We start from the raw sequence: 48,366 nt of genomic DNA on the forward strand, positions 1-48,366 counted from the left end.
CGAATACGGTGTATCAATCGATACTTCATTGACTGATACACCGTATTCGCGAGCAAGCCCGCTCCCACAGGGGATTAGTGGCGGCTGGAAGCGAGGTTTACAACCCCACCACATCCTCAGCCTGCAAGCCCTTCTGCCCTTCCACCACCGCGTATTCGACCTGCTGGCCTTCGGTCAGCGAGCGGTGGCCTTCGCCGCGGATTGCACGGTAATGCACGAAGACATCCGCCCCGCCCTCGCGCTGGATAAAGCCGTAGCCTTTGGCGTCGTTGAACCACTTCACATTGCCGGTTTCGCGTGCTGCCATGATGCTCACTCCCATTCTTATTTTTAGGTCGGCTGTTGCGCCGGAGAACTTTCGCCACCGTCCGGCCCTCCATGAGGAAGGCGGAGGCAGCCAGCCGACCGAGTATATGACAGCCGCAAAAACTCTCAACTGACTTTACTTCGCCGCTTTTTTGCCGATTTTCGATGAATCCTGCACACTAGCGAGCCCGAGCAGTCGCTCGGTTTCATCCACTCATGCAGAAGCCGTATGACCCGTTCTCCGTTCCGTCGTCTTGTGTTTGGCACCCTGCGCCGGCTGTTGTACCTCTGGGTTCGCTCAGAGACGATCAACCAGTCGTCCTTCACCCTCAACCTCGACCGCAGCCGTCCGGTGTTCTACGTCCTGCAAGATCCCTCGCTCACTGACCTGGCGGTGCTCGACACCGAGTGCACCAAGGCCGGCCTGCCCCGTCCGGTATTGCCGGTGTCGGTGGGTAACCTGCTGGAACCGGCGGCGTTTTTCTACCTGACGCCAGCACCGGACTGGCTCGGGCGCCAGGACAAACGCGGCGCGCCGCCAACCCTGACGCGGCTGGTCAACGTGCTGAGCCACGAGGCCGCCGAGGATGCGCAAATCATCCCGGTCAGCGTGTTCTGGGGACAATCGCCCGATAGTGAGTCCAGCCCGTGGAAGTTGCTGTTCGCCGACAGCTGGGCCGTCACCGGTCGCCTGCGCCGCCTGCTGAGCATCATGATCCTGGGGCGCAAGACCCGCGTGCAATTCTCCGCGCCAATCCACCTGCGCGAGCTGATCGAACACGACAAGGGCCACGAACGCACCGTACGCATGGCCCAGCGAATCCTGCGGGTGCACTTCCGCAATCTGAAATCGGCGGTCATCGGCCCCGATATTTCTCACCGACGCAATCTGGTAAAGGGTCTGCTGAACCAGCCGCTGGTCAAGCAGGCGATTGCCGACGAGGCCGAGCGGGAAAAGATCGCCCCGGAAAAAGCCAAGGCCCAGGCCCTGCGCTACGGCAACGAAATCGCCTCGGACTACACCTACACCGCGATCCGCTTCCTGGAAGTGGTGCTCAGCTGGTTCTGGAACAAAATCTACGATGGCATCAAGGTCAACCACATCGAAGGCGTGCAGAAAATCGCCCCGGGCCACGAAGTCATCTACGTACCGTGCCACCGCAGCCACATCGACTACCTACTGCTGTCGTACCTGTTGTTTCGCAACGGCCTGACACCACCGCACATCGCCGCCGGCATCAACCTGAACATGCCGGTGATCGGCGGCCTGCTGCGCCGTGGCGGGGCGTTTTTCATGCGCCGCACCTTCAAGGGCAACCCGCTCTATACCGCGGTGTTCAACGAATACCTGCACACCTTGTTCACCAAAGGCTTCCCGGTGGAATACTTCGTCGAGGGCGGTCGCTCGCGCACCGGGCGTATGTTGCAACCCAAGACCGGCATGCTCGCCATCACCCTGCGCAGTTTCTTGCGTTCGTCGCGTACGCCCATCGTCTTCGTACCGGTCTATATCGGCTACGAGCGGGTGCTGGAAGGTCGCACTTACCTGGGCGAACTGCGCGGGGCCAGTAAGAAGAAAGAATCGATCTTCGACATTTTCAAGGTCATCGGTGCCCTCAAGCAGCGTTTCGGCCAGGTGGCGGTGAACTTCGGCGAGCCGATCAAACTGGCGGAGTTCCTCGACGCCGAACAGCCCGATTGGCGCCAACAGGAGCTGGGGCCACAGTTCAAACCGGCGTGGCTCAACGCAACCACCCATCGCCTGGGCGAGCGCGTGGCCCGGCACTTGAACGAAGCCGCGGCGATCAACCCGGTCAACCTCGTGGCGTTGGCGCTGCTGTCCACCAGCCGCCTGGCCCTGGACCACCACGCCATGGCCCGGGTGCTGGACCTGTACTTGGCGTTGCTGCGCAAAGTGCCATATTCCCCCCACACCACCCTGCCCGAGGGCGACGGGCAAGCCTTGATCGAGCACGTCAAAGGCATGGACCTGCTGTCCGAACAGAACGATGCCCTGGGCAAGATCCTGTATCTGGGTGAGCAGAACGCGGTGTTGATGACCTACTACCGCAACAACGTGCTGCACATCTTCGCCCTGCCGGCATTGCTTGCCAGTTTCTTCCAGAGCACTTCGCGCATGAGCCGCGGGCAGATCCTGCGCTACACCCGTGCGTTGTACCCGTACCTGCAATCGGAACTGTTCATTCGCTGGTCGCTGGAAGAGCTGGACGGTGTGGTCGACCAATGGCTCGAAGCGTTCGTCGAACAAGGCCTGCTGCGTTTCGAAAAAGACCTGTACCTGCGTCCGGCCCCGAGCTCACGGCATTTCGTACTGCTGACGCTGCTGTCCAAGAGCATCGCCCAGACCTTGCAGCGTTTCTACATGACCGTCTCGCTGCTGCTCAACAGCGGCCAGAACAGCGTCAGCGCCGAAGAGCTTGAGGACCTTTGCACGGTGATGGCCCAGCGCCTATCGATCCTGCACGGGCTGAACGCTCCGGAGTTCTTCGACAAGAGCCTGTTCCGGCATTTCATCCAGACCATGCTGGACCTCGACGTGCTGCGCCGCGACGAAGCCGGCAAGCTGAGTTATCACGAGCTGCTGGGCGAGTTGGCCGAGGGTGCGGCGAAGCGGGTGCTGCCGGCAGAGATTCGCCTGTCGATCCGCCAGGTGGCATTGCATCGTAGCGAGGACGCGGCGGAGGCCGTCATGACCGCGGAAAACGATGATTCGACACCGCTAAACGGATAAAACCACAGCACTCCAAGAAAAGACCTACAGAAAGCTGCGCAGGTGAGCCCTAGGATGGGCTCACGTCAATGTCGGCGTAATGAAAAGGAAATCATCATGAAGATCATCACGTTAACCATGCGCCTGCCGGAAGGCTTTCAACTCCCGGAAGACGGCCGCCCCGTAGTCAGCGTTCGGGACGCCTGCGGCATACAGATCAGCGCAAGCGGCGGCCAGGGTTCCAACGTAGCGCCAACGGAACCGGTGGCTGCGACGCCTTGGCTGCATCGTTTCCAGATCGATCCGCAAGCATTTAACGCAGGGGAGGAGCTGTCGGTCAGCGCCCAGATGTACCAAGGGGCCACCGCTGTTTTTCTTGATACCGAACAGACCTTCGCCTGGGATGGCACCGATCAACACGTTGACATCCCCTTGAGCCTGGCGCCAGCATCGCAGGCTGAAACTGCCCAGGCACCCGCGTTCGGTTCCTGAACCGCGACGTAAACGGCCGGATGCCTGGACGTAAATTTCGCTAGAAGCTCAGTGGCGCCCGGTACAGATCGGGCACCACTGAGCCGGGTATTTCCAATGAAAAAATTCGCTCTGTTTGCATCCATCGCCCTGGTGACCGCCTGCCAATCGGCGCCATCCCCCACCGCCACCGTCGCGTCCCTGGACGGTGAAGTCTTCTACCTGCAACGCATCGCCCTGCCGCCCAACGCCACCTTGAGCGTGAGTTTGCAGGATGTGTCACTGGCCGACGCACCGGCCGTGGTGCTCGACGAACAGAACGGTCCGGTCAACGGCCAGGTCCCGCTGCCGTTCCACCTCAGTTATGATCCAACCCAGGTCAAGCCCGGCCATCGCTACGCCGTCAGCGCCCGCATCGAGGCGGACGGCCAGTTGATGTTCATCACCACCGAGCAACACCCTGTGCAGCTCGACGGCAAGGATCCGCAACCGCTGAAGATCCGCGTCAACGCTGCACGCTGATTTTTCCCCAAACTTTTTCAAGGACGCCACCATGCTCCGCTCTACTCTCCGTTTCACCGGCCTGTGCGCGGGCCTGCTGATCTGTGCCAACGCCATGGCGCTGTCCTTGGGCGACCTGTCGCAAAAGGACGCCACCGGCGGTCTCAAGGACGCCCTGACCCAAGGCGCGCAAGTGGCGGTCAAGCAACTGGGCACACCGGGCGGTTTCAGCAATAACCCGGACGTGAAGATCGAGCTGCCGGGCAAGCTCGGCAAAGTCGCCAGCAAGATGAAGGCCTTCGGCATGGGCGAGCAGGTTGATCAACTGGAAACCAGCATGAACCAGGCCGCCGAAGCAGCGGTGGTCCAGGCCCAGCCGATCCTGGTCAATGCGGTGAAGAACATGAGCGTGGACGATGCCAAGGGCATCCTGAGCGGTGGCAACGACTCGGCGACGCAATACCTGAACAAGAGCAGCCGCGAGCAGATCCGCGCCAAGTTCCTGCCCATCGTCAAGCAAGCCACCGACAAGGTCGGCCTGGCCCAGAAATACAACGCCTTCGCCGGCCAGGCCGCGACCCTGGGCGTGGTGGACGCCAAAAGCGCGAACATCGAGAACTACGTGACCGAACAGGCGCTGGACGGGCTGTTCGAGATGATCGGCAAACAGGAAGCCACCATTCGCCAGAACCCGGCGGCCGCGGCGACCAGCCTGGCGAAGAAGGTGTTCGGTACCCTTTAAAACTCAGCGCAAACACCCTGTGGCGAGGGGATTTATCCCCGCTGGGCTGCGCAGCAGCCCCCAAACCAGACAACTCGGTGAGTCAGGAAGATTGAGTTCGCTGCTTTAGGGCCGCTTCGCAGCCCAGCGGGGATAAATCCCCTCGCCACAGGGCCAGTGTGCATCTGTTGGTCAGGCCTTCCTGACCCTGAACCACGCCGCATACAGCGCCGGCAGGAACAACAGCGTCAACGCCGTCGCGACGATCAGCCCGCCCATGATCGCCACGGCCATCGGGCCGAAGAACAGGCTGCGCGACAGTGGGATCATCGCCAGCACCGCCGCCAGCGCGGTGAGCACGATGGGTCGGAAACGGCGCACGGTCGCTTCGATGATCGCCTGCCAGGGCGCGAGCCCGGCTGTGATGTCCTGCTCGATCTGGTCCACCAGAATCACCGAGTTGCGCATGATCATCCCCGAGAGCGCGATGGTGCCGAGCATGGCGACAAACCCGAACGGCTGGCGGAACACCAGCAGGAACAGCGTAACGCCGATCAAGCCCAGGGGCGCGGTGAGAAACACCATGGCCGTGCGTGAGAAACTGCGCAGTTGCAGCATCAGCAGTGTCAACACCACCACGATGAACAGCGGCACCCCGGCATTCACCGACTTCTGGCCACGGGCCGAGTCTTCCACCGTGCCGCCCACTTCCAGCAAGTACCCGTCCGGCAACTCGGCCCGGATCGGGTCCAGGGTCGGGAAGATCTGCTGCACCAGGGACGCCGGCTGTTCCTTGCCGTAGATATCCGCTCGTACGGTCACGCTCGGCAGGCGATTGCGGTGCCAGATCACGCCCTCTTCGAAGCCGTACTCCAGCGTCGCGATCTGCGACAGCGCAACGCTCCGGCCATTTTCGGTAGGGACCGCCAGGCTTGGCAACAGCGAGAGCTCGGTGCGCTCGTGCACCGTGCCCCGGAGCAGGATCTCGATCAATTCGTTGTCTTCGCGGTACTGGCTGACGCTGGACCCGGTCAGGGAACTTCGCAGGAAGCTCGCCAGGTTGGCGGTGCTGACCCCCAGGGCGCGGGCGCGGTCCTGGTCGACATTCAGGTACACCACCTTGCTCGGTTCTTCCCAGTCAAGGTGCACATTGGTCACGTAGGGATTTTCGCGAACCTTCATCGCCACTTTCCGCGCCAGGGCCCGGACTTCCTCGATGTGTTCCCCGGTCACGCGAAACTGCACCGGGTAGCCCACCGGCGGACCATTCTCCAGGCGCGTGACCCGCGAGCGCAGGGTCGGGAATTGTTCGTTCAGGGTACTGATCAACCAACTGCGCAGCGGTTCGCGGTCCTCGATGGTCTTGGCCAGTACCACAAACTGGGCGAAGCTGGACGCTGGCAGCTGTTGATCCAGCGGCAGGTAGAAACGCGGTGAACCGGTGCCGACGTAAGCGACATAGTTGTCGATACCCGGGTGATCCTTGAGCAGCGCCTCCAGGCGCTTGACCTGCTCGGCGGTGCTGCTCAGGGACGCGCCTTCTTCCAGCTTCAGGTCCACCATCAGTTCGAGCCGCCCCGACGCCGGGAAGAACTGCTGCGGGACAAAACGGAACAGCACCACCGAGCCAATGAACAACAGCACGGTCAGGGTGATGACGGTCTTGCGCCGCCGCACGCACCATTCCACCAACCGCCGCACGCGCTGGTAGAACGGCGTGCCGTAAGGATCATGCTGAGCGCTGTCGCTACCGTGTTTGGCTGCATGAATTTTCGCCAGGTCCGGCAGCAGACGCTCACCCAGGTAGGGCACGAACACCACTGCGGCCACCCAGGACGCCAGCAAGGCCAGGGTCACCACCTGGAAGATCGAACGGGTGTACTCGCCAGTGCCCGATTGCGCGGTGGCAATCGGCAGGAAGCCGGCCGCGGTGATCAGCGTACCGGTGAGCATCGGGAACGCGGTGCTGGTCCAGGCAAAACTGGCGGCCTTGAGCCGGTCGAAGCCCTGCTCCATCTTGATCGCCATCATCTCCACCGCAATGATCGCATCATCCACCAGCAACCCGAGGGCCAGCACCAGGGCACCGAGGGAAATCTTGTGCAGGCCGATCCCCAGGTAGTACATCGCGGCAAAGGTCATCGCCAGCACCAGCGGAATCGCCAGGGCCACCACCATCCCGGTGCGCAGCCCCAGGGAAAAAAAGCTCACCAGCAGCACGATCGCCAGCGCTTCCACCAGCACCCGGACGAACTCGCCGACGCCGGTCTTCACCGCCGCCGGCTGGTCGGAGACCTTGCGCAACTGCATGCCTGCGGGAAGGTTGTTCTGGATCCGCGCGAACTCGGCTTCCAGGGCCTTGCCCAGCACCAGGATGTCGCCGCCCTCCTTCATCGCCACGGCCAGGCCGATGGCGTCTTCGCCCATGAAGCGCATGCGCGGTGCCGGTGGATCGTTGAAACCGCGACGCACATCGGCCACGTCGCTGATACGGAACGTGCGATCAGCAATACGGATCGGGAAATTCCGGATCTCTTCCACGGTCTGGAAATTGCCCGAGACCCGCAGCTGCAAGCGCTCGCTGCTGGTTTCGAAGAAGCCTGCGGTAGACACCGCGTTCTGCTCCTCAAGAGCTTGCTGGACCGCCGCCATCGGCAGGCCGAGAGTCGCCAGCTTGACGTTCGACAGCTCGATCCAGATTTTTTCGTCCTGCAACCCGATCAGCTCGACCTTGCCGGTGTCCTTGACCCGTTGCAGCTGGATCTGGATGCGGTCGGCGTAATCCTTGAGCACCGCGTAGTCGAAACCGTCGCCGGTCAGCGCATAGATATTGCCGAATGTGGTGCCGAACTCATCGTTGAAAAACGGCCCCTGGATACCCGACGGCAGAGTCTGGCGAATGTCGCTGATTTTCTTGCGAATCTGATACCACAGCTCGGGAATCTGCGCCGAATGCAGCGAATCACGGGCCACGAACGTCACTTGGGACTCACCGGGTCGGGAGAACGAGACGATCCGTTCGTAATCGCCAGTTTCCATCAGTTTCTTTTCGATGCGCTCGGTGACTTGGCGCGAAACCTCCTCGGCGGTCGCTCCCGGCCAGTTGGTGCGAATGACCATGGCCTTGAAGGTGAACGGCGGATCTTCGCTCTGGCCCAGCTTGGTGTAGGAAAGCGCGCCGACGATGGCGAGCAACAGCATCAGGAACAGTACGATCTGGCGATTACGCAGCGCCCATTCGGAAAGATTGAAGCCCATCGGGGATTACTCCTTGGCCGCCAGGTTGACCACGCGATTGGAGCGATCCACCGGCCGCACTTGCTGGCCGTCGAGGAGCACATGCACGCCTGCCGCTACCACCCAGTCGTCGGCGCTGAGGCCTTCGAGCACCGGAACAGTCTTCTCACCAAAGGCGCCGACCCGGACCGGGACTTTCTTCAGCGTGTTGTCGGGTTTGACCACCCAGACGTAGGTCGCGCCGTTTTCCGCCGTCAGAGCTGACAATGGCACGGCCAGCGGTACCTTGTCGGCGGTCTGGATAAACACCCGGGCGCTCTGGCCGAGCTCGGCTGGAACACTGCCGGCGTTGAAGGCAACACGGGCGGCAAAGGTGCGGGACTTGGGGTCGGCGGCCGGCGAGAGTTCGCGAATGCGGCCGCTGAAGCGCTGGTCGGGCTGACTCCACAGTTCAACCGAAACCGGCTGGCCAACCTTGAACCGGCCGAAGCTCTGTTCCGGCAGGCTGATCAGCACTTCTCGCTCGCCATCGGTGGCCAGGGTGAATACCGTTTGCCCGGCCGACACCACTTGCCCGACCTCCACCGAACGGCGGGCGACCACGCCATCCTGGGGAGCGCGCAATACCGAGTAACTGGCCTGGTTGCTGGCGACATCGAACTCGGCCTTGATCTGCTTGAGTCGCGCCGCGCCAGAGCGATAAAGGTTTTCGGCATTGTCGTATTGCGAGCGGCTGACCATCTGCCGCTCCATCAGGGTCTTGTAGCGATCACGCTCGGCGCGCACCAGATTCAGGTTGGCCTCGGCGGCAGCGACCTGCGCCCGAGTCGCTTCCAGTTGCAACCGGACATCTTCCGGGTCGAGCTCGGCCAGTGGCTGATTGGCCTTGACCCGTTGACCTTCCTCCACCAGTCGTCGGCTCACCTTGCCGGCAATGCGAAACGCCAGGTCGGGCTCGAACCGCGCGCGTACTTCGCCAGGATAACTGTCTGTCGCCTGGGCCGAAGGCTCGGGCTTGACCACCAAGGCCGGGCGCACGGCGACGGCCACCGGCTCGTCATGACCACACGCAGACAATAAAAAAGCCAGGCTGACTGGCACGGCGAGGGACAAGGCATAGCGGAACATGGCGGGCGACCTTTCGCTAATGATGCTTGGAATAATTATACTGGCGAGTATGTTATTAATAGCAAACTCACCAGTCCAGTATTAAAGCGAAGAAATGTCGAACAATCTTTCAGCTCCCAGTGGCCCCGGCCGTCCGAAGGATCTGGCCAAGCGCCAGGCCATTCTTGACGCGGCCAAACGCCTGTTCGTGAGCTTGGGCTACGCCAATACCAGCATGGATGCTGTCGCCACCGAGGCGGGGGTTTCCAAGCTGACGGTGTACAGTCATTTCAACGACAAGGAGACATTGTTTTCCGCCGCCGTAATCGCCAAATGCGAAGAGCAGGTACCGCCGCTGTTCTTCGAATGGCCGGAGGGCGTAGCGATCGAGCAGGTACTGTTGAACATCGCCGGCGGCTTTCAGCAGTTGGTCAACAGCGAAGAGTCAGTGAACCTGCATCGGGTGATCATGGCCCTGGGTAGCCAGGACCCGAAACTCTCGGCGATCTTCTTCGAGGCCGGCCCGCAGCGGATGCTGTCCGGCATGGAGCGCCTGCTCAGCAAGGTTCACCAGAGCGGCGCCTTGAACATCGACAAACCGCGCAATGCCGCCGAGCACTTCTTCTGCCTGATCAAGGGCGCGGCGAACTTCCGGTTGCTGTATGGCTGCGGCGCCCCGCTGGAGCCCGAAGCCGCCGAGGCTCATGTGCGGGAGGTGGTGGGGTTGTTTGTGCGGGCGTATAGGCCTTAGATCATCCTGCGGACTTTCGCTGGCTGGAAAGGCCTCTTCGCGGGCAAGCCCGCTCCCACAGTTTTGATCGAGGTGTTGACAGAATCAGCATCCACCGCAGAACCCTGTGGGAGCGGGCTTGCTCGCGAAGGCGACGGCACTGCCAACATCTGCTCCAACTGACCCACAGCCATCCCGAGCCTGCTCGCGAATGAAGGCAACTCGGTCTCAGGGCTTGAGCGCTTTCTTGGGATAGATATCGTAGCGACTGGATTTGCCGTCAAGTCCGTGGCTCGGCTTCGGCCCGTCGATGCACGGGGCCTTGCGCGGGCGCTTGACCACTACCCGATGGGTCGCCAGGGCCAGGGCCGCTGCGAGCAGCGCCGGGGCGTCCGGGTCATCGCCCACCAAGGGACGGAACAGGCGCATTTCCTTCTTCACCAGGGCCGTTTTCTCACGATGAGGAAACATCGGGTCCAGGTAAATGACCTGGGGCGGCTCCCCTTCCCAGTTGCGCATCACCTCGATGGAATTGCCCTTTAGCAAACGCATGCGGGCCACAATCGGCGCGACGTCGAAATCCTCCGCCGCACGCGCCAGGCCATCCTCCAGCAAGGCGCCGATCAGCGGCTGGCGCTCGATCAGGCTCATTTCACAACCCAGGCTCGCCAGCACGAATGCATCCTTGCCCAACCCGGCCGTGGCATCCAGCACCCGCGGGCGCACGCCCTGGGCAATGCCGACCGCCTTGGCGATCATCTGGCCGCTGCCACCGCCGTACAGCCGACGATGGGCCGCGCCGCCCTCGACAAAGTCGACCCGCACCGGCCCCGGCGCGTCCGGGCCCAGTTGCTGGAGTTGCAGCCCTTGCTCGCCGACCTGCAAGGCAAACTCGCCGTCGTCCACCTGCAACGGCAGCTCGAGCCGCTGCGCCCAGTGTTCGGCCTGCGCCTGGAAAGTCGGGGCCAGGGCCTCGACGTGGATGCGGCAGGCCGCAGGTTGTTCGCTCATGGAAAAACACGCTCAAAAAATTAAGGATCGGCAAAACCGGCCGATAACATCAGTGAACGGCATTTTGCCAGAGCTGAGCGTCGACCGAGAAAAATGTCAGACATTCATTCCATAGCGCCAGGCGTCATCTCCCCCTACGGTGATTACAGCCTGCGCAACACCCAAGCCCTGAGCGGCGTCAGTCACCTATGGCAGGATTTTTTTGCCCGGGCCCTGGCCGATCAGTTGGGTGATGCCGCGCCGGCGCCGGGTAGTTACCAGCCCGTTGCCCTGGATGAAAATGTCGAGCCGACCCTCGGCGCCGAGCTGCTGGACCACATCGTCAGCCAGCGCACCTGCGACGTGAAGGAAACCCTGGTCGCCCCGCCAGAGCCGCTGTTCCTGCCAATTGCCGAATTCGAACTCGATCTGCTGGACAAGCCTTTCCCACCCTTCCCGCCGGAAGAAATCGCCGCCCAGCAAAAACAGCAGAACTTCGAAAGCCATTGGGTTCGCCCCATCGTCCTCGCCGCCGGCCAACCACTGCCGGAGCCCGGCCCGGCGCCACAGCCGCGCCCGCTGCACCTGCCGATCGCCGAGTTCGAACTCGGCTTGCTGGACAAACCATTCCCGCCGTTCCCGGAAGAAGAACTCGTCGCCCAGCAGAAACAACTGGACTTCGACACCCGCTGGGCACGCCCGATCGTCTTGCAGAACCTGCGCATCGCCGCCTGATTCAACGGCAGATCCACCACGGCCCCACATCCAGATGAAAATGGTTACGGTGCGCCGCGTTGTAATCCGGACTCAAGACCACACTGAACATGTCACAGGCACCGTCGCGCACCTGGCGCAGGAAACGCGCGTCGTTGCTGTCTTTCGGCCAATCCCTGAGCACGCTGACCGTGCGCCCATCGGCCAGGCGAAAACCGGCGATATCCAAGGCGCTGGCCGTGGCATGCTGGCTGCGCGCCCCACTCTCGCGCCCGTACATGTTGCGACAGGCGAAACTGCCGAGGTGGTCGACTCGCGTCACCTTCTGCCCATAGGTCGCCACTGCCGCCGGTTGCAGTGCGTGACGCTCGAACAGCGCGAACGCCACCGCCAGCGGGCAACTGGCCAGGAAGCTGCTGCTCAACGCCACTTCGCCGCCCTGGACCCGCAGCACATTGGTCAGCGGGCAACCGGTCTGGGCACCGCTGTCGGCCTGGCGAGCGGTCCGCAGGCCGGAGGTTGCAATGGCCTGGTCGCACAATTGCGGGTCGTTGCGCAGGGCCATGAGCTTGTAGCGGGTCAGCAGGTTCGGCGCCGCGTTGACGTCCAGGGGCGCCCAGGGATTCCACTGCGGTGGCAGCGACAGCCAACCGTGCCATACCGCGAACACCGCAGCGCCAATCAACAGCCCCAGCACCAGCAAACTTTTCAGAACCCGCACGGCCATGCCTCGATCATCAACCCTTGAACAGCTCGTTGGCCTGCTTGAACGGCATTGAACGCCGAGTGAAGGTGAACGTGCCCTGCTGCTGGATTTCCTCGGCAGCCCGGAAGAATTCGCCGTACGCGGCCAAGGCCAGCGCCGACCCGACGCTGATGCGCTTGACGCCCAGCTCGCTCAATTGCGCGACTGTCAGGTCCAACGCGCCGGACATCAGCACATTCACCGGCTTCGGCGCCACGGCCTGCACCACCGTCAGCACCTGCTCGGCGCTGTTCAGCCCAGGAGCATACAACACGTCGGCACCGGCTACGGCGAAGGCTTTCAGACGGCGAATCGTGTCGTCCAGGTCCGGATTGCCGTGCAGGAAATTTTCCGCCCGGGCGGTCAGCAGAAACGGGTACGGCAAGTTGCGCACCGCGTCGGCTGCGGCCTTGACCCGCGCCACGGCGTGGTCGAAGCAATAGATCGGGCTGTCCTCGCGCCCCGTGGCGTCTTCGATTGAGCCGCCTACCGCGCCGGCCTCTGCCGCACGCAGCAGGTTGCGGGCGCAATCCTCGGGCGCATCGGCAAAGCCGTTTTCCAGATCCACTGCCACCGGCAGCTCGGTGGCCGCCACAACTGCCCGGACATTGGCCAGGGTGTCTTCCAGACCCAACGCACCATCGGGTCGCGCCAGGGAAAACGCGTGGCCGGCACTGGTCGTCGCCAACGCCTGGAAACCAAGAGTGGCAAGCATTTTGGCGGAGCCGGCATCCCACGGGTTGGGAATGACAAACGCCCCGTCACGTTCATGCAGGGCCTTGAAGGCCTGGGCTCGTCGAATTTGCGCGTCCATGTTGCTCGCTCCTGAGGCAGGGAAGGATACGCCTCAGAGCAAACCGAGTTGCTCGGCGGCGGGCTCTCTGTATAGCTCAGGCAAGGCCGGCAAGCCAGGCAATCGACGCATCAACCGACTGTGGAAATGTTGCGCGAGTTTTGCCGCCAGCCGGTTATCGGCAGTGTGCAGGAAGATGTAAGGCGTACGCCCTTCTTCGATCCACCCGGCGATTTTCTCCACCCACGGGGTCAGGAACGGTTCGTTGGCTTCGAGCACCGGATGGCCAATGAAGCGCACCTGCGGGCACTGGGTGAACGCCGTGGGCCTGGGCGGCACGCGGGGCTTTTTCGATTGGGCGTGGAGCACCGAGGGGTCAGTCGAGGTGCAACTGAACAGCGCTCGAGGGTCGAGGCAGATGCGCTCGACACCGCGGTCCAGCAACAGGCGATTGAGACGTCGCTCGGCCTCACCCTTGGCAAAGAACTCGGCGTGGCGGACTTCCACCGCCAACGGTCCCTCGAAGGCATCGATAAAACCTGCCAGCTCTGGCAGCCGATGGGGCGTGAAGGCCTTGGACAGCTGCAGCCAGAACGGCGAAACCCGCTGGCCCAACGGGCTGAGCAATTGCACGAAGGTCTCGATGGCCGTCTGGTGCTCGCGCAAGTCGCCATTGTGGCTGATGTCACCGGGCAGCTTGGCGGTGAAGCGAAAGTGCTCGGGCATGCTCTCGGCCCAGCGCTGGACGCTGGTCGCAGACGGGCTCGCGTAGAAAGTCGTATTGCCTTCCACGGCGTTGAATACTTGGGAATAGAGATTGAGGAAATCGGAGCTTTTGGCGTCCTGGGGATACAGATAGTCACGCCAGGCGTTTTCGCTCCAGGACGGGCAGCCCAGGTAGTAAGGCAACACCATCAGATGTAGAGGTCGAGACCCAGCACTTCCATATCCCAGTCGACGAAGCCGGCAGTGCTCAGGTAGCTGGCCAGGGCCGTCGCCACGCTGCGGCTCATGGAGCGGTGATACAGCATGTCCTGCTGGCGGGCCGGAAGATTGCTCAGGCGCTGTGCGGCAGCTTTGGCGGCGCGGGCAGCCAGTTGCTCTTCGGACGGGGTTTCCAGTTCGCCATCGACGTCATCGAAAAACTCGGGCTCAGCAGCCTTGCTCGCACGAGGCTTGCGCTTGATGGGGTAGGACTGAGAGGAAACGCCGTCTATACGCATGACAAAATGCTCGGTATCAGTGATGGCAATTTAGCGGCACTCTCCCGGCCGCGCAAATGCGCAAGTGATAACTAGAACACATAAAGTCAAAAAGGTTTAAAAACCCGGGGAAAAAATGACGACTGGTGATATGGGGTGTGACTTTAGGGCTGGGAAATGACTTTGAGGGAGCAAACGCATTCGTCTGTGGCGAGGGAGCTTGCTCCCGCTTGAGTGCGAAGCGCTCATCGCTTTTTTGGGGCCGCTTCGCGACCCAGCGGGAGCAAGCTCCCTCGCCACAAACGCTGCCCGCTGAAATTCGGGGTTATCGCTCAGACTTGGGAACAGCGACTTTATCGCGCAGATACACCGGTTGCGCATCGTCCGCCGGGATGGCTTCGCCGCGTTCCCAGGCGAAGCGTGCCAGGACCAGCAGATCTTCGGCGTGAGGCAGCGCAGTTGCGTCCCGGCCGCTGAGGTTGACGGCGATCCGCTCGCCGTAGCCCCAGCCCGTACCGGCGCCGAACCACTCGCCGTCAGCACCCGCCGGCAATGCCGCCGCTTCCGGTGGCAGTACCGCTTCAGTACCCACCAGGCGCATTTCGCCGTCGGTTTCGCGATAGCAGCCCCAGTACACCTCATCCATACGCGCATCGATGGCCGCCGCTACCTGGCGGGCGCCATGCTCACGCAGCGCACGCTGGGCCAGCACCGCCAGGTTGGAAACCGGCAACACCGGGCGCTCCAGGGCAAAGGCCAGTCCTTGCACCACGCCGATGGCAATCCGCACGCCGGTAAAAGCCCCGGGCCCACGACCGAAGGCAATCGCGTCCACTTGCTGCAAGGTGACTCCGGCATCGCCGAGCAGTTGCTGGATCATCGGCAAGAGTTTCTGGGCATGCAGGCGCGGGATCACCTCGTAATGGCTCGTGACCTTGCCGTCGTGCAGCAAGGCAACAGAGCAAGCTTCAGTCGCGGTGTCCAGGGCCAGCAAGGTGCTCATCGGTGTGTCCGTAAATCAGGTGGGAAAAAAGTGCGCCAGTATAAACAACTACGGCCCGCAAGCGGGCCGTGGATGATTGCTGCAATCAGACTTTTCAGCTCAGCGCTTCAAGTACCTTGCCAGTGATGGCTTCGACCGAACCGACGCCGGCAATGTGGCTGTACTTCGGTTTGCCCTGGGTCTTGGCCGACAGCTGCTGATAGAAGGCTACCAGTGGCTTGGTCTGGGAATGGTAGACCGACAGGCGATGACGCACGGTTTCTTCGGTGTCGTCCTTGCGCTGCACCAGTTCTTCACCGGTGATGTCGTCCTTGCCGGCGAGTTTCGGCGGGTTGTACACGGTGTGGTAGACACGACCGGACGCTTCATGAACGCGACGACCGGCGATACGCTGGACGATCTCTTCGTCATCGACAGCGATTTCGACCACGTGATCGAGCTCCACGCCGGCTTCTACCAGGGCTTCGGCCTGGGGAATGGTGCGTGGGAAACCGTCGAACAAAAAGCCATTGGCGCAATCGGCTTGAGCGATGCGGTCCTTGACCAGGGCAATGATCAGGTCATCCGACACCAGGCCGCCGGCATCCATGATGCTCTTGGCCTTGACGCCCAGCTCGGTGCCGGCCTTGACCGCGGCACGCAGCATGTCGCCGGTGGAGATTTGCGGGATACCGAATTTTTCGGTGATGAACTTTGCCTGAGTGCCTTTACCGGCCCCGGGAGCTCCCAGCAGAATGACGCGCATCGATGTGCTCCTCAATTTTTTTATGTAAACGCTCGGATTCGCCTCGTGGGGCCAATCTCGCAAAACTGGTTGGTGACCGCCCAAACGGCCAAAGGCTGATCAAGATACACAGCAGGCCCCACCCACACAAGCCGCCGAAAGTCGGAGGAACCGGCGCCCGCCGCGACCTTTGGAGGAGGTTGCAAGCGTCGCAACCCGGCAACAAACTGTCGCCTGGCCGACCTGTTCCCTCCCCCGTCGGGCAACCCCGCAGACATGCGAGCGGGCTGTTTCGGTGCGCTATCTGACTTTAGCCGGTGTTGCGCAAACCGGCGGCAATCCCGGCCACAGACACCAGCAACGCCTGTTCCACGGGGCTGCCTTGGGCAACTTCCTGCTGCCGTGAGCGTGCCAGCAGTTCGGCTTGCAGCAGGTGCAGCGGATCGAGGTAGGTGTTGCGCAGGCGAATGAATTCCAGGGTGTCAGGGCTATGTGCCAGTAGTTGCGACTGGCCGGTCAACCCGAGCACCACGGAGCAGGCCTGCGACAATAGGTCGCGTAAGTGCGCACCCAATGGCAGCAATTCAGGCTTCACCAGTCGCTCGTCGTAGGAACGGGCGATATCGGCGTCCGCCTTGGCCAGCACCATCTCCAGCATATCGATGCGGGTGCGGAAGAACGGCCACTGCTCACGCATCTGGCCCAGCAATGCGCCTTCGCCGCGCTCCAGGGCCTTGCCCAGAGCGGTTTCCCAGCCCAGCCAGGCCGGCAACATCAGGCGGGTCTGGGTCCAGCCGAAGATCCACGGGATGGCCCGCAGGCTCTCGATCCCGCCCGCCCGACGCTTGGCCGGCCGGCTGCCCAGGGGCAAGCGCCCCAGCTCCTGCTCTGGCGTGGACTGACGGAAGTACTCGACGAATTGCGGGTTCTCCCGCACCACGGCGCGGTAGGCATTGACGCCATCGGTGGCCAGCTCGTCCATCAGGTCTCGCCATTGCGGCGTGGGCGGCGGCGGTGGCAGCAGCGTCGCCTCCAGCACGGCGGCCAGATAGAGATTGAGGTTCTGTTCGGCGATGTCCGGCAGGCCGAATTTGAAACGAATCATTTCGCCCTGTTCCGTGGTGCGGAAACGTCCGGCCACTGAGCCCGGGGGCTGGGACAGGATCGCGGCGTGGGCCGGGCCGCCGCCACGCCCCACGGTGCCACCGCGACCGTGGAACAGCAGCAGTTCGACCTGCTGCTCGCGGCAGATGTCCACCAAGCGTTCCTGGGCCCGATATTGCGCCCAGGCCGCCGCGGTGGTCCCGGCATCCTTGGCCGAATCGGAATAGCCGATCATCACTTCCTGGGGCCCTTGCAGCCGCGAGCGATAGCCCGGCAGCAACAATAGCCGTTCGATCACCGGCCCGGCGTTGTCCAGGTCGGCCAGGGTCTCGAACAGCGGCACCACGCGCATCGGCCGCAGCACGCCGGACTCTTTCAACAACAGCTGGACCGCCAGCACATCGGAAGCCGCGCCGGCCATGGAGATGACATACGACCCCAGGGACGCCGCGGGCGCCGCAGCGACTTCCCGGCAGGTGGCGAGGACTTCCGCGGTGTCGGCAGACGGCTTGAAATGCGCCGGCAGCAACGGACGGCGGTTATTCAGTTCCTCCAGCAGAAAGCTGATGCGTTGTTCTTCGTCCCAGTCCTCGTAGCGGCCAAGGCCCAGGTAATCGGTGATTTCGGTCATGGCCGCGGTATGGCGCGTCGAATCCTGCCGCACGTCGAGGCGCACCAGGAACAAGCCGAAGGTCACCGCCCGGCGCAGGCAGTCGAGCAGCGGCCCATCGGCAATCACGCCCATGCCGCATTCATGCAGCGACTGATAGCACAGCTCCAGCGGATCCAGCAGTTCGCGGTTGTTCTGCAACACCTCGGCGGTGACCGGGGTGGCGGACTTCAGAGAAGCCTGGGCCCAGTTGCGCGTGGCCCGCAGGCGCTCACGCAGTTGCTTGAGCACGGCGCGATAAGGCTCGGCGCTGTCGCCCGCCTGGGCACGCAAGGCCTCGCTGGCCTTCTGCATGGACAGCTCGGCGGCCAGGTGGTCGACGTCCCGCAGGTACAGGTCCGCTGCCATCCACCGCGCCAACAGCAGGACCTCACGGGTCACCGCCGCCGTGACATTCGGGTTGCCGTCACGGTCACCGCCCATCCACGAAGCGAAGCGGATCGGTGCTGCTTCCAGGGGCAGGCGCAGACCGGTGGCGGCATGCAGCGCCTGATCGGCCTTGCGCAAGTAATTGGGGATGGCTTGCCACAGCGAATGCTCGATCACCGCGAAGCCCCACTTCGCCTCATCGACCGGGGTTGGCCGGGTGCGGCGGATTTCTTCGGTGTGCCAGGCTTCGGCGATCAGGCGTTGCAGGCGTTGGTGAATCTGCGTGCGTTCGGCGCTGGTCAGGTCGCGGTGATCTTGGGCCGCCAGTTGCGCGGCGATGGCATCGTATTTCTGAATCAGGGTGCGACGCGCCACTTCCGTGGGGTGGGCCGTGAGCACCAGTTCGATCTCAAGGCGTCCCAACTGCCGGGCCAGGGACTCGGCGCCGTGGCCCTCGGCCCGCAGCCGGGCGAGCAGTTCAGGCAGGACCCGTGCCTCGAAGGGCGCCGGCTGCGATTCCTCGCGGCGGTGGATCAATTGGTACTGCTCGGCGATGTTGGCGAGGTTGAGGAACTGGTTGAATGCCCGTGCCACGGGCAGCAATTCGTCTTCGCTCAGTTGGTTGAGACTGGCGCTGAGCTCGGCGTCTACCGAGCCGCGGCGGTCGGCCTTGGCCCCTTTGCGGATCTGTTCGATCTTGTCGAGAAACGTGTCCCCGTACTGCTCGCGGATGGTATTGCCCAGCAGTTCGCCAAGCAGGTGAACATCCTCGCGCAAGCGCGCATCGATATCGGTCATCAGCAGTTCTCCAGCAAAAAGGTCCGGACAGCTATCGGGGGTAGACGCATGGGTAAAGAGTGCCGATGCCGAACGTTTATGACAAGCGACGAAGGGTCTGTAAACCTTGTAGGACAAAGCTAGTCTCAAGAATAAGCCGCACGACGGCTTGTCACTCACCGCGCCCGCCACGAGCTGGCTGATTGAGGTCATCATGAAAATCCGCGAGCTTGCCCAGCACTGGGAACAAAACGCCAAGGGTCGCCTGACCCAGACCGGCTACACGATTCATCTGGACATGGAAGCCGCCGCACGCCTGGCGGCGATCTGCGACATGTACCCCAAGCGCCAACCCGAAGAACTGTTGGGTGAGTTGATCGGCGCGGCGCTGGAAGAGCTGGAGGCGAGCTTTCCGTACGTCAAGGGCTCGCAAGTCGTCTCCACCGATGAGGAAGGCGACCCGCTGTACGAAGACGTCGGCCCGACCCCGCGCTTCCTCGCCTTGTCCCGTCGGCACTTGCATCAACTTACCTCCCAGACCGACAAGTCAAAGCACTGAATCCCCTTCCCTATGCGTCTCCCGGCACCGTCCTGCCCCCCCCCGCGACAGGTGCCGGGCATACCGCTGCGCGCCGGAAAAGTTCAGCTTTTCAGCACTGACCGATCAGTCAGCAATTGCTTTTTGGCGATTGGCCATCTTCGCTGAACTTTTGAAAAAAGCTTCGGGTCACACCGAATAACCATGCTGGAACGGTCGTTTGATAAACACGCTTGGGCGCCAGCGCCCACCTAGACGCAATGGCTGAGGCCCCGGCATGGATCTGTAGTTTTTTTCAGGAGTTTTCCAATGGAGTTGAAGCCTATGAATACCTGCACTGCCAAACCCTCATCCGCAGGCCTGCGTGGCCTGAAGTTGGCTGCCCTGGCTATCGGTAGCAGCTTCATCCTGGCCGGTTGCGCCGGCAATCCGCCTTCCGAGCAGTACGCGGTGACCCAGTCGGCGGTCAACAGCGCCGTGAGCGCCGGTGGTACCGAGTTCGCCGCTGTGGAAATGAAGTCGGCCCAGGACAAGCTCAAGCAAGCCGAACTGGCCATGCATGACAAGAAATACGACGAAGCCAAGCGTCTGGCCGAACAGGCCGAGTGGGACGCCCGCGTCGCCGAACGCAAGGCCCAGGCCGCCAAGGCTGAACAAGCGCTCAAGGATTCCCAGAAAGGGGTTCAGGAACTGCGTCAGGAAGGCATGAACAAGGTTCAGTAACCCGTTCCCGCCACGACGTATTGCCCATTGATAAAAGGACGACAGACTATGATGCACAAACATTTGATGATGCCCGCCCTGCTCGCCGCTTGCGTAGCGCTGGCCGCTTGCTCCCACGACCCGAACGCTAACCTGGAACAGGCTCGCACCAACTACAACGGCCTGCAGGCCGACCCGGCCGCCACCAAGGTCGCGGCCCTGGAAACCAAGGACGCCGCCGACTTCCTGGCCAAGGCCGACAAGGCCTATCTGGACAAGGAAGACGAAGCCAAGGTCGACCAACTGGCCTACCTGACCAACCAGCGCGTGGAAGTGGCCAAGCAGACCATCGCCCTGCGCAACGCCGAAGCGGCGCTGAAAAACGCCGGCGACGAACGCGCCCGCGCCTTGCTCGACGCGCGTAACGCGCAGATCAAGCAACTGCAGGACAGCCTGAACGCCAAGCAGACCGAACGCGGTACGCTGGTGACCTTCGGCGACGTGCTGTTTGCCACCAACAAGTCCGACCTGCGTGCCAGCGGCGTATCTAACGTGAATAAACTGGCGCAGTTCCTCCAGGAAAATCCGGACCGCAAGGTGATCATCGAGGGTTACACCGACAGCACCGGTTCGGATTCCTACAACCAGTCGCTGTCCGAGCGTCGCGCCAATTCTGTGAGCCTGGCACTGGTGAAAATGGGCGTCGATCCGGCCCGTATCGTGACCCAGGGTTACGGCAAGGAATTCCCGGTCGCCGACAACACCAGCGTCTCGGGCCGCGCCATGAACCGTCGCGTGGAAGTGACCATTTCCAACGACAACCAGCCCGTCGCCCCGCGTTCGAGCCTGAGCGCCAACTGATCGGCTGAAGGCAACGAAAAAGCCCCGCCTGAGCAATCAGGCGGGGCTTTTCATTGGCCGTACACTTCTCCCCTGTGGGAGCGGGCTTGCTCGCGAAGGCGATGTGTCAGTGACCTGTGCATCGATTGACACACTGCATTCGCGAGCAAGCCCGCTCCCACAGAGGATCACTGACACTCACCTGATACGTGTCACGGCTGGAGCTTCTGCGGCGTCTCCTGCCCCATGCAGCGCACGGCACGTTTCTTCTCGTTGACCAGCACGCCGGTCAGGCCTTTCTGCTCGGTGTCGAACAGCACCAGTACGCCGTCGATGCATTGCGCGACCTGGGGCGCCGGCTCCAGGGAGACTTTGTAGTCTTCGCCCGGCACGGTCTTGAGCATGGTGAATTCGTTGAGCCGCAACGCATCCTCGGGTTTGGCGAAGTGCAGGTAGCCGTAGTACCACAGCACGGCAACGGTGCCGAGGATGCTGCAGATGCCGGTGATGATCAGGGGGATGGCGTTACGTTCTTCGCTCATTGCGGGCTCTCTGGGGATTCAACGGGTGATTTCGGATAATTCGGCACTTCTCCCAGGCGGCGCAAGCCGTCGAAATGCTGGGGATCGTCGAGGTAGCGCAGCATCACGGTGCGCCAGGTCGGGTCGGCGAAAGTCTGCACGTGCCCGCCGCGGGTCAATTGCAGCACCCTGGGTGGTGGCGCAGCTTGATACAGGCGGATGCCATTGGAAAGCGGCACGATCGGGTCGTCCAGGCTGTGGTAGATCAGCTTTGGCACATCGGTCAGTTGCGCCACAGAACTGATCGCGCTGTCACCGTCCGGCACCAGCCAGGACAGCGGCACCTGGAACGGCCAGGTCAGCCATGACGTACTCAGGGCGAAACGCCCGACATCGCGATAACTGGCGGGCACGCCGTCGAGCACCAAGGCTTTGAGTTGCCGCTGGCGCTGCGGATGCTCCACCAGGTAATGCACCGCCAGTGCACCGCCCAGGCTCTGGCCGAGCAGTACCAGCGGCTTGCCCTGGACTTGCGGCGACTGGTCCAGCCAGTTGAACGCGGCGTCGAGATCCTGATAGATCGCCGGCAGGCTCGGCTCGCCTTCGGACACGCCATAACCGCGGTAGTCGACCATCAACACCTGATAACCCTGCTCCGGCAACCACCAACTGCCGCCCAGGTGCCAGGCCAGGTTACCGCCATTACCGTGCAGGTGCAGCACCGTGCCCTTGACCTCGACGCCTTTTTTGACCGGCAGCCACCAACCATGGAGCTTGAGACCGTCGGCGGTGGTCAGGGTCACGTCACGGTAGTCGAGTCTGGCCCGCTCCGGGGTAAACGGCAGGCCGCGCTCGGGGTAGAACAGCAGCGAACTGCAACCGCTCAGGGCCAGCAGCAGGCAAAGAATGCCGAGGGTTCGCATCCGGTGAACCTCGTAAAACTTGAAGTTGAAACACAGTCCTTTTGTGGGAGCGGGCTTGCTCGCGAAGGCGTCAGGTCGGCTACCTAATGGGTGACTGACACACCGTATTCGCGAGCAAGCCCGCTCCCACAATTGGACAGCGAGATGTTTAAAGGATATTGGAATAATCCGCTTCGATCCGATCCAGGCTCAGATGGTTCAGGAAGTTGGAGAAGCACATCCAGGCCGACAGCGCGTTCATGTCGCGGAACTGCTCGGGCAGGTACTTGGGCGGTACCACCAGGCCTTCATCCACCAGTTGCCGCAAGGTACGCATGTCTTCAAGGGTGGTCTTGCCGCAGAACAGCAGCGGCACCTGCTCCAGCTTGCCTTTGCGCACGGCGAGCTGAATGTAGTTGTAAACCATGATGAAGCCCTTGAGGTAGGACAAGTCTTTGGTAAATGGCAGACCGGTCGGCACCGAGCCACGGAAAACCCGACTGGCGTTGCCGTAGCTTTCCGCCATCTCGAAGCCTTGCTCACGGAAAAATTCGAAGACCTGCAGGAAGTCGGCGCCCTCCTCGACCATGTGGATCGCACGGGTGCGGTTGGTGAGTTTGCGCAGCCGACTCGGGTAGGAGGCGAAGGTGATGATCTCCATCAGGATCGCCAGGCCTTCCTGGGTCACGGTGGACGAGGGTGGGCCCTTGGACAGGAAGGTGCAGATCGGCTGGTTCAGGCCGTTGAGGGTGGTGCCGACGTGCACCAGCCCTTCATGGACCTCCAGGGCGCGCACGTCGCGCTCGTTGAACATCGCATCGGTGCGGATCTTGATGTAGTCGGCACCCGCCGCCGCGTCGGCCACGATGCCATCGGACTCGAACACGCGGATGGTTTCCTCGGCTTCGCCGAAGACCCGGTTCAAGCGATGTTGCAGCAGGTTGACGGCCTCCTGGGCGTTGAGCACCTTCGGCTCGTCCTTCAGGTCGCCACGGCCATCGATGTTGTTCAGGTAATCGGACAGCATCAGGCCCAGGTCGGCCAGGGTCGGGTCGCCGGCATGGAACGCGTCGGACGCAGCCCCATACAGTTCCTGGGAAATCAGCCCGAAATCCTCGGTGCCGCGGGCTTCGAGCATGCGCACCACCATGCGGTACTCCTTGCACATGCGGCGCATGATCTGGCCCACCGGGTTGAACTGCCCGAGTTGGCGGGTGATGTCGCGCTCGATGTTCTGGAACTCCAGCTTCACTTTGCTGGAATCGAAGGACAGCGGTCGATTGAGGTAATAGTCGCGGTCCACCGCAGGCATTTCCTTGCCCTTGGCCTTGAGAAACCCCTTGCGGATGTTCTCGTCCCACTTCACCGCATCGAGGATGCGAATCGGCGTTTGCGCCAGCACAATGCGATCGGACAAGGTGCGTATCGTCTGCTGGTAATCGTCCACCCGTAACTCCTGTGAAAAAACGTCTGCCTGCTGCGTTATTGGGTTTTGTCCAGCCGTCGGTAGCGCACGGCCTCGGAGAACACATCGGAATTGGCCGGATCATCGAGGTAACTGAAGACCGCGCCCATGTCGCTGTCCACCAGCACGCCATCACCTTCATCGCTCGGGTTCGCCTGGCCGCTGAGCCGCTTCTGGCCGATGGCCTGGCTGATCTGTTCCAGGTCCAGGTTGTAGACCACCAACTCCTGCTGATCGGTCAATTCAAAGCCGGCGATGATGTAATGGCCTCCGAATCGGGCCGGCACCTTGGCCGACAGGTACCAACGACTGCCATGCCGGGACACGGTCAGGGGGATGGCTTCGCGCTCCTGAGGTCGGGCCCGGAAGTAGCTGATGGCCTGGTAATGGTGCTTGCTGACCTGGGTGAGCTCAAGGTTCAGCGGCTCGCCCCAGGCATTGGTGCTGGTCCAGTGACCGAGCAGGCCCTTAGGCGCGGCTTCGCTGTCGGGCAACGGTGCCTTGAATGACACCAGACAGCCGCTGATCAGCAGCAAGGAAACGGCCAGTACAACGGCACGCCAGGCTTTCATTGGAACTCCCTATGGCAACTGTGGCGAGGGGATTTATCCCCGTTGGGCTGCGCAGCAGCCCCAAAACTTGCGACTCAATCAAAATGACGCATTGAGGAGCCAGGTTTCAGGGCCGCTGCGCGCCCCAGCGGGGATAAATCCCCTCGCCACAAGGGGGCCTGTGTTTCAGACAGACGCCAATACCAGGTGCATGTAGCGGGTCAGGATGCCGAGCATGTCTTCATCGGCCACCGGCTCGGCGCCATTGAGCAAGCCCTGATATTCCATCCGTCCGATAATCGCCGTCAACACTTTGGCATCCTGTTGCGGATCACGCGAGCCTAATACCTGGAAAATCTGACAGGTACCTTGCAACAGGATCTGCTGGTGGGAACGCACCAGTTCAGCCAGCCGCGGGTTGAGCAGCGCTTCCTGGCGAAAGGCCTGCTCGGCCATCAGGTATTCGCGACGGGTGTGCAACTGATGCTGCACGTAGTCGGCGGCCAGCCGCGCCATATCGTCTGCCAGTTGCGAACGGGATCCGGCGCTGCCGTCCCCGTAGGCGACCATTTCCCGCAGCAGGCCTTCCTTGTTGGTCCACAGCTTGGCCATGAACGCCGCGCTGCGCTCCACGTACTGGGCGAAGGTATCGGTGAGCAGGTCATCGATATCCTTGAAGTAGTAAGTGGTGGCCGACAACGGCACACCCGCTTCGGCGGCCACGGCGCGATGGCGCACCGCCCGTACGCCGTCGCGCACCACGATGCGCATGGCCGCGTCGAGAATTTCCTGGCGACGCTGCTCACTGCCCTGCCGGCTGGCCTTGCGACCCTGGTATTGAACACTTTCAGCGACAGCCGTGGCGACGCCCGCTGCACCTTCTGAAGCCATTGCACGATTCACGACAGGTCTTTCCTCGCTGTTTCACAAGTAACCATTTGATACGTTTGTACCAGACAGGCAATAAAAAGCCGCCCTTCCAGGCGGCTTTTTAATTGAAGCACTTACGCTTGAGGCCGCATGTGCGGGAAGAGGATGACATCCCGGATCGACGGTGAGTTGGTCAGCAACATCACCAGGCGATCGATGCCGATGCCTTCACCGGCGGTCGGCGGCATGCCGTACTCCAGGGCGCGCACGAAGTCGGCATCGTAGTGCATGGCCTCGTCGTCGCCCGCGTCCTTGTCGGCCACCTGGGCCATGAAGCGCTCGGCCTGGTCTTCCGCGTCATTGAGCTCGGAGTAGGCGTTGGCGATTTCACGGCCGCCGATGAACAGCTCGAAACGGTCGGTCACGCTCGGATTTTCATCGTTGCGACGGGCCAGCGGCGAGACTTCGAACGGGTACTGGGTGATGAAATGCGGCTGCTCCAGCTTGTGCTCGACCAGCTCTTCGAAAATCATCACTTGCAGCTTGCCCAGGCCTTCGAAGCCGAGCACCTTGGCGCCGGCTTTCTTGGCGATGGCGCGGGCCTTGTCGATGTCGTTGAGGTCATCGGCAGTCAGTTCAGGGTTGTACTTGAGGATCGAGTCGAACACCGACAGACGCACGAACGGCTCGCCGAAGTGGAACACCTTGTCGCCGTACGGCACGTCGGTGGTCCCGAGAACAAGCTGCGCCAGCTCGCGGAACAGCTCTTCGGTCAGGTCCATGTTGTCTTCGTAGTCGGCGTAGGCCTGGTAGAACTCGAGCATGGTGAACTCGGGGTTGTGCCGGGTCGAAACGCCTTCGTTACGGAAGTTGCGGTTGATCTCGAAGACCTTTTCAAAGCCACCGACCACCAGGCGCTTGAGGTACAGCTCCGGGGCGATGCGCAGGAACATTTCCATGTCCAGGGCATTGTGGTGGGTCTCGAACGGCTTGGCCGCCGCACCACCAGGAATGGTCTGCAACATCGGCGTCTCGACTTCGAGGAAGTCACGCTTCATCAGGAAGCTGCGGATGTGGGCGATAACCTGCGAGCGCACGCGGAAGGTCTGGCGCACGTCTTCGTTGACGATCAGGTCGACGTAGCGCTGGCGATAGCGCTGCTCGGTGTCGGTCAGGCCGTGGTGCTTGTCCGGCAGCGGCCGCAGGGACTTGGTCAGCAGGCGCACGCTGGTCATTTCGACGTACAGGTCGCCCTTGCCGGAACGGGCCAGGGTGCCTTCGGCGGCGATGATATCGCCCAGGTCCCAGGTCTTGACGGCGGCCAGGGTTTCTTCCGGCAGGGTCTTGCGGTTGACGTAGACCTGGATGCGCCCGGTCATGTCCTGGATCACCATGAACGAACCACGGTTGAGCATGATGCGACCAGCCACCTTGACTGGAATCGCCGCCTCGGCCAGCTCTTCCTTGGTCTTGTCCACATACTTCTTCTGCAAGGCGTCGCAGTACGAGTCGCGGCGGAAGTCGTTGGGGAAGGCCTGGCCCTTGGCGCGCTCGGCAGCCAGCTTTTCCTTGCGCAGGGCGATCAGGGAGTTTTCTTCCTGTTGCAGGGCTTGCGGGTCGAGTTCTAGGTCGCTCATGTCTTTAAGGATTCCATCACAGGTTCGTTGCCCCCAGCCTGCGGCTGGGGATCGCGGGCAAGCCCGCTCCCACAGGGATCGCAGTGTGTCAGTCGATCCCGTGTTGCATCTTTTACAGGCCTTGCTTGAGGCTCGCTTCCAGGTATTCGTCGATGTCGCCGTCGAGCACCTTGTCGCAGTCGCTGCGTTCGATGTTGGTGCGCAGGTCCTTGATCCGCGAGGCGTCGAGCACGTACGACCGGATCTGGTGGCCCCAGCCGATGTCGGACTTGGTGTCTTCCAGGGCCTGGGACGCCGCGTTGCGCTTCTGCACTTCCTGCTCGTACAGGCGCGCCCGGAGCATCTTCATCGCGGTGTCTTTGTTGGCGTGCTGGGAGCGCTCGTTCTGGCAACTGACCACGGTATTGGTCGGTACGTGGGTGATCCGTACGGCCGAGTCGGTGGTGTTGACGTGCTGGCCGCCGGCGCCGGAAGAGCGGTAGGTGTCGATACGCAGGTCCGCCGGGTTGATCTCGATTTCGATGTTGTCATCGATTTCCGGCGAAACGAACACCGCCGAGAACGAGGTGTGGCGACGGTTGCCGGAGTCGAACGGGCTCTTGCGCACCAGGCGGTGCACGCCGATCTCGGTGCGCAGCCAGCCAAAGGCGTATTCGCCCTTGATGTGCACGGTAGCACCTTTGATCCCGGCGACTTCACCGGCCGACAGTTCCATGATGGTCGCGTCGAAACCGCGTTTGTCGGCCCAGCGCAGGTACATGCGCAGCAGGATGTTGGCCCAGTCCTGGGCTTCGGTGCCGCCGGAACCGGCCTGGATGTCCAGGTACGCGTTGTTCATGTCCATCTCGCCGCTGAACATGCGACGGAATTCCAGCTTGGCCAGGGACTCGTCCAGGCGTGTCAGCTCGGCGACGACATCGCCGACCGCACCCTCGTCTTCTTCTTCGACAGCCATGTCCAGCAGGTCGCGGCAATCGGCCAGGCCGCTGGACAGCTCGTCCAGGGTCTCGACGATCTGCGCCAGGGCAGAACGCTCGCGGCCCAGTTCCTGGGCATACGAAGGGTTGTTCCAGACACTCGGATCTTCAAGCTCGCGATTGACTTCGGTCAGACGCTCATGCTTTTGATCGTAGTCAAAGATACCCCCGAATAGTTTCGGAGCGCTCGGACAGGTCCTTGATGGTGTTCAGGATCGGGTTGATTTCCATGGCGGGCAGCACTCGTTGGCGAACTTTTGAAAGCCGGCGAGTATAACGTAATCAAGCGCCAGCGGCAGCCCGCCTGGCGGCTTTAGGGGCACCAATGTGCAGTTCTTGTGCTGTTCCCGTGGCGGGGGAGCTTGCTCCCGCTCGGCTGCGCAGCAGACGCAATGACGGCCAGGCGATGGATTCCGACTGCCGGAAAAGCGAGGGCCGCTTCGCGCCCCAGCGGGAGCAAGCTCCCTCGCCACAGAAGTGTCTTCGTCCGCATGGCGCTACTCAACCCCCACCCGATTGCGCCCATTGTGCTTGGCCATGTACAGCCCTTTGTCCGCCGCCGAAATCAGTTGCCGGCAATCGCCACCCTGCTGCGGGGTCACGGTCGAGACGCCGATGCTGACGGTCAGGTGGTGGCCGCCGTCCGGCGTGGCGTGGGGGATTTGCAGGGCGGCGATGGTCTGCCGGAGTTTTTCGGCCATCAGCCGCGCGCCGCCGGGTGAAGTACTCGGCAGGACCAGGGCGAACTCTTCGCCGCCGTAACGGGCCGGCAGGTCGGAGGGCCGGCTACAGGCCTCGCGGATCGCCGTGGCGACCTTGCGCAGGGCTTCGTCGCCATCCAGATGACCGAAGTTGTCGTTGTAGGATTTGAAATAGTCCACGTCGATCATCAGCAGCGACAGCTGGCTCTGGTCGCGCATCGCCCGCCTCCACTCCAGCTCCAGGTACTCGTCGAAGTGTCGGCGGTTGGACAGGCCAGTCAGGCCATCGGAGTTCATCAACCGTTGCAGCACCAGGTTGGTGTCGAGCAGTTGCTGCTGGCTGACCCGCAGGGCGCGATAGGCCGCGTCACGCTGCAACAGCATCATGTAGGAGCGTGAGTGATAGCGGATGCGCGCCACCAGCTCGATGTTGTCCGGCAACTTCACCAGGTAATCATTGGCCCCGGCCGCGAACGCCGCGCTCTTGATCAGCGGGTCCTCCTTGGTGGACAGGACAATGATCGGAATATCCTGGGTGGCCGGATGATTACGGTAGTCACGCACCAGGCTCAGGCCATCGAGGCCGGGCATCACCAGGTCCTGGAGAATCACCGTCGGCTTGATGCGTATCGCATGGGCAACGGCCTGGTACGGGTCGGAACAGAAATGGAAGTCGATGTTCTCTTCATCCGCCAGCCCGCGCCGCACTGCCTCGCCGATCATGGCCTGGTCGTCGACGAGCAGGACCATGGCGGCATTTTCATCGCTCTTGAAGTCGTCGAGCTGTAATTCATTCATGGGGCTTACCTGAGTACGGCTAGGGGGCAAGGCTGCCGGGGGCTTGGTCATTGGGTAAAAATCTTCAACAGCCGTGGCGCGATATCGTCCAGGGCAAGGATATGGACGGCAGCGTCGATGGCGGCTGCCGCTTTCGGCATGCCGTACACCGCACTGCTCTGCTGGTCCTGGGCGATGGTCACGCAGCCTTGCTGGCGCATGAGTTTAAGCCCTTGGGCACCGTCGCGGCCCATGCCGGTGAGCAAGACGCCAACCGCATCACCGCTCCAGAACTGGGCGACACTTTCAAAGAACACGTCGATGGAGGGCCGATAGATCTCGTTCACCGGCTCGGCGGTGTAGGCCAGGGTGCCATCCTTCAACAAACGCAGATGATGATTGGTCCCGGCCAGCAGCACCGTGCCGCGTTGCGGTCTCTCGCCGTGCACCGCCAGGCGAACCCGGTGGCCCGACGCACTGCTCAGCCATTCGGCCATGCCACCGGCAAACACCTCGTCCACATGCTGGACCAGCACGATGGCCGGTTCGAAATCCCGGGGCAGCGCCTTGAGCAGCACCTCCAGGGCCGCCGGCCCACCCGCCGATGAGCCGATCGCCAACAGGCTGTTGCGCGACACGGCAGCACGCTGGGGCGCCTGCGCCGGTCGTTCATGCTTGTTGCGCTCGCCGATCAGCCAGCCGATGTTGGTGATCTTGCGCAGCAGCGGCGCCGCGGCGTCCTGGGGGTTGCCGACCCCGAGGGCCGGCGTATCCACCACATCCAGCGCGCCGTGGCCCATGGCCTCGAACACGCGGTGGACGTTCTGCTGGCTGTCGCCGGTGACAATCACAATGGCGCACGGATTCTCGGCCATGATCCGCCGGGTGGCCTCCACGCCATCCATGATCGGCATGAACAGGTCCATCAGGATCAGGTCCGGGGTGTATTCGGCGCTGCGTTGTACCGCTTCGGCGCCGTTGGCGGCCACCCAGACCAACTGGTGCGCCGGCTCGAATGCCAGGGCACGGCGCAGGGCTTCGACCGCCAGGGGCATGTCATTGACGATGGCGATCTTCAAGCGCGGGCCCCTCCAATCAATTCAACCACGGCGTCGAGCAAGGCGTCGTCGTGGAAACTCGCCTTGGCTAGATAATAGTCGGCTCCGGCGTCCAGGCCACGGCGGCGATCTTCTTCGCGGTCCTTGTAGGACACCACCATCACCGGCAGCGATTGCAGGCGGTTGTCGCGTCGCAAAAGTGAGACCAGCTCGATGCCGTCCATGCGCGGCATGTCGATATCGGTAATCAGCAGGTCAAAGTCCTCCGAACGCAAGGCGTTCCAGCCGTCCATGCCGTCCACCGCCACCGCCACGTCGTAACCGCGATTGAGCAGCAGCTTGCGTTGCAACTCGCGCACGGTCAGCGAGTCGTCCACCACCAGGATCCGTTTGCGCGGGGTCTGGGCCTGGTTCTGCCGGGCGATGCGTTCCAGGCGCCCGGTGTCGAGCAATTTATCCACGGAACGCAGCAGGTCTTCGACGTCGATGATCAATACCACCGAACCGTCGTCCAGCAAGGCCCCGGCGGAAATGTCCTGGACCTTGCCCAGGCGTTCGTCCAGCGGCAGCACCACCAGGGTCCGCTCGCCAATGAACCGCTCCACCGCCACGCCGTAGATCGTCTCGCGCTCGCGGATCACCACGACCTTGAGGGTCTGGCCGCTGTTCTGGGTCGCCGGGCGATTGAGCAACTGGCTCGCCGCGACCAGCCCGACATGCCGGCCTTCGTGCCAGAAATGCTGGCGCCCCTCGACCTGGACGATGTCCTCCGAGGCCAGGTCGCACATGCGCTCGATGTGGGCCAGGGGGAAGGCGTAGGCTTCACCGCCGACTTCCACCACCAGACTGCGCACCACCGACAGCGTCAGCGGCACTTCGAGATGGAAACGACTGCCCTCGCCCGCCGTCTGCTCCAGCACCACCGCACCGCGCAATTGCCGGACCATGTGCTGGACGGCATCGAGGCCCACGCCACGCCCCGAGACTTCGGTGACCTTGTCCCGCAGGCTGAAACCGGGCAGGAACAGGAAGGTCAGCAGCTCCTCTTCGCTCAGGCTGGCGGCGGCGTGCTCCGGAGAAAGGCCGCGCTCGACGACGCTGCGGCGGACCTTTTCCAGGTCCACGCCGGCGCCGTCGTCCGCCAGTTCCAGTACCAGCAGGCCGGCCTGATGGGAGGCACGCAGGCGAATCAGGCCCTCGGCGGGCTTACCAGTCAGCACCCGTTGCTCCGGGTTCTCGATGCCATGGTCGACCGCGTTACGCAGCAGGTGGGTCAGCGGCGCTTCGAGTTTTTCCAGCACGTCGCGGTCGACCTGGGTTTTCTCGCCTTCGACTTCCAGGCGCACCTGTTTGCCCAGGCTGCGACCGAGGTCACGGACCATGCGCACCTGGCCCGAGAGCACATCGGCAAACGGACGCATGCGGCAAGCCAGCGCCGTGTCATACAGCACCTGCGCGCGCTGGCCGGCCTGCCAGGCGAACTCGTCCAGCTCGGCGGTCTTGTCCGCCAGCAATTGCTGGGTTTGCGCCAGCAGCCGCCGGGCATCGCCGAGGGCTTCCTGGGCTTGCAGGCTCAGGGCATGGTCCTTGAGGTGCACGTTGAGTTCTTCAAGGGCTCGCAGGCCGTTGCTTTGCTGGCGCTTGAGCCGCTGCATCGCCGCCAGCCAGGGTTGCAGGCGCTGGGTTTCCACCAGGGATTTGCTCGACAGGTCGAGCAGGCTGTTGAGGCGTTCAGCCGTGACGCGCAGAACTCGCTCGCCACTGTCGGTGATCCGCCTGTTGCGGGGAGCCGGTTCCACTGGCACATCGGGCACCGCTCCAGGCACCTCGATACGCACCGGCTCGACGGGCGTCTCGATGGTGGCCGGCGCCGCCTCCGGAGTCTGCGCCAGTAGCGGAATCTGCGCCGCCTCCGGATCAACCAGGCGCGTCATCATTGCCACATAGGCGTCAATGTCCGGCACGCCGACGTCGTTGCCCGGCGTGGCGATACGCGTCAGCAGGTCAGTGCCTCGCAGCAAGGCATCGATGTGTTCGGCACTCAGCACCAGGCGCCGCTCCTGGGCCCCCACCAGGCAATCTTCCATGACGTGCGCCACGCTGACCCCGGCGTCCACCCCGACGATGCGCGCCGCGCCCTTGAGTGAGTGCGCCGCGCGCATGCACGACTCCAGGTATTGGGCCTGGGTCGGATCACGTTCCAGGGCCAGCAATCCAGTACTGAGCACCTGGACCTGGGCCTCGGCTTCCAGGCTGAACAGTTCGAGCAACGAGGCGTCGCGCATCTGGTCAGGGGTCATGACAGGCTCCGGGTCACGGCGGACAGCAGCTGTTCCTCGTCCAGCCAACGCAGGCTGCGTCCCTTGTAATGCAACACGCCGCGGGTGTATTTGCCTGCCGATTGCGAAGCGCTCGCCAGGATCCGCTCGTCGATGGCGTGGATGCCGTCCACTTCGTCCACCGGGACCACCACCGGTCCGCCCTTGGCGGCGACAATCAACATGCGCGGCATGATCCTGCCACCGGCCTGCGCCGCCGCGCCCGGTTCCAGGTCCAGCAGTTCCACCAGCGACAGGCAGGCCACCAGGGCGCCGCGCACGTTCGCCACGCCAAGCAAGGCACGCGAGCGCTGGTGGGGCAAGGAATGGATCGGCTGCAACGGCGCCACTTCCACCAGGCTGCGAGTGGTCAGGCCCAGCCACTCCTCGCCGAGGCGAAACATCAACAGCGAACGCGTGACAATCTCGCTGTCCAGCGGAGCGCGGGCCAGGTCCCGGTCCTCCTGCTGCAAGGCATAGCGGTCCAGCAGCCGGGTCGCGGCGGCCGAGTACACCGAGCAGTTGCGGCAATGAATATGCTCGGCCAGCAGTGGGCAGGATCTGTCGCCGTGCACCCCGATGCGGTTCCAGCAATCGTCGATGGCCTGGGCATCGTCATGGGTGGCATTGTAAGAAGCCGAACCGCTCATCGTTTACGCTCACTGTCTGCCGCGCGCCCGCTACGGACGGCGCGATCCTGCAATCGACGGGCTCCGGCCGCGTCTCCCTGAGAAGCCAGCAGCGCCGCCAGATGCACCAGGGCCTCGGCATGCTGCGGTTCGAGATAAAGTGCCTTGCGATAAAAACCCTGGGCTTCAAGCGCACTGCCGGCCATGTCGCTGAGCAGCCCCAGCCAATAGAAGACCTGGGCCTTGGGTTCATGGTTGCGCAGGTAGTGTTCACAGGCGGCACGGGCCTCGGCGCTCTTGCCGCTGTTGGCCAGGGCGGCAATCTGCGCCAGCAAGGTGGCGGCGTCGCTGCCCTTGGGTTCGGTAATTGGCACGGGGCTGGCGGCGAACGGTCGAGGCCGGATCACCGGCGGAACGACCCGGGCCGCTGGCGGGCGAATCGGCAACGGGGTGGGCACCAGGACCGGTATCGGCTGCGGTTCGGGCGCGCCTTGGCGACTGAAGGCAAACGACTGGGCAACGCCGATCGAGCGCATGCCCAACCGACCCAGCAAACTGCCCTCGGCAGGGCCGATAAACAACACGCCATCCTGATGCGTCAGGCGCTTGAGCACTTCGAACACCTGCTGCTGGGTCGGTTGGTCGAAATAGATCAGCAGGTTGCGACAGAACACGAAATCGTAGGGCGCTTCGTTCGCCAGCAAGGCCGGATCCAACAGGTTGCCCACCTGCAAACGGACCTGTTCACGCACCCGTTCGCTGAGGCGATAGCCCTCGTTTTCGGCGGTGAAATGCCGTTCGCGGAACACCAGGTCTGCGCCACGGAAGGAGTTCCGGCCATACAGCGCCTGCCTGGCACGCTCCACCGACGCGGGGCTGACGTCCAGCCCGTCCACCTTGAATTGATGGGGCCCCAGGCCGGCGTCAAGCAAAGCCATGGCAATGGAATAGGGTTCTTCACCGGTGGAACACGGCAGGCTGAGGATGCGCAAGGCCCGCAGGTGCTTGATCTCGGCCAGGCGCTTGATTGCCAGCCTGGCGAGGGTCGCAAAGGACTCGGGATAGCGAAAGAACCAGGTCTCCGGAACGATCACCGCCTCGATCAACGCCTGCTGCTCCTGGGTCGAGTGCTGGAGACACTGCCAATACTCGTCGGCGGTTCGCCCGGGCACGGCAGCAGTACGCTGGCGCAACGCCCGCTCGATGATGGCGGTGCCGACGGAGGTCACATCCAGGCCGATGCGCTCCTTGAGGAAATCGAAAAACCGCTGGTCGTTGTTCATGTCCCGGCCTCGAGGTCATCGAGGTTCAACGCTGGCGTGGGGAACAACATGGCGCGGACCGACTCATCCAGCAGATCATTGACCCGCACCCATTGCAGCAATCCCTGGGCGTCTTCGCGCACCGGGCCGAGATACGGTGCCTCGCGGTTTTCCAGTCCATAGGGCTGAAAATCCGCTGGGTCGCAGCGCAGGGTGTCCGTGGCTTGCTCAAGGATCAGTCCCAATACCCGCCCGGTTGGCTCGGCGTCGGGCCGATAGTTGACCAGCACCAGGCGCGTGCTGGTACGGGCCTCGGCGCGCTGGCCGAACGTCAGGGCACACAGGTCGAGCACCGGCACCACGGTCCCGCGCCAGGCAAACACACCCGCCACCCAGGACGGCGCCCGCGCAATGGGCTTGAGGGACAGGCGCGGCAGCACTTCCACGACATCGATGGCTTGCAGGGCGTAGCGTTCGCCGCCGATGCAGAACACCAGGAACAACGCCTGGCGGGCCGCCGGCGCCGCACCGCGCCTGGTCTCGAATTCGCCCATCAGACTTTAAAGCGCGAGACGCCGCTGCGCAGCCCCACGGCCACCTGGCTCAGCTCGTCGATGGCGGAACTGGCCTGGCGCAGGGAGTCCACCGTCTGGCTGCTGGCATCGCCCAGTTGCACCAGCGCATGGTTGATCTGCTCGGCGCCGGTGGCCTGGGCCTGCATGCCTTCGTTGACCATCAACACCCGCGGTGCAAGGGCCTGGACCTGATGGATGATCTGCGACAGTTGCTCGCCCACCTGTTGCACCTCGGCCATGCCCCGGCGCACCTCCTCGGAGAACTTGTCCATGCCCATCACGCCCGCCGAGACAGCGGACTGGATCTCACGGACCATTTGCTCGATGTCATAGGTGGCCACGGCCGTCTGGTCAGCCAGCCGTCGCACTTCCGTGGCGACTACGGCAAAACCGCGCCCGTATTCGCCAGCCTTCTCGGCTTCGATGGCGGCGTTGAGGGACAGCAGGTTGGTCTGGTCAGCCACCTTGACGATGGTGGTCACCACCTGGTTGATGTTGCCGGCCTTCTCGTTGAGGATCGCCAGCTTGGCGTTCACCAGGTCGGCGGCGCCCATCACCGAGTGCATGGTTTCTTCCATACGCGCCAGGCCTTGCTGGCCGGAGCCGGCGGCCACCGAGGCCTGGTCGGCGGCGGTGGACACTTCGGTCATGGTGCGCACCAGATCCCGGGAGGTGGCGGCGATTTCCCTGGAGGTCGCGCCGATCTCGGTGGTGGTGGCGGCAGTTTCGGTGGCCGTGGCCTGTTGCTCGCGGGAGGTGGCGGCGATCTCGGTCACCGAGGTGGTGACCTGCACCGAGGAACGCTGGGCCTGGGACACCAGCGCCGTCAACTCGGTCATCATGTCGTTGAAACCGGTCTCCACTGCGCCGAACTCGTCCTTGCGCGCCAGGTTCAGGCGCCCGCTCAGGTCGCCCGTGCGCATGACTTCGAGGATCTCGACGATGCGGTTCATCGGCGCCATGATCGCCCGCATCAACAGCAGGCCGCAGAGCAAGGCGATGACCAGCGCGACGAGAAACGACAGGCCCATGGCGACCTTGGCCGCCGTCACCGCGTCATCGATGGTCTGAGTGGCGTTTTCCGCCAGCTCACGGTTGCGCTCGATGATGTGATTCAAGTGGGTACGGCCGCCGATCCAGGCCGGCGTCAGCTCCTTATCCAACGCCTGCCGCGCCGCGTCATATTCCTTACGCTGGTACAGATCCAGGACCTTGGCCATGGCCAGGTTGAACGCCTGGTGATTGGTCTCGAACTCGTCGAAAGATGCCTGGTCGGCCGGGTTCTGGATCAGCTGCTGATAGTTCTGTATTTCCTCGCGCAGGTGCTGCTCGAAACCCTGGTAGCGGGCCTTGTCTTCGGCGGTGATCTCGCGGTTCCCCGAGAGGCCGACGATCTGCTGGGTGAGCACGTAGTTATCGACCCAGCCGCCGCGAATCATCGAGCTGTAATACACCCCTGGCACCGCATCGGCCCGCACCTTTTCCTCGCTGTCCTGGATTTTCAACAACCGTGAATACGAGACCACCACCATCAGCAGCATGATGGCGATGATGACTGCAAAACTCGCCAGGATGCGTTGGCGCAACGTCCAGTTCTTCACAGGAAAACCTCAGGCACTTTGAAAATGCTGGGGAGTATAGCTGAGGGTTGCGTGGGGTCTGTATGGCGGTGGTGGGGATTTTGACGACTTTCGACACTTCAAAAAACTCAAGCCTGGCTCGGCTGTGACAGTCGACGAAAAACCATTGTGGGAGCGGGCTTGCTCGCGAAAGCGGAGTGTCAGTCGCCATTATCAGTGGCTGGTACACCGCATTCGCGAGCAAGCCCGCTCCCACAGGGTAAGTGTCAGCAGCAAGGCCATTGAGACCCTGGGCCAAGTTTACACAGCCGCCTCGCGCACCTGCTTCTCCAACTCCGCCTTCAACCCAGGCTCCAGCTTGAGCTGGCGTGCCAGTTCATCGAGGTAGGATTTTTCCATGAAGTTTTCCTCGTCTACCAACATCACGCTGGCAATGTACATTTCCGCCGCCATTTCCGGAGTGCCGGCAGCGCGGGCGACGTCGGTGGGATCCAGCGGTTTGTTGAGTTCGGCGTGCAGCCAGTGTTGCAGTTCCTGGTCGTTGTCGAGCTTGGTGAACTCACCTTCGATCAACTGGCGCTCGCGCTCATCCACGTGACCGTCGGCCTTGGCCGCCGCCACCAGCGCCTTGAGAATCGCCTGGGCGTGCTGTTCGACCTGGGCCGGCGGAACGCGGTCCAGTGTCTTCGGCTCGGTTTGCGCTGCCTTGCCCTGCTGCGCCTGCCAATTACCGTAGGCCTTGTAGGCGATCACGCCCAGGGCCGCCAGGCCACCATAGGCCAGGGCCTTGCCGCCAAAGTTACGGGCCTTCTTGTTGCCCAGCAGCAGGCCCATGGCCCCGGCGGCCAGCGCCTTGCCGCCTGCGCCGGAGAGCATGCCGCCCAGGCCACCAGCGTTACTGGAGCCACCGAGCAACCCGCCCAAGCCCCCGGATGACCTGCCCTGAGCGCCGCCGGCCTTGTTCTGCAACAGTTCCTGACCGGACTTGAGTAGCTGATCGAGCAATCCACGAGTGTTCATTTGAAACCTCCACATTCGGGTCAAGCGAACCATTAAGGCCACCAGCCTAGATCGAAAGTGCCCGGCAGCCGCGACGAGTTTGCTTCCAGATGTTGCCTGGATAAAGAACAGCACTACGCTGATAGCAGGCCCCCGGTGGCCGTTCGTACCGTCGCGCCCCTGCCCCGACCACCATTGAAGCAAGAGGGATTTCCATGTACGCGCACAAGACCGCATGGCCCAGCGCAATCACCCTGGCGCTGCTGACCAGTGTCAGCCTCCAGGCCGCCGAACCGCTCAAGGCCGTTGGCGTCGGCGAAGGCCAATTGGACATCATCGCCTGGCCGGGCTACATCGAGCGAGGCGAAAGCGACAAAGCCTACGATTGGGTGACCGGTTTCGAAAAAGACAGCGGCTGCAAGGTCAACGTGAAGACCGCGGCGACGTCCGACGAAATGGTCAGCCTGATGACCAAGGGCGGTTACGACCTGGTCACCGCCTCGGGCGACGCCTCCCTGCGCCTCATCGCCGGCAAGCGCGTACAGCCGATCAACACCGCGCTGATTCCCAACTGGAAAACCCTCGACCCGCGCCTCAAGGATGCACCGTGGTACGTGGTCAACCAGCAGACCTACGGCACGCCCTACCAGTGGGGCCCAAACGTACTGATGTACAACACCACGGTGTTCAAGCAGCCGCCCACCAGCTGGAGCGTGGTCTTCACCCCTCAGTCCTTGCCCGACGGCAAGCCGAACAAGGGCCGCGTGCAGGCCTACGATGGGCCGATCTACATCGCCGATGCAGCGCTTTACCTCAAGACCGCCAAGCCTGAGCTGGGCATCAAGGATCCGTACCAACTCGACGAAGCACAGTACAAGGCCGTGCTGGAGTTGCTAAGGGCACAGCAACCGCTGATTCACCGTTACTGGCACGACACCACTGTGCAGATGAGCGACTTCAAGAACGAAGGCGTGGTGGCGTCCGGCGCCTGGCCGTATCAGGTCAATGGCCTGATGAACGAGAAGCAGCCGATCGCCTCGACCATTCCCAAGGAGGGCGCCACCGGCTGGGCCGACACCACCATGCTCCACGCCGAAGCCAAGCACCCCAACTGCGCGTACAAATGGATGGACTGGTCGCTGCAACCCAAGGTCCAGGGCGACGTGGCCGCGTGGTTCGGCTCCTTGCCCGCCGTGCCTGCGGCGTGCAAGGGCAGCGAGCTGCTGGGCGCCGAAGGTTGCAAGACCAACGGTTTCGACCAGTTCGACAAGATCGCCTTCTGGAAAACCCCGCAGGCCGAAGGTGGCAAGTTCGTGCCGTATAGCCGCTGGACCCAGGACTACATTGCGATCATGGGGGGGCGGTAGGACCAATAAGTCGGCATGAAAGAACGGGTGAACATCTGCCTTTGTGGCGAGGGGATTTATCCCCGCTGGGCGCGAAGCGCCCCCAAGACTGACGTCTCATGGTTTCAGACAGATTGAGTCGCCTGCTTTGGGGCTGCTTCGCAGCCCAGCGGGGATAAATCCCCTCGCCACAGGTCCGTGCCCGACAACTTGTGAATCAACAGAAGTCGCGCCTTTGGAGCACCGCACCATGACGCTCGCAGTCCAATTCACCCAGGTATCGCGCCTGTTCGGCGAGGTAGCAGCCGTTGACCGGGTGTCCATCGACATCCAGGACGGCGAGTTCTTTTCCATGCTTGGCCCGTCAGGTTCGGGCAAGACCACCTGCCTGCGCCTGATCGCAGGGTTCGAGCAGCCGAGCGCCGGGTCGATCCGTATCCACGGCGAAGAAGCCGTGGGGCTCGCGCCGTATCAGCGGGACGTGAACACGGTTTTCCAGGATTACGCCCTGTTCCCGCACATGAACGTACGGGACAACGTCGCCTACGGCTTGAAGGTCAAGGGCGTCGCCAAGGCTGAACGAATCCGGCGAGCCGATGAAGCGTTGGAGATGGTCGCCCTCGGCGGCTACGGTGAGCGCAAACCGGTGCAGCTCTCCGGCGGCCAGCGCCAACGGGTGGCCCTGGCCCGTGCGTTGGTCAATCGCCCACGCGTCCTGCTGCTGGATGAACCCCTGGGCGCCCTCGATCTCAAATTGCGCGAACAAATGCAAGGCGAACTGAAGAAGCTGCAACGCCAGTTGGGCATCACCTTCATTTTCGTTACCCACGACCAGACCGAAGCGCTGTCGATGTCCGACCGGGTGGCGGTGTTCAACAAGGGCCGAATCGAACAGGTCGATACGCCGCGCAACCTGTACATGAAGCCTGTGACGACATTTGTCGCCGAATTCGTCGGCACGTCCAACGTGATCCGCGGCGAGTTGGCGCAACAATTGAGCGGTCAATCACAGCCGTTCTCGATCCGCCCGGAACATGTGCGCTTTGCCGAAGGCCCGTTGGCCGCCGGTGAAATCGAAGTTCAAGGCGTGCTGCACGACATCCAATACCAGGGCAGCGCCACGCGTTACGAGCTGAAGCTCGCCAACGGCCAGGACCTGAACCTGAGCCAGGCCAATAGCCGATGGACCGACGACGGTGTCGGGCACCAACCCGGCCAACATCTGCGCGTGCGCTGGGCCCGTGAAGCGATGGTCGCGCTGCACGACACGGTCGGCGGCGAGGTATGAGATGAACACAGCGACCCTTGCACGGGCAGCCAAGCCGGGGATTGGCCGACGCGTTTCCAACCTGCTGTACCGGCGCCCGAACCTGTACCTGTCGATGCTGCTGGTTGCGCCACTGATCTGGTTCGGCGCGATCTACCTCGGCTCGCTGCTGACCCTGCTGTGGCAGGGTTTCTACACGTTTGACGACTTCACCATGGCGGTCACGCCGGACCTGACCCTGGCGAATTTCACCGCGCTGTTTCAGCCTTCGAACTTCGACATCATCCTGCGTACCTTGAGCATGGCCGTGGCGGTCTCCATCGCCAGTGCCATCATCGCCTTCCCGATTGCCTATTACATGGCGCGCTACACCAGCGGCAAGACCAAGGCGTTTTTCTACATCGCGGTGATGCTGCCGATGTGGGCCAGCTATATCGTCAAGGCCTACGCCTGGACGCTGCTGCTGGCCAAGGGCGGCGTGGCGCAGTGGTTTATCCAGCACCTGGGCCTGGGGTCGCTGTTGCAGGTGGTGCTGGGAATTCCCGGCGTGGGCGGCAGCACGTTGTCCACGTCCCACCTGGGACGCTTCTTGGTGTTCGTCTACATCTGGCTGCCGTTCATGATCCTGCCGATCCAGGCCTCCCTGGAGCGCCTGCCGCCGTCACTGCTGCAAGCCTCGGCCGACCTGGGCGCCAGGCCACGCCAGACGTTCATGCAAGTGATCCTGCCGCTGTCGGTGCCCGGCATCGCGGCCGGTTCGATCTTCACGTTCTCGTTGACCCTGGGGGACTTCATAGTGCCCCAGTTGGTGGGCCCGCCAGGTTATTTCGTCGGGAGCATGGTCTACGCCCAGCAAGGGGCCATTGGCAACATGCCTATGGCGGCGGCGTTCACCTTGGTGCCCATCGTACTGATCGCCATTTACCTGTCCATCGTCAAGCGCCTGGGGGCTTTCGATGCACTCTGACTCTTCTTTGCCGGGGCCAGCGTCCTGGGGCTTACGCGTTGCGGCGTGGGGCGGGCTGGTGTTCCTGCACTTCCCGATCCTGATCATCTTCCTCTACGCGTTCAACACCGAAGACGCGGCGTTCAGCTTCCCGCCCAAAGGCCTGACCCTGAAATGGTTCAGCGTCGCCTTCTCTCGCCCGGATGTGCTGGAAGCGATCAAGTTGTCGTTGCAGGTGGCAGCGCTCGCCACGCTGATCGCCCTGGTGCTCGGCACGCTCGCCTCGGCGGCGCTGTACCGGCGGGATTTCTTCGGCAAGCAGGGGATTTCGCTGATGCTGATCCTGCCGATTGCCCTGCCGGGGATCATCACCGGCATCGCGCTGCTGGCCACCTTCAAGAGCCTGGGGATCGAGCCCGGGATGTTCACCATCATTGTCGGTCATGGGACCTTCTGCGTGGTGATCGTCCATAACAATGTCATCGCCCGCCTGCGCCGCACCTCCCACAGCCTGATCGAAGCTTCCATGGACCTGGGCGCGGACGGCTGGCAGACGTTTCGCTACATCATCCTGCCCAACCTTGGCTCGGCACTGCTGGCCGGTGGGATGCTGGCGTTTGCGCTGTCGTTCGATGAAATCATCGTCACCACCTTCACCGCCGGCCACGAACGCACGCTGCCGCTATGGTTGCTCAACCAACTGAGCCGGCCCCGCGACGTACCAGTGACCAACGTGGTGGCGATGCTGGTGATGCTGGTCACGATGTTGCCGATACTCGGCGCTTATTACCTGACTCGCGGGGGTGAGAGCGTGGCGGGCAGTGGTGGGAAATAAACCGCCACTTTGAAACCGGTTCCCATGTGGGAGCGGGCTTGCTCGCGAATGCGGTGGATCAGCCAACATCATTGCTGCTAATACACCGCATTCGTCGGATCGCCGCCCGGAGCAAGCCCGCTCCCACCCAAAGCACAAGCGAAACTCTGGAGGACACGAACATGCAAACCAAACTGCTGATCAACGGCCATCTGGTCGCCGGCGAGGGTCCAGGCCAAGCAGTGTTCAATCCGGCGCTGGGCCGGGTGCTGGTGGAGATCAATGAAGCCAGCGAAGCCCAGGTCGATGCCGCCGTGCGTGCCGCCGACAGCGCCTTCGATGGCTGGTCGCAGGTCTCGCCGAAGGATCGCTCGCTGCTGTTGCTCAAGCTGGCCGATGCCATCGAAGCCCATGGCGAAGAACTGGCGAAGCTGGAATCGGACAACTGCGGCAAGCCGTTAAGCGCCGCGCTGAACGACGAGATCCCGGCCATTGCCGACGTGTTCCGCTTCTTTGCCGGTGCCAGCCGCTGCATGAACGGTTCGGCGGGCGGTGAGTATTTGCCGGGGCACACGTCGATGATCCGCCGCGACCCGGTGGGCGTCATTGCCTCCATCGCGCCGTGGAACTATCCGCTGATGATGGTCGCCTGGAAAATCGCCCCGGCCCTGGCCGCCGGTAATACCGTGGTGCTCAAGCCCTCGGAACAAACGCCGCTGACGGCGCTGCGCCTGGCCGAACTGGCGTCGCAGATTTTCCCGGCCGGAGTGCTCAATGTGGTATTCGGCCGCGGCCAAACCGTCGGCCAACCGCTGGTGACCCACCCCAAAGTGCGCATGGTGTCGCTGACCGGCTCCATTGCCACCGGCTCGCACATCATTTCCAGCACCGCCGACAGCGTCAAGCGCACGCACATGGAGCTGGGCGGCAAAGCCCCGGTGATCATTTTCGACGACGCCGACATTGATGCGGCGGTGGAAGGCATCCGCACCTTCGGCTTCTACAATGCTGGCCAGGATTGCACTGCCGCCTGCCGGATCTATGCCCAGCAAGGTATCTACGAAAAATTTGTCGAGAAACTCGGTGCCGCGGTCGGCAGTATCAAGTACGGCCTGCAAACCGCAGCGGACACCGAGATGGGCCCGCTGATCACCGCCCAGCATCGCGATCGCGTGGCCGGCTTCGTCGAGCGGGCCATCGCCCAGCCGCACATCCGCTTGGTCACCGGCGGCAAATCGGTGGAGGGCAACGGCTTCTTCTTCGAACCCACGGTGCTGGCCGACGCCCAGCAGGACGATGAGATCGTCCGACGGGAGGTCTTCGGCCCGGTGGTGTCCGTCACCCCATTCCTGGACGAAGCCCAGGTACTGGCCTGGGCCAACGATTCAGAGTACGGCCTGGCCTCATCGGTGTGGACCGCCGACATCGGCCGCGCCCATCGCCTGTCGGCACGCCTGCAATATGGCTGCACCTGGGTCAACACCCACTTCATGCTCGTCAGCGAAATGCCCCACGGCGGTCAGAAACGTTCCGGCTATGGCAAGGACATGTCCATGTATGGGCTCGAGGATTACACGGTGGTGCGGCATGTGATGTTCAAGCATTGAGATAAAACATCAGGGCCACGGCCGGACGGCAGCGTCCCGGTCGTGGTGGTCAGGTGTCAGGACGGCGCCACCACCTCCACCGAGGGGAAGTACGTCCGATAACGCCTGGCGTCCCGGGTGAGCAAAGGCAACCTGTTCACAGCGGCATGGGCACCGATGAAAAAATCCGCCAGCACATTGTTTTTGCCACCGCCCGCCTTGCGGTAACGCCCAAAGGCCTTACCTGCCAGAAACAGCGCCGGGCGAGGTACCTCCTGCATCTGAAGCTGAAGCTCGGCCACAACCTCGTCCAACGCTTCGAAAGTGGAAAACGTCTGGGACAGCTCGGCATAGACAATCGGATTGATGAGCAGCTCATGGGCTTGCGACTGGGCGCGCAGTTGCTGGATAGACCAATCAGCCCAGACGGGATCGTCCTCCAGGACGTCGATCAGAACATTGGTGTCGACCAGTATCATCAATCGTCCCCGCGCAACAGCGCCATCAGCTCATCTGTACGCCACTTGATGTCCGCCCGGCCACGCACCGCATCGAAGCGATCGCGAGTTGTTTTGGCCGCTCCAGGTTTACCGGCATGTAACACCACTTCACCTTGCGCGTTGACACTGAACTCCACTGCACTGCCCGGAAGCAAGTGCAGCGCATCACGAATCGGCTTGGGAATGGTGACCTGCCCCTTGCTCGTCATCGTCGTCGACATGATGGCTCTCCTCTTGAAGTATTACCTTGCGCAAGAAAGTAATACTTCAGGCCTGAGCCTGCAACCGCCGCTGATCGTAGGCGCATTCGCTTTGCTGGGTCAGAAGCGCGCCGATTGCGGGTGCCTCCGTTCAAAACCTCGAAACACTCCTCATCGCATCCACCAGGTAACGCATGGCGATCCGGTCGCTTTCCGACAGTTCCCGATAGCGCTCCACCAGTTTCAGTTCTTCCAGGCTGAGTCGTCGGGTCCTGCGCGCATGGGTCAGGCCAGGAAAGATCCCCAGCATTGCAGCGATGCCCTGTATTTTCGTCATGAGCGTTGTCCCTCTTTTACGTCAAGTTGACCTGATAGCGCCTTTCTGGAATCCGGATCGGGCTGCCTACACATCAAGAATAGGGAGGATTCAAATCGTGAAAAGGGAGTTTTAGAGTAATTAGTCAAAAAATGCCGGAATCGACATAAAAAAAGAAATATCTGTAAGAAAATTTAACCAAACCCTGCTTTCCTTTCTCACCCCGCCTACTCATCCCCTATGATTTTGCCCCTCAGTGAACCGATCCGGCTCTGAGGTATCTGTTCTAGCGTCCGTCGCGTTTGGCCAAAGGTATGTCCGAACTCTTTTACCCATTTTCCGCTGCCAGGATCGGCACGGGATGGTTGTGAGAAAGGTTGTATTTATGCATCGCAGGAACCTGCTCAAGGCCTCCATGGCTTTCGCCGCCTATACCGGTCTTTCGGCCACCGGGCTGATGGCCGCTCGCGCCTGGGCCACGGATCAAGCCGCTGACGGCGAAGCCCGTCCCTTCGATTTCGATGCGCTGAAAGACCAGGCGCGGCAATTGGCCAAGAGCCGCTATGTCGATACCAAGCAAGTCTTGCCGCCGACCCTGGCGATGATGTCGCCCCTACAGTTCAATGCAATTCAGTACGACGCCAACCACTCGTTGTGGAACAAGCTGGACGGTCAACTGGACGTGCAGTTTTTCCATGTCGGCATGGGCTTCAAGCAGCCGGTGCGCATGTACAGCGTGGATCCAAAGACCCGCCTGGCCCGTGAGGTGCACTTCCGCCCACAGCTGTTCAACTATGAAAAAACCACGGTCAACACTTCGCAATTGACCGGCGACCTGGGGTTTGCCGGCTTCAGGGTGTTCAAGGCCCCGGAGCTGGACCGGCACGACATCGTTTCATTCCTGGGGGCCAGTTATTTCCGCGCCGTGGACGCCAGCGGCCAGTACGGGTTGTCGGCCCGAGGGCTGGCCATCGACACCTATGGCAAGAAACGCGAAGAGTTTCCGGACTTCACCAAGTTCTGGTTCGAAACCCCGGAAAAGAACAGCACCCGTTTCGTCGTCTACGCCCTGCTCGATTCCCCCAGCGCCACCGGTGCCTATCGTTTTGACATCGATTGCCAGCCGACCCGGGTGGTGATGGAAGTCGACGCGCACATCAATGCCCGGACCGCCATCGGGCAACTGGGCATCGCACCGATGACCAGCATGTTCAGCTGTGGCACTGTCGAGCGGCGCATGTGCGACACCATTCACCCGCAGATCCATGACTCCGACCGGCTCGCCATGTGGCGTGGCAACGGCGAGTGGGTCTGCCGCCCGCTGAACAACCCGGCCACCTTGCAATTCAACGCCTTCGCCGACAACAACCCGAAAGGTTTCGGCCTGGTGCAGACCGACCACGACTTTGCCAGCTACCAGGACACCGTGGACTGGTACAGCAAGCGCCCGAGCCTGTGGGTCGAACCGACGACAGCCTGGGGCGAAGGCTCTGTGGACCTGCTGGAAATTCCGACGACAGGCGAGACCCTGGATAACATCGTGGCGTTCTGGACACCGAAAAAACCGGTGGCCGCCGGTGATTCCCTGAACTACGGCTACAAACTCTACTGGAGCGCCCTGCCCCCGGTCAGCACCGACCTGGCCCACGTGGATGCGACTCGCTCGGGCATGGGCGGCTTTATCGAAGGCTGGGCCCCGGGCGAGCACTACCCGACCGTCTGGGCGCGCCGCTTCGCGGTGGACTTCAGCGGCGGCGGTCTCGACCAACTGCCGCCGGGCACCGGCATCGAACCGGTGGTGACCTGCTCCCACGGCGAGGTGAAGGACTTCAACGTGCTGGTGCTGGATGCGATCAAGGGCTATCGGATCACCTTCGACTGGTACCCCACCGATGATCGCGTCGACCCGGTGCAGATGCGCCTGTTCATTCGCACCAAGGACCGCACCTTGAGCGAGACCTGGTTGTATCAGTACTTCCCGCCAGCGCCGGATAAGCGTAAGTATCCTTGATACAGCTGCGCCCGGAATGACGCCTTCGCGAGCAAGCCCGCTCCCACAGTGGATTTGTGTTGCTCACAGAACTCGTGATCCACACCACAACCTGTGGGAGCGGGCTTGCTCGCGAAGAGGCCGGCACAGCCACCCCAGTCATCCAGCCTGATAAACAAAAGCCCCGGTCAGACGAACGGGGCTTTTGTTTATCACTAGGACCTTTCAGTCCCGCAAGTCCGACTCATGAATCGGCTGGTCACGATGCGTCGCCCGCTGGTACTGCGCCGGCCACACGGCCTTGCGTCCGCCCAGGTCATCGTCGGCATGCAGGGCCCAGTACGGGTCACGCAACAATTCACGCGCCAGGAAGATGATGTCGGCCTGGCAGGTACGCAGGATGTGCTCGGCCTGGGCCGGCTCGGTGATCATGCCGACCGTGCCGGTGGCGATCTCCGACTCCTTGCGCACGCGTTCGGCAAAGCGCGTCTGGTAACCCGGGCCGGTAGGAATTTCCGCATTGGCGGCAGTCCCGCCCGACGACACATCGATCAGGTCCACCCCCAGCGCCCGGAATCGCCGCGCCAGTTCCACGGTTTCATCCGGGTTCCACCCGTCCTCGACCCAGTCGGTGGCCGATACCCGCACAAACACCGGCAACTCGTCGGGCCAGACGGCCCGAACCGCTTCGGTGACTTGCAGCACCAGGCGGATGCGGTTCTCGAACGAGCCGCCGTATGAGTCGCGGCGCTGGTTGCTCAACGGCGAGAGGAATTGATGCAACAGGTAGCCATGGGCCGCATGGACCTCGACCACTTTGAAACCGGCGGTCAAGGCACGCTTGGCTGAATCGACGAAAGCCTGGATCACGCCAGCGATCTGTCCTTCGTCCAGCTGCACCGGCTGGGTGTGCTGCGGGTCAAAGGCAATCGGCGACGGACCGACCGGAACCCAGCCGCCATCCGCCGGTTTCACGCTGCCATGCTTGCCCACCCAGGGTCGCCAGGTGCTGGCCTTGCGCCCGGCGTGGGCCAGCTGAATGGCCGGCACGGCTCCCTGGGCCGTGATGAACCGGGTGATGCGTTGCAGGGGTTGGATCTGTTCATCGTTCCACAGTCCGAGGTCCTGGGCGGTGATCCGTCCATCGGCCGTGACTGCGGTGGCCTCAGTGAACACCAGCCCGGCACCGCCCACGGCACGGCTGCCGAGGTGCACCAGGTGCCAGTCGTTGGCCAGGCCATCGACGCTCGAGTATTGGCACATCGGCGACACGGCGATGCGATTGGGCAGGGTCAATTGGCGAAGGGTATAGGGTTCCAGCAGCAGACTCATGGGGCACCTCTCGAATCAGTGGGCAGGCTCCAGGGTTCTGTTTGAAAAGTCGACGAGTGACAAAAGGTACAAGACCCGCCCCCGCGGGCAACAAAAATCGACAAGACGTCACAAGGGCTATCAACCAGTGCTTAGAGCCTAGTCGACAACCTGAAGCAAGGGAGGGTTCAGAACTAAAAACCTGGCCTTGTGCGACAGCGCTCCACTGAAGGCAATCTGCCCCCGTGGCGAGGGAGCTTGCTCCCGCTTGAGTGCGAAGCGCTCACAAAAGA

General features: G+C 62.6%; 45 protein-coding genes. 15 read left to right on the forward strand and 30 right to left on the reverse strand.

Annotation, left to right across the window (positions count from 1 at the left end; all coding sequences use genetic code 11):
• Positions 1–97: 97 nt before the first annotated feature.
• Positions 98–307, reverse strand: coding sequence for a cold-shock protein (locus RGM2987_RS12020; RefSeq protein WP_003184959.1), 210 nt, complete (start codon positions 305–307; stop codon positions 98–100).
• Positions 308–535: 228 nt separating this feature from the next.
• Between RGM2987_RS12020 and plsB the strand changes: the two genes are divergently transcribed.
• The 4 genes from plsB to RGM2987_RS12040 all read left to right on the forward strand — a co-directional run bounded on the left by plsB (position 536) and on the right by RGM2987_RS12040 (position 4,751).
• The gene (plsB, locus tag RGM2987_RS12025; RefSeq protein ID WP_245141210.1) at positions 536–3,058 is read left to right on the forward strand and encodes a glycerol-3-phosphate 1-O-acyltransferase PlsB; all 2,523 of its coding nucleotides are present in this window, start codon (positions 536–538) and stop codon (positions 3,056–3,058) included.
• Between the two features lie 96 nt (positions 3,059–3,154).
• Positions 3,155–3,529 carry a hypothetical protein gene (locus RGM2987_RS12030; protein WP_245141212.1) on the forward strand — a complete coding sequence of 125 codons (375 nt, stop codon included), beginning with the start codon at positions 3,155–3,157 and terminating at the stop codon, positions 3,527–3,529.
• A 96-nt stretch (positions 3,530–3,625) separates the two neighbouring features.
• Positions 3,626–4,030 carry a YbaY family lipoprotein gene (locus RGM2987_RS12035; RefSeq protein ID WP_245141214.1) on the forward strand — a complete coding sequence of 135 codons (405 nt, stop codon included), beginning with the start codon at positions 3,626–3,628 and terminating at the stop codon, positions 4,028–4,030.
• 31 nt (positions 4,031–4,061) lie between these two features.
• On the forward strand, positions 4,062–4,751 hold the full coding sequence (locus tag RGM2987_RS12040) for a DUF4197 domain-containing protein (protein WP_245141217.1): 690 nt from the start codon (positions 4,062–4,064) through the stop codon (positions 4,749–4,751).
• 171 nt (positions 4,752–4,922) lie between these two features.
• On the opposite strand, the gene RGM2987_RS12045 is transcribed toward RGM2987_RS12040, so the two are convergent.
• Both RGM2987_RS12045 and RGM2987_RS12050 read right to left on the reverse strand, forming a co-directional pair.
• Positions 4,923–7,988 (reverse strand): efflux RND transporter permease subunit, encoded by a 3,066-nt coding sequence (locus RGM2987_RS12045; protein WP_245141219.1) that lies wholly within the window; start codon positions 7,986–7,988, stop codon positions 4,923–4,925.
• Between the two features lie 6 nt (positions 7,989–7,994).
• On the reverse strand, positions 7,995–9,095 hold the full coding sequence (locus RGM2987_RS12050) for an efflux RND transporter periplasmic adaptor subunit (RefSeq protein ID WP_245141221.1): 1,101 nt from the start codon (positions 9,093–9,095) through the stop codon (positions 7,995–7,997).
• Positions 9,096–9,189: 94 nt separating this feature from the next.
• Here RGM2987_RS12050 and RGM2987_RS12055 point away from each other — a divergent pair, with 94 nt between their 5' ends.
• A complete protein-coding gene (locus tag RGM2987_RS12055; protein ID WP_245141224.1) occupies positions 9,190–9,825 on the forward strand; it encodes a TetR/AcrR family transcriptional regulator in 636 nt (211 codons plus the stop codon).
• 207 nt (positions 9,826–10,032) lie between these two features.
• On the opposite strand, the gene RGM2987_RS12060 is transcribed toward RGM2987_RS12055, so the two are convergent.
• Positions 10,033–10,815 carry a class I SAM-dependent methyltransferase gene (locus RGM2987_RS12060; protein WP_245141226.1) on the reverse strand — a complete coding sequence of 261 codons (783 nt, stop codon included), beginning with the start codon at positions 10,813–10,815 and terminating at the stop codon, positions 10,033–10,035.
• A gap of 93 nt (positions 10,816–10,908) precedes the next feature.
• On the opposite strand from RGM2987_RS12060, the gene RGM2987_RS12065 reads away from it, so the two are divergent.
• A complete protein-coding gene (locus RGM2987_RS12065; RefSeq protein WP_245141230.1) occupies positions 10,909–11,529 on the forward strand; it encodes an energy transducer TonB in 621 nt (206 codons plus the stop codon).
• A 1-nt stretch (position 11,530) separates the two neighbouring features.
• Here RGM2987_RS12065 and RGM2987_RS12070 read toward each other — a convergent pair whose 3' ends face one another.
• From RGM2987_RS12070 to ppc, 7 genes are all read right to left on the reverse strand, one after another.
• Positions 11,531–12,235 (reverse strand): extensin family protein, encoded by a 705-nt coding sequence (locus RGM2987_RS12070; protein ID WP_245141232.1) that lies wholly within the window; start codon positions 12,233–12,235, stop codon positions 11,531–11,533.
• A 10-nt stretch (positions 12,236–12,245) separates the two neighbouring features.
• Positions 12,246–13,067 carry an isocitrate lyase/phosphoenolpyruvate mutase family protein gene (locus RGM2987_RS12075; protein WP_245141234.1) on the reverse strand — a complete coding sequence of 274 codons (822 nt, stop codon included), beginning with the start codon at positions 13,065–13,067 and terminating at the stop codon, positions 12,246–12,248.
• Between the two features lie 33 nt (positions 13,068–13,100).
• Positions 13,101–13,961: a DUF72 domain-containing protein gene (locus RGM2987_RS12080; protein ID WP_245141236.1), complete on the reverse strand. Its 861-nt coding sequence runs from the start codon at positions 13,959–13,961 to the stop codon at positions 13,101–13,103.
• Entirely contained in the window at positions 13,961–14,269 is a 309-nt protein-coding gene (locus RGM2987_RS12085; RefSeq protein ID WP_245141239.1) for a hypothetical protein, read from the reverse strand. The genes RGM2987_RS12080 and RGM2987_RS12085 overlap by 1 nt, the downstream gene beginning before the upstream one ends.
• A gap of 304 nt (positions 14,270–14,573) precedes the next feature.
• Entirely contained in the window at positions 14,574–15,251 is a 678-nt protein-coding gene (gene tsaB / locus RGM2987_RS12090; protein ID WP_245141242.1) for a tRNA (adenosine(37)-N6)-threonylcarbamoyltransferase complex dimerization subunit type 1 TsaB, read from the reverse strand.
• A 94-nt stretch (positions 15,252–15,345) separates the two neighbouring features.
• The gene (adk, locus tag RGM2987_RS12095) at positions 15,346–15,996 is read right to left on the reverse strand and encodes an adenylate kinase (RefSeq protein ID WP_245141245.1); all 651 of its coding nucleotides are present in this window, start codon (positions 15,994–15,996) and stop codon (positions 15,346–15,348) included.
• 289 nt (positions 15,997–16,285) lie between these two features.
• Positions 16,286–18,916 (reverse strand): phosphoenolpyruvate carboxylase, encoded by a 2,631-nt coding sequence (gene ppc / locus RGM2987_RS12100; RefSeq protein ID WP_245141249.1) that lies wholly within the window; start codon positions 18,914–18,916, stop codon positions 16,286–16,288.
• Between the two features lie 193 nt (positions 18,917–19,109).
• On the opposite strand from ppc, the gene RGM2987_RS12105 reads away from it, so the two are divergent.
• The 3 genes from RGM2987_RS12105 to RGM2987_RS12115 all read left to right on the forward strand — a co-directional run bounded on the left by RGM2987_RS12105 (position 19,110) and on the right by RGM2987_RS12115 (position 20,996).
• Complete coding sequence (locus tag RGM2987_RS12105; RefSeq protein WP_245141251.1) at positions 19,110–19,454, forward strand: pilin assembly protein; 345 nt, start codon at positions 19,110–19,112, stop codon at positions 19,452–19,454.
• A 288-nt stretch (positions 19,455–19,742) separates the two neighbouring features.
• Positions 19,743–20,156, forward strand: coding sequence for a DUF4398 domain-containing protein (locus RGM2987_RS12110; protein WP_245141253.1), 414 nt, complete (start codon positions 19,743–19,745; stop codon positions 20,154–20,156).
• A gap of 51 nt (positions 20,157–20,207) precedes the next feature.
• On the forward strand, positions 20,208–20,996 hold the full coding sequence (locus RGM2987_RS12115) for an OmpA family protein (protein ID WP_245141314.1): 789 nt from the start codon (positions 20,208–20,210) through the stop codon (positions 20,994–20,996).
• Between the two features lie 191 nt (positions 20,997–21,187).
• On the opposite strand, the gene RGM2987_RS12120 is transcribed toward RGM2987_RS12115, so the two are convergent.
• From RGM2987_RS12120 to RGM2987_RS12190, 15 genes are all read right to left on the reverse strand, one after another.
• Positions 21,188–21,517, reverse strand: a complete 330-nt coding sequence (locus RGM2987_RS12120; protein WP_245141255.1) for a hypothetical protein — start codon at positions 21,515–21,517, stop codon at positions 21,188–21,190.
• On the reverse strand, positions 21,514–22,419 hold the full coding sequence (locus RGM2987_RS12125) for an alpha/beta hydrolase (RefSeq protein WP_245141258.1): 906 nt from the start codon (positions 22,417–22,419) through the stop codon (positions 21,514–21,516). The genes RGM2987_RS12120 and RGM2987_RS12125 overlap by 4 nt, the downstream gene beginning before the upstream one ends.
• A 148-nt stretch (positions 22,420–22,567) precedes the next feature.
• Entirely contained in the window at positions 22,568–23,845 is a 1,278-nt protein-coding gene (locus tag RGM2987_RS12130) for a flavohemoglobin expression-modulating QEGLA motif protein (RefSeq protein ID WP_245141260.1), read from the reverse strand.
• Between the two features lie 35 nt (positions 23,846–23,880).
• Positions 23,881–24,435: a hypothetical protein gene (locus RGM2987_RS12135; protein ID WP_245141262.1), complete on the reverse strand. Its 555-nt coding sequence runs from the start codon at positions 24,433–24,435 to the stop codon at positions 23,881–23,883.
• A 165-nt stretch (positions 24,436–24,600) separates the two neighbouring features.
• The gene (locus RGM2987_RS12140) at positions 24,601–25,317 is read right to left on the reverse strand and encodes a TetR family transcriptional regulator (RefSeq protein WP_245141264.1); all 717 of its coding nucleotides are present in this window, start codon (positions 25,315–25,317) and stop codon (positions 24,601–24,603) included.
• A gap of 101 nt (positions 25,318–25,418) precedes the next feature.
• Positions 25,419–26,921 carry a lysine--tRNA ligase gene (gene lysS / locus RGM2987_RS12145; RefSeq protein WP_245141267.1) on the reverse strand — a complete coding sequence of 501 codons (1,503 nt, stop codon included), beginning with the start codon at positions 26,919–26,921 and terminating at the stop codon, positions 25,419–25,421.
• A gap of 112 nt (positions 26,922–27,033) precedes the next feature.
• Positions 27,034–28,129, reverse strand: a protein-coding gene (prfB, locus tag RGM2987_RS12150) for a peptide chain release factor 2 (RefSeq protein WP_245141269.1) whose coding sequence is annotated in 2 segments (ribosomal slippage) — positions 27,034–28,056 and positions 28,058–28,129 — 1,095 coding nt in all. Because the reading frame shifts where the segments join, the coding sequence is not laid out codon by codon here.
• A gap of 266 nt (positions 28,130–28,395) precedes the next feature.
• Complete coding sequence (locus RGM2987_RS12155; protein ID WP_245141271.1) at positions 28,396–29,397, reverse strand: PleD family two-component system response regulator; 1,002 nt, start codon at positions 29,395–29,397, stop codon at positions 28,396–28,398.
• A 47-nt stretch (positions 29,398–29,444) separates the two neighbouring features.
• On the reverse strand, positions 29,445–30,455 hold the full coding sequence (locus RGM2987_RS12160) for a chemotaxis response regulator protein-glutamate methylesterase (RefSeq protein WP_245141273.1): 1,011 nt from the start codon (positions 30,453–30,455) through the stop codon (positions 29,445–29,447).
• Entirely contained in the window at positions 30,452–32,734 is a 2,283-nt protein-coding gene (locus tag RGM2987_RS12165) for a hybrid sensor histidine kinase/response regulator (protein ID WP_245141275.1), read from the reverse strand. Before RGM2987_RS12165 ends, RGM2987_RS12160 begins: the two co-directional genes overlap by 4 nt.
• Positions 32,731–33,402 (reverse strand): chemotaxis protein CheW, encoded by a 672-nt coding sequence (locus RGM2987_RS12170; protein WP_245141278.1) that lies wholly within the window; start codon positions 33,400–33,402, stop codon positions 32,731–32,733. Before RGM2987_RS12170 ends, RGM2987_RS12165 begins: the two co-directional genes overlap by 4 nt.
• Positions 33,399–34,664, reverse strand: a complete 1,266-nt coding sequence (locus RGM2987_RS12175; protein WP_245141280.1) for a protein-glutamate O-methyltransferase CheR — start codon at positions 34,662–34,664, stop codon at positions 33,399–33,401. Before RGM2987_RS12175 ends, RGM2987_RS12170 begins: the two co-directional genes overlap by 4 nt.
• On the reverse strand, positions 34,661–35,197 hold the full coding sequence (locus RGM2987_RS12180; protein ID WP_245141284.1) for a chemotaxis protein CheW: 537 nt from the start codon (positions 35,195–35,197) through the stop codon (positions 34,661–34,663). Before RGM2987_RS12180 ends, RGM2987_RS12175 begins: the two co-directional genes overlap by 4 nt.
• Positions 35,197–36,819, reverse strand: coding sequence for a methyl-accepting chemotaxis protein (locus tag RGM2987_RS12185; RefSeq protein ID WP_245141286.1), 1,623 nt, complete (start codon positions 36,817–36,819; stop codon positions 35,197–35,199). Before RGM2987_RS12185 ends, RGM2987_RS12180 begins: the two co-directional genes overlap by 1 nt.
• Before the next feature lie 279 nt (positions 36,820–37,098).
• Positions 37,099–37,818, reverse strand: a complete 720-nt coding sequence (locus RGM2987_RS12190; RefSeq protein ID WP_245141288.1) for a tellurite resistance TerB family protein — start codon at positions 37,816–37,818, stop codon at positions 37,099–37,101.
• 194 nt (positions 37,819–38,012) lie between these two features.
• Between RGM2987_RS12190 and ydcS the strand changes: the two genes are divergently transcribed.
• The 5 genes from ydcS to RGM2987_RS12215 all read left to right on the forward strand — a co-directional run bounded on the left by ydcS (position 38,013) and on the right by RGM2987_RS12215 (position 43,777).
• Positions 38,013–39,164, forward strand: coding sequence for a putative ABC transporter substrate-binding protein YdcS (gene ydcS, locus RGM2987_RS12195; protein ID WP_245141291.1), 1,152 nt, complete (start codon positions 38,013–38,015; stop codon positions 39,162–39,164).
• 229 nt (positions 39,165–39,393) lie between these two features.
• On the forward strand, positions 39,394–40,431 hold the full coding sequence (locus RGM2987_RS12200) for an ABC transporter ATP-binding protein (protein WP_245141293.1): 1,038 nt from the start codon (positions 39,394–39,396) through the stop codon (positions 40,429–40,431).
• A 1-nt stretch (position 40,432) separates the two neighbouring features.
• Positions 40,433–41,377 (forward strand): ABC transporter permease, encoded by a 945-nt coding sequence (locus tag RGM2987_RS12205; protein WP_245141295.1) that lies wholly within the window; start codon positions 40,433–40,435, stop codon positions 41,375–41,377.
• The gene (locus RGM2987_RS12210; protein WP_245141298.1) at positions 41,367–42,191 is read left to right on the forward strand and encodes an ABC transporter permease; all 825 of its coding nucleotides are present in this window, start codon (positions 41,367–41,369) and stop codon (positions 42,189–42,191) included. Before RGM2987_RS12205 ends, RGM2987_RS12210 begins: the two co-directional genes overlap by 11 nt.
• A 161-nt stretch (positions 42,192–42,352) precedes the next feature.
• The gene (locus RGM2987_RS12215) at positions 42,353–43,777 is read left to right on the forward strand and encodes a gamma-aminobutyraldehyde dehydrogenase (RefSeq protein WP_245141301.1); all 1,425 of its coding nucleotides are present in this window, start codon (positions 42,353–42,355) and stop codon (positions 43,775–43,777) included.
• Positions 43,778–43,833: 56 nt separating this feature from the next.
• Here RGM2987_RS12215 and RGM2987_RS12220 read toward each other — a convergent pair whose 3' ends face one another.
• From RGM2987_RS12220 to RGM2987_RS12230, 3 genes are all read right to left on the reverse strand, one after another.
• Positions 43,834–44,235, reverse strand: coding sequence for a type II toxin-antitoxin system VapC family toxin (locus tag RGM2987_RS12220; protein WP_245141303.1), 402 nt, complete (start codon positions 44,233–44,235; stop codon positions 43,834–43,836).
• Entirely contained in the window at positions 44,235–44,477 is a 243-nt protein-coding gene (locus RGM2987_RS12225) for an AbrB/MazE/SpoVT family DNA-binding domain-containing protein (protein ID WP_245141305.1), read from the reverse strand. Before RGM2987_RS12225 ends, RGM2987_RS12220 begins: the two co-directional genes overlap by 1 nt.
• Positions 44,478–44,607: 130 nt before the next feature.
• Positions 44,608–44,793 carry a hypothetical protein gene (locus RGM2987_RS12230; protein WP_245141307.1) on the reverse strand — a complete coding sequence of 62 codons (186 nt, stop codon included), beginning with the start codon at positions 44,791–44,793 and terminating at the stop codon, positions 44,608–44,610.
• A 364-nt stretch (positions 44,794–45,157) separates the two neighbouring features.
• Here RGM2987_RS12230 and RGM2987_RS12235 point away from each other — a divergent pair, with 364 nt between their 5' ends.
• The gene (locus tag RGM2987_RS12235) at positions 45,158–46,783 is read left to right on the forward strand and encodes a glucan biosynthesis protein D (protein ID WP_245141310.1); all 1,626 of its coding nucleotides are present in this window, start codon (positions 45,158–45,160) and stop codon (positions 46,781–46,783) included.
• Between the two features lie 204 nt (positions 46,784–46,987).
• Here the strand turns inward: RGM2987_RS12235 and RGM2987_RS12240 are convergent, their stop codons facing one another.
• Positions 46,988–48,094 carry an NADH:flavin oxidoreductase/NADH oxidase gene (locus RGM2987_RS12240; RefSeq protein WP_245141312.1) on the reverse strand — a complete coding sequence of 369 codons (1,107 nt, stop codon included), beginning with the start codon at positions 48,092–48,094 and terminating at the stop codon, positions 46,988–46,990.
• Between the last annotated feature and the right edge of the window lie 272 nt (positions 48,095–48,366).

The organism is Pseudomonas sp. RGM2987 (assembly GCF_022952855.1).
Classification (GTDB): Bacteria; Pseudomonadota; Gammaproteobacteria; order Pseudomonadales; family Pseudomonadaceae; genus Aquipseudomonas.

Coding starts and splice junctions, on each gene's coding strand:
- RGM2987_RS12020 (WP_003184959.1), bottom strand. CDS start 307: ATGGCAGCACGCGAAACCGGCAATGTGAAGTGGTTCAACGACGCCAAA.
- plsB (WP_245141210.1), top strand. CDS start 536: ATGACCCGTTCTCCGTTCCGTCGTCTTGTGTTTGGCACCCTGCGCCGG.
- RGM2987_RS12030 (WP_245141212.1), top strand. CDS start 3,155: ATGAAGATCATCACGTTAACCATGCGCCTGCCGGAAGGCTTTCAACTC.
- RGM2987_RS12035 (WP_245141214.1), top strand. CDS start 3,626: ATGAAAAAATTCGCTCTGTTTGCATCCATCGCCCTGGTGACCGCCTGC.
- RGM2987_RS12040 (WP_245141217.1), top strand. CDS start 4,062: ATGCTCCGCTCTACTCTCCGTTTCACCGGCCTGTGCGCGGGCCTGCTG.
- RGM2987_RS12045 (WP_245141219.1), bottom strand. CDS start 7,988: ATGGGCTTCAATCTTTCCGAATGGGCGCTGCGTAATCGCCAGATCGTA.
- RGM2987_RS12050 (WP_245141221.1), bottom strand. CDS start 9,095: ATGTTCCGCTATGCCTTGTCCCTCGCCGTGCCAGTCAGCCTGGCTTTT.
- RGM2987_RS12055 (WP_245141224.1), top strand. CDS start 9,190: ATGTCGAACAATCTTTCAGCTCCCAGTGGCCCCGGCCGTCCGAAGGAT.
- RGM2987_RS12060 (WP_245141226.1), bottom strand. CDS start 10,815: ATGAGCGAACAACCTGCGGCCTGCCGCATCCACGTCGAGGCCCTGGCC.
- RGM2987_RS12065 (WP_245141230.1), top strand. CDS start 10,909: ATGTCAGACATTCATTCCATAGCGCCAGGCGTCATCTCCCCCTACGGT.
- RGM2987_RS12070 (WP_245141232.1), bottom strand. CDS start 12,235: ATGGCCGTGCGGGTTCTGAAAAGTTTGCTGGTGCTGGGGCTGTTGATT.
- RGM2987_RS12075 (WP_245141234.1), bottom strand. CDS start 13,067: ATGGACGCGCAAATTCGACGAGCCCAGGCCTTCAAGGCCCTGCATGAA.
- RGM2987_RS12080 (WP_245141236.1), bottom strand. CDS start 13,961: ATGGTGTTGCCTTACTACCTGGGCTGCCCGTCCTGGAGCGAAAACGCC.
- RGM2987_RS12085 (WP_245141239.1), bottom strand. CDS start 14,269: ATGCGTATAGACGGCGTTTCCTCTCAGTCCTACCCCATCAAGCGCAAG.
- tsaB (WP_245141242.1), bottom strand. CDS start 15,251: ATGAGCACCTTGCTGGCCCTGGACACCGCGACTGAAGCTTGCTCTGTT.
- adk (WP_245141245.1), bottom strand. CDS start 15,996: ATGCGCGTCATTCTGCTGGGAGCTCCCGGGGCCGGTAAAGGCACTCAG.
- ppc (WP_245141249.1), bottom strand. CDS start 18,916: ATGACCGATATCGATGCGCGCTTGCGCGAGGATGTTCACCTGCTTGGC.
- RGM2987_RS12105 (WP_245141251.1), top strand. CDS start 19,110: ATGAAAATCCGCGAGCTTGCCCAGCACTGGGAACAAAACGCCAAGGGT.
- RGM2987_RS12110 (WP_245141253.1), top strand. CDS start 19,743: ATGGAGTTGAAGCCTATGAATACCTGCACTGCCAAACCCTCATCCGCA.
- RGM2987_RS12115 (WP_245141314.1), top strand. CDS start 20,208: ATGCACAAACATTTGATGATGCCCGCCCTGCTCGCCGCTTGCGTAGCG.
- RGM2987_RS12120 (WP_245141255.1), bottom strand. CDS start 21,517: ATGAGCGAAGAACGTAACGCCATCCCCCTGATCATCACCGGCATCTGC.
- RGM2987_RS12125 (WP_245141258.1), bottom strand. CDS start 22,419: ATGCGAACCCTCGGCATTCTTTGCCTGCTGCTGGCCCTGAGCGGTTGC.
- RGM2987_RS12135 (WP_245141262.1), bottom strand. CDS start 24,435: ATGAAAGCCTGGCGTGCCGTTGTACTGGCCGTTTCCTTGCTGCTGATC.
- lysS (WP_245141267.1), bottom strand. CDS start 26,921: ATGAGCGACCTAGAACTCGACCCGCAAGCCCTGCAACAGGAAGAAAAC.
- RGM2987_RS12155 (WP_245141271.1), bottom strand. CDS start 29,397: ATGAATGAATTACAGCTCGACGACTTCAAGAGCGATGAAAATGCCGCC.
- RGM2987_RS12165 (WP_245141275.1), bottom strand. CDS start 32,734: ATGACCCCTGACCAGATGCGCGACGCCTCGTTGCTCGAACTGTTCAGC.
- RGM2987_RS12170 (WP_245141278.1), bottom strand. CDS start 33,402: ATGAGCGGTTCGGCTTCTTACAATGCCACCCATGACGATGCCCAGGCC.
- RGM2987_RS12175 (WP_245141280.1), bottom strand. CDS start 34,664: ATGAACAACGACCAGCGGTTTTTCGATTTCCTCAAGGAGCGCATCGGC.
- RGM2987_RS12180 (WP_245141284.1), bottom strand. CDS start 35,197: ATGGGCGAATTCGAGACCAGGCGCGGTGCGGCGCCGGCGGCCCGCCAG.
- RGM2987_RS12190 (WP_245141288.1), bottom strand. CDS start 37,818: ATGAACACTCGTGGATTGCTCGATCAGCTACTCAAGTCCGGTCAGGAA.
- ydcS (WP_245141291.1), top strand. CDS start 38,013: ATGTACGCGCACAAGACCGCATGGCCCAGCGCAATCACCCTGGCGCTG.
- RGM2987_RS12200 (WP_245141293.1), top strand. CDS start 39,394: ATGACGCTCGCAGTCCAATTCACCCAGGTATCGCGCCTGTTCGGCGAG.
- RGM2987_RS12205 (WP_245141295.1), top strand. CDS start 40,433: ATGAACACAGCGACCCTTGCACGGGCAGCCAAGCCGGGGATTGGCCGA.
- RGM2987_RS12210 (WP_245141298.1), top strand. CDS start 41,367: ATGCACTCTGACTCTTCTTTGCCGGGGCCAGCGTCCTGGGGCTTACGC.
- RGM2987_RS12215 (WP_245141301.1), top strand. CDS start 42,353: ATGCAAACCAAACTGCTGATCAACGGCCATCTGGTCGCCGGCGAGGGT.
- RGM2987_RS12220 (WP_245141303.1), bottom strand. CDS start 44,235: ATGATACTGGTCGACACCAATGTTCTGATCGACGTCCTGGAGGACGAT.
- RGM2987_RS12225 (WP_245141305.1), bottom strand. CDS start 44,477: ATGTCGACGACGATGACGAGCAAGGGGCAGGTCACCATTCCCAAGCCG.
- RGM2987_RS12230 (WP_245141307.1), bottom strand. CDS start 44,793: ATGACGAAAATACAGGGCATCGCTGCAATGCTGGGGATCTTTCCTGGC.
- RGM2987_RS12235 (WP_245141310.1), top strand. CDS start 45,158: ATGCATCGCAGGAACCTGCTCAAGGCCTCCATGGCTTTCGCCGCCTAT.
- RGM2987_RS12240 (WP_245141312.1), bottom strand. CDS start 48,094: ATGAGTCTGCTGCTGGAACCCTATACCCTTCGCCAATTGACCCTGCCC.